The 56,356-nt window shown below is 56.7% G+C and carries 56 protein-coding genes (1 of these 56 cut by a window edge); 27 read left to right on the top strand and 29 right to left on the bottom strand.

Annotated elements, in window-relative coordinates; all coding sequences use genetic code 11:
• Positions 1-542, top strand: the 3' portion of a protein-coding gene (locus ACSVHP_RS20420) for a serine/threonine protein kinase (protein WP_234672810.1). The gene continues 445 nt to the left of window position 1, outside the view; 542 of the gene's 987 nt are visible here — the last part of the coding sequence; the start codon falls outside the window, past its left edge; the stop codon is at positions 540-542.
• A 27-nt stretch (positions 543-569) separates the two neighbouring features.
• Positions 570-1,193, top strand: a complete 624-nt coding sequence (gene dsbA / locus ACSVHP_RS20415) for a thiol:disulfide interchange protein DsbA (RefSeq protein ID WP_234672812.1) — start codon at positions 570-572, stop codon at positions 1,191-1,193.
• A 15-nt stretch (positions 1,194-1,208) separates the two neighbouring features.
• Here dsbA and ACSVHP_RS20410 read toward each other — a convergent pair whose 3' ends face one another.
• Positions 1,209-2,117, bottom strand: a complete 909-nt coding sequence (locus tag ACSVHP_RS20410; RefSeq protein ID WP_447552859.1) for an acyltransferase — start codon at positions 2,115-2,117, stop codon at positions 1,209-1,211.
• Between the two features lie 439 nt (positions 2,118-2,556).
• Between ACSVHP_RS20410 and polA the strand changes: the two genes are divergently transcribed.
• The gene (polA, locus tag ACSVHP_RS20405; RefSeq protein WP_447552858.1) at positions 2,557-5,349 is read left to right on the top strand and encodes a DNA polymerase I; all 2,793 of its coding nucleotides are present in this window, start codon (positions 2,557-2,559) and stop codon (positions 5,347-5,349) included.
• A 166-nt stretch (positions 5,350-5,515) separates the two neighbouring features.
• Entirely contained in the window at positions 5,516-5,563 is a 48-nt protein-coding gene (locus tag ACSVHP_RS20400; RefSeq protein ID WP_071892919.1) for a spot 42 RNA, inhibition of DNA synthesis, read from the top strand.
• 98 nt (positions 5,564-5,661) lie between these two features.
• Here ACSVHP_RS20400 and yihA read toward each other — a convergent pair whose 3' ends face one another.
• Positions 5,662-6,291, bottom strand: coding sequence for a ribosome biogenesis GTP-binding protein YihA/YsxC (gene yihA, locus ACSVHP_RS20395; protein ID WP_234672817.1), 630 nt, complete (start codon positions 6,289-6,291; stop codon positions 5,662-5,664).
• 578 nt (positions 6,292-6,869) lie between these two features.
• On the opposite strand from yihA, the gene yihI reads away from it, so the two are divergent.
• Together yihI and hemN are read left to right on the top strand one after the other, a co-directional pair.
• Positions 6,870-7,385 (top strand): Der GTPase-activating protein YihI, encoded by a 516-nt coding sequence (yihI, locus tag ACSVHP_RS20390; protein ID WP_234672819.1) that lies wholly within the window; start codon positions 6,870-6,872, stop codon positions 7,383-7,385.
• Between the two features lie 188 nt (positions 7,386-7,573).
• Complete coding sequence (gene hemN, locus ACSVHP_RS20385; protein WP_447552857.1) at positions 7,574-8,947, top strand: oxygen-independent coproporphyrinogen III oxidase; 1,374 nt, start codon at positions 7,574-7,576, stop codon at positions 8,945-8,947.
• Positions 8,948-9,046: 99 nt separating this feature from the next.
• Here the strand turns inward: hemN and ACSVHP_RS20380 are convergent, their stop codons facing one another.
• From ACSVHP_RS20380 to glnA, 4 genes are all read right to left on the bottom strand, one after another.
• Complete coding sequence (locus tag ACSVHP_RS20380; RefSeq protein WP_234672823.1) at positions 9,047-9,157, bottom strand: YshB family small membrane protein; 111 nt, start codon at positions 9,155-9,157, stop codon at positions 9,047-9,049.
• A 109-nt stretch (positions 9,158-9,266) separates the two neighbouring features.
• On the bottom strand, positions 9,267-10,679 hold the full coding sequence (glnG, locus tag ACSVHP_RS20375; RefSeq protein WP_234672825.1) for a nitrogen regulation protein NR(I): 1,413 nt from the start codon (positions 10,677-10,679) through the stop codon (positions 9,267-9,269).
• A gap of 11 nt (positions 10,680-10,690) precedes the next feature.
• A complete protein-coding gene (gene glnL, locus ACSVHP_RS20370; protein WP_234672828.1) occupies positions 10,691-11,740 on the bottom strand; it encodes a nitrogen regulation protein NR(II) in 1,050 nt (349 codons plus the stop codon).
• Between the two features lie 169 nt (positions 11,741-11,909).
• Complete coding sequence (glnA, locus tag ACSVHP_RS20365; RefSeq protein WP_234672830.1) at positions 11,910-13,319, bottom strand: glutamate--ammonia ligase; 1,410 nt, start codon at positions 13,317-13,319, stop codon at positions 11,910-11,912.
• Between the two features lie 378 nt (positions 13,320-13,697).
• Between glnA and typA the strand changes: the two genes are divergently transcribed.
• The 5 genes from typA to fabY all read left to right on the top strand — a co-directional run bounded on the left by typA (position 13,698) and on the right by fabY (position 18,549).
• Positions 13,698-15,521, top strand: coding sequence for a ribosome-dependent GTPase TypA (gene typA, locus ACSVHP_RS20360; protein ID WP_234672832.1), 1,824 nt, complete (start codon positions 13,698-13,700; stop codon positions 15,519-15,521).
• A 133-nt stretch (positions 15,522-15,654) separates the two neighbouring features.
• Positions 15,655-16,254 carry a glucose-1-phosphatase gene (yihX, locus tag ACSVHP_RS20355; RefSeq protein WP_447552856.1) on the top strand — a complete coding sequence of 200 codons (600 nt, stop codon included), beginning with the start codon at positions 15,655-15,657 and terminating at the stop codon, positions 16,252-16,254.
• Positions 16,248-17,129 carry a virulence factor BrkB family protein gene (locus tag ACSVHP_RS20350; RefSeq protein WP_234672837.1) on the top strand — a complete coding sequence of 294 codons (882 nt, stop codon included), beginning with the start codon at positions 16,248-16,250 and terminating at the stop codon, positions 17,127-17,129. Before yihX ends, ACSVHP_RS20350 begins: the two co-directional genes overlap by 7 nt.
• Positions 17,126-17,563 (top strand): D-aminoacyl-tRNA deacylase, encoded by a 438-nt coding sequence (gene dtd / locus ACSVHP_RS20345; protein ID WP_447552855.1) that lies wholly within the window; start codon positions 17,126-17,128, stop codon positions 17,561-17,563. Before ACSVHP_RS20350 ends, dtd begins: the two co-directional genes overlap by 4 nt.
• 44 nt (positions 17,564-17,607) lie before the next feature.
• Positions 17,608-18,549: a fatty acid biosynthesis protein FabY gene (gene fabY / locus ACSVHP_RS20340; RefSeq protein ID WP_234672841.1), complete on the top strand. Its 942-nt coding sequence runs from the start codon at positions 17,608-17,610 to the stop codon at positions 18,547-18,549.
• 11 nt (positions 18,550-18,560) lie between these two features.
• Here the strand turns inward: fabY and ACSVHP_RS20335 are convergent, their stop codons facing one another.
• Positions 18,561-19,478 carry an alpha/beta hydrolase gene (locus ACSVHP_RS20335; RefSeq protein ID WP_447552854.1) on the bottom strand — a complete coding sequence of 306 codons (918 nt, stop codon included), beginning with the start codon at positions 19,476-19,478 and terminating at the stop codon, positions 18,561-18,563.
• 198 nt (positions 19,479-19,676) lie between these two features.
• On the opposite strand from ACSVHP_RS20335, the gene ACSVHP_RS20330 reads away from it, so the two are divergent.
• Both ACSVHP_RS20330 and ACSVHP_RS20325 read left to right on the top strand, forming a co-directional pair.
• Complete coding sequence (locus ACSVHP_RS20330) at positions 19,677-19,919, top strand: ribbon-helix-helix protein, CopG family (RefSeq protein ID WP_234672846.1); 243 nt, start codon at positions 19,677-19,679, stop codon at positions 19,917-19,919.
• A gap of 2 nt (positions 19,920-19,921) precedes the next feature.
• On the top strand, positions 19,922-20,293 hold the full coding sequence (locus tag ACSVHP_RS20325) for a type II toxin-antitoxin system VapC family toxin (protein ID WP_234672848.1): 372 nt from the start codon (positions 19,922-19,924) through the stop codon (positions 20,291-20,293).
• Positions 20,294-20,332: 39 nt separating this feature from the next.
• On the opposite strand, the gene fdhE is transcribed toward ACSVHP_RS20325, so the two are convergent.
• Genes fdhE through fdnG form a run of 4 tightly spaced genes read right to left on the bottom strand, consistent with a single transcriptional unit; the run spans position 20,333 to position 25,856 of the window.
• Positions 20,333-21,262 (bottom strand): formate dehydrogenase accessory protein FdhE, encoded by a 930-nt coding sequence (gene fdhE, locus ACSVHP_RS20320; RefSeq protein ID WP_447552853.1) that lies wholly within the window; start codon positions 21,260-21,262, stop codon positions 20,333-20,335.
• Positions 21,259-21,894 (bottom strand): formate dehydrogenase cytochrome b556 subunit, encoded by a 636-nt coding sequence (fdoI, locus tag ACSVHP_RS20315; RefSeq protein ID WP_234672852.1) that lies wholly within the window; start codon positions 21,892-21,894, stop codon positions 21,259-21,261. The genes fdhE and fdoI overlap by 4 nt, the downstream gene beginning before the upstream one ends.
• On the bottom strand, positions 21,891-22,793 hold the full coding sequence (gene fdxH, locus ACSVHP_RS20310; RefSeq protein WP_234672854.1) for a formate dehydrogenase subunit beta: 903 nt from the start codon (positions 22,791-22,793) through the stop codon (positions 21,891-21,893). The genes fdoI and fdxH overlap by 4 nt, the downstream gene beginning before the upstream one ends.
• 12 nt (positions 22,794-22,805) lie before the next feature.
• A complete protein-coding gene (fdnG, locus tag ACSVHP_RS20305) occupies positions 22,806-25,856 on the bottom strand; it encodes a formate dehydrogenase-N subunit alpha (protein ID WP_447552852.1) in 3,051 nt (1,016 codons plus the stop codon).
• Between the two features lie 424 nt (positions 25,857-26,280).
• Between fdnG and fdhD the strand changes: the two genes are divergently transcribed.
• Positions 26,281-27,117: a formate dehydrogenase accessory sulfurtransferase FdhD gene (gene fdhD, locus ACSVHP_RS20300; RefSeq protein WP_234672859.1), complete on the top strand. Its 837-nt coding sequence runs from the start codon at positions 26,281-26,283 to the stop codon at positions 27,115-27,117.
• Positions 27,118-27,231: 114 nt separating this feature from the next.
• Positions 27,232-27,444: a DUF1471 domain-containing protein gene (locus tag ACSVHP_RS20295; RefSeq protein WP_447552851.1), complete on the top strand. Its 213-nt coding sequence runs from the start codon at positions 27,232-27,234 to the stop codon at positions 27,442-27,444.
• Between the two features lie 41 nt (positions 27,445-27,485).
• On the opposite strand, the gene ACSVHP_RS20290 is transcribed toward ACSVHP_RS20295, so the two are convergent.
• Together ACSVHP_RS20290 and ACSVHP_RS20285 are read right to left on the bottom strand one after the other, a co-directional pair.
• Complete coding sequence (locus ACSVHP_RS20290; RefSeq protein ID WP_234672863.1) at positions 27,486-27,809, bottom strand: AzlD domain-containing protein; 324 nt, start codon at positions 27,807-27,809, stop codon at positions 27,486-27,488.
• A complete protein-coding gene (locus tag ACSVHP_RS20285) occupies positions 27,809-28,468 on the bottom strand; it encodes an AzlC family ABC transporter permease (protein WP_234672865.1) in 660 nt (219 codons plus the stop codon). Before ACSVHP_RS20285 ends, ACSVHP_RS20290 begins: the two co-directional genes overlap by 1 nt.
• Before the next feature lie 103 nt (positions 28,469-28,571).
• Here ACSVHP_RS20285 and ACSVHP_RS20280 point away from each other — a divergent pair, with 103 nt between their 5' ends.
• Positions 28,572-29,120 carry a helix-turn-helix domain-containing protein gene (locus tag ACSVHP_RS20280; protein WP_417315544.1) on the top strand — a complete coding sequence of 183 codons (549 nt, stop codon included), beginning with the start codon at positions 28,572-28,574 and terminating at the stop codon, positions 29,118-29,120.
• A gap of 34 nt (positions 29,121-29,154) precedes the next feature.
• Here the strand turns inward: ACSVHP_RS20280 and rhaM are convergent, their stop codons facing one another.
• The 9 genes from rhaM to rhaB all read right to left on the bottom strand — a co-directional run bounded on the left by rhaM (position 29,155) and on the right by rhaB (position 39,070).
• Complete coding sequence (gene rhaM / locus ACSVHP_RS20275) at positions 29,155-29,469, bottom strand: L-rhamnose mutarotase (RefSeq protein ID WP_447552850.1); 315 nt, start codon at positions 29,467-29,469, stop codon at positions 29,155-29,157.
• Positions 29,466-30,614, bottom strand: coding sequence for a lactaldehyde reductase (gene fucO / locus ACSVHP_RS20270; protein ID WP_447552849.1), 1,149 nt, complete (start codon positions 30,612-30,614; stop codon positions 29,466-29,468). Before fucO ends, rhaM begins: the two co-directional genes overlap by 4 nt.
• A 98-nt stretch (positions 30,615-30,712) precedes the next feature.
• Positions 30,713-31,717: an ABC transporter permease gene (locus tag ACSVHP_RS20265; RefSeq protein WP_447552848.1), complete on the bottom strand. Its 1,005-nt coding sequence runs from the start codon at positions 31,715-31,717 to the stop codon at positions 30,713-30,715.
• Positions 31,714-32,718, bottom strand: coding sequence for an ABC transporter permease (locus tag ACSVHP_RS20260; protein ID WP_447552847.1), 1,005 nt, complete (start codon positions 32,716-32,718; stop codon positions 31,714-31,716). Before ACSVHP_RS20260 ends, ACSVHP_RS20265 begins: the two co-directional genes overlap by 4 nt.
• Position 32,719: 1 nt before the next feature.
• A complete protein-coding gene (locus tag ACSVHP_RS20255; protein WP_447552846.1) occupies positions 32,720-34,222 on the bottom strand; it encodes a sugar ABC transporter ATP-binding protein in 1,503 nt (500 codons plus the stop codon).
• 108 nt (positions 34,223-34,330) lie between these two features.
• Positions 34,331-35,317, bottom strand: a complete 987-nt coding sequence (rhaS, locus tag ACSVHP_RS20250) for a rhamnose ABC transporter substrate-binding protein (protein ID WP_234672877.1) — start codon at positions 35,315-35,317, stop codon at positions 34,331-34,333.
• An 80-nt stretch (positions 35,318-35,397) separates the two neighbouring features.
• Positions 35,398-36,228, bottom strand: coding sequence for a rhamnulose-1-phosphate aldolase (rhaD, locus tag ACSVHP_RS20245; protein WP_447552862.1), 831 nt, complete (start codon positions 36,226-36,228; stop codon positions 35,398-35,400).
• A gap of 116 nt (positions 36,229-36,344) precedes the next feature.
• Positions 36,345-37,604 carry an L-rhamnose isomerase gene (rhaA, locus tag ACSVHP_RS20240; protein WP_234672879.1) on the bottom strand — a complete coding sequence of 420 codons (1,260 nt, stop codon included), beginning with the start codon at positions 37,602-37,604 and terminating at the stop codon, positions 36,345-36,347.
• A complete protein-coding gene (gene rhaB / locus ACSVHP_RS20235; protein WP_447552845.1) occupies positions 37,601-39,070 on the bottom strand; it encodes a rhamnulokinase in 1,470 nt (489 codons plus the stop codon). The genes rhaA and rhaB overlap by 4 nt, the downstream gene beginning before the upstream one ends.
• 301 nt (positions 39,071-39,371) lie before the next feature.
• Between rhaB and rhaS (ACSVHP_RS20230) the strand changes: the two genes are divergently transcribed.
• The gene (rhaS, locus tag ACSVHP_RS20230; protein WP_417315559.1) at positions 39,372-40,208 is read left to right on the top strand and encodes an HTH-type transcriptional activator RhaS; all 837 of its coding nucleotides are present in this window, start codon (positions 39,372-39,374) and stop codon (positions 40,206-40,208) included.
• Between the two features lie 73 nt (positions 40,209-40,281).
• On the top strand, positions 40,282-41,130 hold the full coding sequence (rhaR, locus tag ACSVHP_RS20225; protein ID WP_234672884.1) for an HTH-type transcriptional activator RhaR: 849 nt from the start codon (positions 40,282-40,284) through the stop codon (positions 41,128-41,130).
• Here the strand turns inward: rhaR and rhaT are convergent, their stop codons facing one another.
• Positions 41,131-42,165 carry an L-rhamnose/proton symporter RhaT gene (rhaT, locus tag ACSVHP_RS20220; protein ID WP_234672886.1) on the bottom strand — a complete coding sequence of 345 codons (1,035 nt, stop codon included), beginning with the start codon at positions 42,163-42,165 and terminating at the stop codon, positions 41,131-41,133. It abuts the gene before it with no gap.
• A 289-nt stretch (positions 42,166-42,454) separates the two neighbouring features.
• On the opposite strand from rhaT, the gene sodA reads away from it, so the two are divergent.
• Positions 42,455-43,075, top strand: a complete 621-nt coding sequence (gene sodA, locus ACSVHP_RS20215) for a superoxide dismutase [Mn] (RefSeq protein WP_126546055.1) — start codon at positions 42,455-42,457, stop codon at positions 43,073-43,075.
• Positions 43,076-43,146: 71 nt separating this feature from the next.
• The gene (gene yiiM / locus ACSVHP_RS20210) at positions 43,147-43,821 is read left to right on the top strand and encodes a 6-hydroxyaminopurine reductase (protein WP_447552843.1); all 675 of its coding nucleotides are present in this window, start codon (positions 43,147-43,149) and stop codon (positions 43,819-43,821) included.
• 117 nt (positions 43,822-43,938) lie between these two features.
• On the opposite strand, the gene cpxA is transcribed toward yiiM, so the two are convergent.
• Together cpxA and cpxR are read right to left on the bottom strand one after the other, a co-directional pair.
• Positions 43,939-45,312, bottom strand: a complete 1,374-nt coding sequence (gene cpxA, locus ACSVHP_RS20205) for an envelope stress sensor histidine kinase CpxA (protein WP_447552841.1) — start codon at positions 45,310-45,312, stop codon at positions 43,939-43,941.
• Positions 45,309-46,007, bottom strand: a complete 699-nt coding sequence (gene cpxR / locus ACSVHP_RS20200) for an envelope stress response regulator transcription factor CpxR (RefSeq protein ID WP_003862004.1) — start codon at positions 46,005-46,007, stop codon at positions 45,309-45,311. The genes cpxA and cpxR overlap by 4 nt, the downstream gene beginning before the upstream one ends.
• A 150-nt stretch (positions 46,008-46,157) precedes the next feature.
• On the opposite strand from cpxR, the gene cpxP reads away from it, so the two are divergent.
• The 6 genes from cpxP to ACSVHP_RS20170 all read left to right on the top strand — a co-directional run bounded on the left by cpxP (position 46,158) and on the right by ACSVHP_RS20170 (position 52,307).
• Positions 46,158-46,664, top strand: a complete 507-nt coding sequence (gene cpxP, locus ACSVHP_RS20195; RefSeq protein ID WP_234672890.1) for a cell-envelope stress modulator CpxP — start codon at positions 46,158-46,160, stop codon at positions 46,662-46,664.
• 153 nt (positions 46,665-46,817) lie between these two features.
• Positions 46,818-47,711, top strand: coding sequence for a CDF family cation-efflux transporter FieF (gene fieF, locus ACSVHP_RS20190; protein ID WP_234672892.1), 894 nt, complete (start codon positions 46,818-46,820; stop codon positions 47,709-47,711).
• A 174-nt stretch (positions 47,712-47,885) separates the two neighbouring features.
• Entirely contained in the window at positions 47,886-48,848 is a 963-nt protein-coding gene (pfkA, locus tag ACSVHP_RS20185; protein WP_234672894.1) for a 6-phosphofructokinase, read from the top strand.
• 238 nt (positions 48,849-49,086) lie between these two features.
• Complete coding sequence (locus ACSVHP_RS20180; RefSeq protein WP_417315569.1) at positions 49,087-50,076, top strand: sulfate ABC transporter substrate-binding protein; 990 nt, start codon at positions 49,087-49,089, stop codon at positions 50,074-50,076.
• A gap of 110 nt (positions 50,077-50,186) precedes the next feature.
• A complete protein-coding gene (locus tag ACSVHP_RS20175) occupies positions 50,187-50,930 on the top strand; it encodes a CDP-diacylglycerol diphosphatase (protein WP_447552840.1) in 744 nt (247 codons plus the stop codon).
• Positions 50,931-51,002: 72 nt separating this feature from the next.
• Entirely contained in the window at positions 51,003-52,307 is a 1,305-nt protein-coding gene (locus ACSVHP_RS20170) for an SLC13 family permease (protein WP_447552839.1), read from the top strand.
• 59 nt (positions 52,308-52,366) lie between these two features.
• On the opposite strand, the gene tpiA is transcribed toward ACSVHP_RS20170, so the two are convergent.
• Together tpiA and ACSVHP_RS20160 are read right to left on the bottom strand one after the other, a co-directional pair.
• Complete coding sequence (gene tpiA / locus ACSVHP_RS20165) at positions 52,367-53,134, bottom strand: triose-phosphate isomerase (protein WP_234672902.1); 768 nt, start codon at positions 53,132-53,134, stop codon at positions 52,367-52,369.
• Between the two features lie 111 nt (positions 53,135-53,245).
• Positions 53,246-53,842 carry a DUF1454 family protein gene (locus tag ACSVHP_RS20160; RefSeq protein WP_234672904.1) on the bottom strand — a complete coding sequence of 199 codons (597 nt, stop codon included), beginning with the start codon at positions 53,840-53,842 and terminating at the stop codon, positions 53,246-53,248.
• A gap of 113 nt (positions 53,843-53,955) precedes the next feature.
• Between ACSVHP_RS20160 and ACSVHP_RS20155 the strand changes: the two genes are divergently transcribed.
• Positions 53,956-54,375 (top strand): DUF805 domain-containing protein, encoded by a 420-nt coding sequence (locus ACSVHP_RS20155; RefSeq protein WP_234672906.1) that lies wholly within the window; start codon positions 53,956-53,958, stop codon positions 54,373-54,375.
• Here ACSVHP_RS20155 and fpr read toward each other — a convergent pair whose 3' ends face one another.
• Positions 54,376-55,122: a ferredoxin--NADP(+) reductase gene (fpr, locus tag ACSVHP_RS20150; protein ID WP_447552837.1), complete on the bottom strand. Its 747-nt coding sequence runs from the start codon at positions 55,120-55,122 to the stop codon at positions 54,376-54,378.
• A 96-nt stretch (positions 55,123-55,218) separates the two neighbouring features.
• The gene (glpX, locus tag ACSVHP_RS20145) at positions 55,219-56,229 is read right to left on the bottom strand and encodes a class II fructose-bisphosphatase (RefSeq protein ID WP_447552835.1); all 1,011 of its coding nucleotides are present in this window, start codon (positions 56,227-56,229) and stop codon (positions 55,219-55,221) included.
• Between the last annotated feature and the right edge of the window lie 127 nt (positions 56,230-56,356).

The raw sequence follows: 56,356 nt of genomic DNA, 5'->3' as shown, positions 1-56,356 counted from the left end.
TTCAGGAATACCTTCTTGAGCCACGTCAGGTCTTCGAAAACACGACGCTTATCCCCGGAAAGCTGAAGGATAATTTCCTCGATGCGACGGATAAGCTTATTTCTGCGGTGAAAACCTGCTGGCGCGATGATATTCCCGTGCTTCGTCTGCACGGCGATTGCCATGCCGGAAATATTCTCTGGCGCGATGGGCCGCTATTTGTCGATCTGGATGATGCCCGCATGGGACCCGCGATTCAGGACCTGTGGATGCTGCTTAACGGTGATAAAGCCGAGCAACGTATGCAGCTTGAAACCATCATTGAAGCATACGAAGAATTCACCGAGTTTAATTCAGATGAAATCGCCTTGATTGAGCCTTTACGTGCGATGCGTTTTGTTTATTATCTCGCATGGTTAATCAGGCGTTGGGACGATCCCGCGTTTCCCAAAAACTTCCCGTGGTTAACCGGAGAAGATTACTGGCGAAACCAAATATCCACTTTTACTGAGCAGGTTAAGGTTCTTCAGGAACCTCCACTGCAATTAACGCCAATGTATTAATCGAACACACCCAGGAGAAAGTTGATCATGAAAAAAGTATGGCTAGCGCTGGCAGGTATGATTCTGGCATTTAGCGCCTCTGCTGCACAGTTTACTGAAGGTAAGCAGTTCACCACGCTTGAGAAGCCGGTTGCTGGCGAGCCACAGGTGCTGGAGTTCTTCTCTTTTTACTGCCCTCACTGCTATCAGTTCGAGGAGGTTCTTCATGTTTCCGACAACGTGAAGAAAAAGCTGCCTGAAGGCACCAAAATGACCAAGTACCACGTTGAGTTCCTGGGCCCGTTGGGTAAAGACCTCACTCAGGCGTGGGCGGTGGCGATTGCGCTGGGCGTGGAAGATAAAATCACTGCTCCAATGTTTGAAGCCGTGCAGAAAACCCAGACCGTTCAGACCACAGCAGACATCCGTAAGGTGTTCGTGGATGCAGGCGTGAAGGCTGAAGATTACGATGCGGCCTGGAACAGCTTCGTGGTGAAATCCCTGGTGGCTCAGCAAGAGAAAGCCGCTGCTGACCTGCAATTGCAGGGCGTACCGGCAATGTATGTGAACGGCAAATACCAGCTGAACATGCAGGGTATGGACACCAGCAGCATGGATATCTTCGTACAGCAGTATGCAGATACCGTGAAATATCTGGTTGAGAAGAAGTAAAAAAGAAAACGCCGGTCACTGACCGGCGTTTTTGTATGAAGATTTGATGTTGTCTATCTGCTCGTCTTTCTCTTTCCAGAGCGTATTAAGCCAAACCTGGAAACGACGCTTAAAGTTCTTATCGTTAATGTAATCACCGTGCAGCTCGGTGTCGACAGGCATCAGGTCAACGCGCACAACAATACGCGTTAGTTTTCCGCTCAGCATATCGAAGAACGGCGTACGATCGTTTTGTGGATAACAGAGCGTGACGTTCAGTAATTTATCAAACTGCTCACCGAGCACATTGAGCGCCATCGCAATGCCCGCTGCCTTGGGCGGCAAAAGGTTCTTATAGGGCGAGCGCGTTTGCAGGCGTTTTTCTTGCGTAAAACGGGAGCCTTCAACAAAGTTAACTATCGTGGTGGGATGCGCACGAAACTTTTCGCACGAGCGGCGCGTGGTTTCTACATCTTTACCGCGACGCTCCGGATGGCGAATAAGATAGCTGCGCGAGTAGCGTTTCATAAACGGCATATCCAGCGCCCAGCATGCCAGGCCGATAAACGGCACCCAGGCCAGCTGCTGCTTGAGAAAGTACTTATTCATCGGAATATGTTTGCGGAACAATACGCAGAGAACGACAATATCTGCCCAGCTACGGTGGTTGCAGATCAGCAAATACCAGTTCTTTTTGTCCAGTCTTTCCAGGCCCTGAATATCCCATTTCAGATGTGGGTTAAGACGAAGTAATATCGCCAGACCTTCACACCAGCAAAACATCATGACGTTACAAAATGCAGAAACCGCTCGCCAGACGGCGGGAATAGGTATTAGCAGCTTAATGATTCCGGCGCCGATAATGGGCACAGAACAGGCGATAGTCACCAGAACAGTTAAAATGATGCTTAACAGGAGGGTTATCGCAGCGAGTAATCTCGACATTTTGAGTTTTTTCAGATGGTTAGAGTGTGTTGATGCCCGGTAAGCCGGCGCAGGGCGCTGATTTTACCAGAAATCGGGTAAAAGATTGGCGCTTTCATACGGTGACATTGATGCAACCCGTTTCTGGCAGACGATTTATCTATAATTTCGAAATGTGTGAGGCTTATATCCACATGGAGTAAATAGTCATCAGTTGTCAATAAAGCGGCTGGATCGTTATTTAATGCGTTGATATTAAATATAAAATTAACGATCGTGTAGTAGCGAAGATCGCTATTTCTCATCGTAAATAAAAATATGCACAAACTTATCCACAGATTGAGTTTTGCGAGCGATCTTCACGATCCCAAAATCTTTTCCTGCTTTTAGAGCTAAAAACTGATGTTTTCGTCCTTATGTGGCATCCTTTACGCATAAATTGATTAAAGGCACGGACATCATGGTTCAGATCCCAGAAAACCCTCTTATTCTCGTCGACGGCTCTTCTTACCTGTATCGGGCGTATCATGCGTTTCCTCCTCTGACCAACAGCGCGGGGGAGCCAACCGGCGCAATGTACGGCGTGTTGAACATGCTGCGCAGCCTTATCCTCCAGTATCAGCCAACCCATGCAGTGGTCGTCTTTGACGCGAAGGGTAAAACCTTCCGCGACGAGCTGTTTGAACACTATAAATCGCACCGTCCACCGATGCCTGACGATCTGCGCGCGCAGATCGAGCCGCTGCATACGATGGTTAAAGCGATGGGTCTGCCGCTGATGGCCGTATCCGGGGTAGAGGCTGATGACGTTATCGGTACGCTGGCGCGTGAGGCGGAGAAAATGGGCCGCCCGGTGCTGATCAGCACCGGTGATAAAGATATGGCGCAGCTGGTCAGCCCTGGGATCACCCTGATTAACACCATGACGAACACCATTCTTGGTCCTGATGAGGTGGTGGCGAAATATGGCGTGCCGCCGGAGCTGATTATCGATTTCCTCGCCCTGATGGGCGATTCGTCCGATAACATTCCGGGCGTTCCAGGCGTGGGTGAAAAGACCGCTCAGGCGCTGCTGCAAGGACTGGGCGGGCTGGATACGCTCTATGCAGAGTCCGACAAAATCGCCGGGCTCACCTTCCGCGGCGCGAAGACCATGGCCGGGAAGCTCGAAGAAAATAAAGAGGTGGCTTACCTCTCCTATCAGCTGGCGACGATCAAAACCGACGTTGAGCTGGAGCTGACCTGCGAACAGCTCGAAGTACAAGAGCCGGCAGCGGAAGAGCTGCTGGGCCTGTTTAAAAAATACGAATTCAAACGCTGGACGGCAGACGTCGAAGCCGGGAAATGGCTCCAGGCGAAAGGGGCAAAACCCGCTGCGAAGCCAAAAGAAACCCTCACCGTTGATGCAGAAGAGCAGGCAGAAGAAGAAGCCACGGCGCTCTCTTCCGATCGCTACGAAACCATCCTTGATGAGTCGCAGCTGGTTGCCTGGATCGAAAAACTCAAAAAGGCACCTGTTTTTGCTTTTGACACCGAAACCGACAGCCTCGATAACATCTCTGCGAACATGGTGGGGCTTTCATTTGCCACAGAGCCGGGCCTGGCGGCCTATGTCCCCGTTGCTCATGATTACCTCGATGCGCCGGATCAGATCCCACGCGAGCGCGTATTGGAGCTGCTAAAACCGCTTCTTGAAGATGACAAGCTGCTTAAGGTGGGGCAAAACCTCAAATACGATCGCGGGATCCTGCAAAATTACGGTATTGAACTGCGCGGTATCGCCTTTGATACGATGCTGGAATCTTACATTCTGGACAGCGTTGCCGGCCGTCACGATATGGACTCCCTCTCCGATCGCTGGCTGAAGCATAAAACCATCACCTTCGAAGAGATTGCCGGTAAGGGCAAAAATCAGCTCACCTTTAACCAGATTGCGCTGGAAGAGGCGGGTCGCTACGCGGCAGAAGACGCTGACGTCACGCTGCAACTGCATCTCAAGATGTGGCCAAAACTGCAAAAGCAGGAGGGGCCGCTGAACGTGTTCCAGCACGTCGAAATGCCGCTGGTGCCTGTGCTGTCTCGTATTGAGCGCAACGGCGTTAAAATCGATCCCACGGTGCTGCATAACCATTCCGGGGAGCTGGCGCAGCGTTTAACCGAGCTTGAGCAAAAGGCGCACGAGCTTGCAGGCGAGGCGTTTAACCTCTCCTCACCGAAGCAGCTGCAAACCATCCTGTTTGAAAAGCAGGGGATTAAGCCCTTGAAGAAAACCCCTGGCGGGGCGCCGTCAACGTCGGAAGAGGTGCTTGAAGAGCTGGCGCTGGATTACCCGCTGCCGAAGGTCATTCTGCAATATCGCGGGCTGGCGAAGCTGAAGTCGACCTATACCGATAAGCTGCCGTTGATGATTAATCCAAAAACGGGTCGCGTGCATACCTCGTATCATCAGGCGGTGGCGGCAACCGGGCGACTGTCATCCACCGATCCTAACCTGCAAAACATCCCGGTTCGTAACGAAGAGGGGCGTCGTATTCGTCAGGCGTTTATCGCACCGGATGATTACCTGATTGTCTCCGCTGACTACTCGCAAATCGAACTGCGCATTATGGCCCACCTGTCCCGCGACAAGGGGCTGCTGACCGCGTTCGCAGAGGGCAAAGACATCCACCGCGCGACCGCAGCGGAAGTCTTTGGTCTGCCGCTGGAAAGCGTGACCAACGAGCAGCGTCGTAGCGCGAAGGCGATCAACTTTGGTCTGATTTACGGCATGAGCGCGTTCGGTCTTTCACGCCAGCTCAACATTCCGCGTAAAGAGTCGCAAAAGTATATGGATCTCTACTTCGAGCGTTACCCTGGCGTGCTGGAGTATATGGAGCGTACTCGCGCCCAGGCGAAAGAGAAGGGATATGTTGAAACGCTGGACGGCCGTCGTCTGTATCTGCCGGACATCAAATCCAGTAACGCCGCGCGCCGCGCCGGCGCTGAGCGTGCGGCGATCAACGCCCCGATGCAGGGTACGGCGGCTGACATCATTAAACGGGCGATGATTGCGGTTGATGCATGGCTGGAAAAAGAGAAACCGCGCGTGCGTATGATCATGCAGGTTCACGATGAACTGGTGTTCGAAGTGCACAAAGACGACCTGACCGAGGTGTCGAAAAAGATCCACGAACTGATGGAAAGCAGCATGAAACTGGATGTGCCGTTGCTGGTGGAAGTCGGGAGTGGCGAAAACTGGGATCAGGCTCACTAAGCGTCCAATGAATAACGCGCCTTTTATGTAACTTTGCAACATAACAAGGTGCGTTTTGTGACGATCATTAGAATTCCCTATGTAAAGAATGAAAAAAAACTACAAAAAGTGCTTTTTCCTTCGAAAAAAAAAGAGTAGAGTTATCGACGTAGGGTACAGAGGTAAGATGTTCTATCTTTCAGACCTTTTACTTCACGTAATCGGATTTGGCTGAATATTTTAGCCGCCCCAGTCAGTAATGACTGGGGCGTTTTTTATTGCGGCAAAGAAAAATTGTGGCAATAAAAAAGCGCGGGCATTGCCGCGCTTTTTTTACTCTTCTTCCGCTTCTGTCGCGGGTTCCAGCTCGTTAAACCAGCTATCGAGCTTCTGACGCAGCTTATCTACGCCCTGCTTTTTCAGGGATGAGAAAGGCTCGACCTGAACATCACCGTTAAACGCCAGCACCGCTTCGCGAACCATGTTCACCTGCGCTTTACGCGCGCCGCTTGCGAGCTTATCGGCTTTGGTCAACAGCACGAGCACCGCGATGTCGCTTGCGACGGCCCAGTCGATCATCTGCTGATCGAGATCTTTCAGCGGATGGCGAATATCCATCAGCACCACAAGACCCTTCAGGCACAGGCGTTTTTCGAGGTATTCCCCCAGCGCGCGCTGCCATTTGATTTTCATCTCTTCCGGCACCTGCGCGTAGCCATAGCCCGGTAAGTCGACCAGGCGCTTACCCTCAGCGACTTCAAACAGGTTAATCAGCTGAGTACGGCCAGGCGTTTTTGAGGTACGCGCCAGGCTTTTCTGGTTGGTCAGCGTATTCAGGGCGCTGGATTTACCCGCATTGGAGCGGCCAGCGAATGCCACTTCAATACCTGTATCAGAAGGTAAGTGGCGAATATCAGGCGCACTGGTGACAAAATGCGTCTGTTGGTAGTTCCAGGTAGTCACGTGGTCGTCTCCAAAAATCGTAATCTGGTGGGGATTATACCTGAATGCGGGCAAAAGGCTTTTCCCATCGTGAATTGCCTGTAGGTTAAAACCACAGTAACTGTAGGATATTTGCCATTGTTGCTATGGGAGATCTAAGAGAAATCGCAGGGGTTAAAAAACGTAAATTCAATTATATCAAACGGTTATATTTGGGTATTAATCTGAAAATCTAAATTTGTACCTTTTAACGTATTGTCAGTTTTATGGAAAAAGGTAAAGTGTGCGTCAAGGCGAGGATGCCAACAGGATAATGACTTAGGGATAAGGGTCAGGAGCGCCAGGAGGCGAAGACACAGGATTGTCAGGATGACAACGCGCCAGGAGGCGTTTGAAAGGGAAAAGGAACCGTATCACGGACGGTATAAGCCAAAGGATAAACAGGGTTCGTTGTTGGCAAACAAGGAATGTCTGACCCGTTAAGGGTTGTGAGTCAGGAAAAAAGGCGACAGATTGCTCTGTCGCCTTTTTTCTTTGCTTGCTTTCTGCTAGATTTCGCCGCAATTCTATACTGATTAAAACACCTTAAGATAAACATCATGAAAAAACCGACATCCGCAGCGGGCGCTAAACGCCCGGCAAAAGCACGCCGCAAAACGCGCGAAGAACTGAACCAGGAAGCGCGCGATCGCAAACGCGATAAAAAGCATCGTGGCCATGCAGCGGGTAGCCGTGCCAGCGGCAGCGGTGCAGCGGGCACGTCTGCAAAAGGCAGCGCGCAGAAAGATCCCCGTATCGGCAGTAAAACTCCCATTCCACTGGGCGTGACAGACACCCCGGTCACTAAGCAGCACAAACCAAAGAGCGAGAAACCTATGCTTTCACCGCAGGCTGAGCTGGATTTGCTGGAGAACGATGAGCGCCTGGACGCGCTGCTGGAACGTCTTGAAGAGGGTGAATCCCTGACCGCTGAAGAGCAGTCCTGGGTGGATGCCAAACTGGATCGTATCGACGAGTTGATGCAGAAACTGGGTCTGTCGTATGACGACGAAGAAGATGAAGAAGAAGACGAGAAACAGGAAGATATGATGCGTCTTCTGAAGGGTGGAAACTAACATTTGCACCCGGCAGGTACAGCCGTCCTGCTTATAACCCTTCCGGTTATATGTTATCTGGTGTGGTTATTCGTTAAACTACGGCGGTTGTCGCGGCGACAGAAGTGGCTGCGCACCCGTATGATGGCCCGCAGTGGGGCCAGGGCGGGCCGCCGTGTACGAACGCGACACCAACGGAAGGAGTGAGCATGTCTGTACCATCTATCGACTGGGATTTGGCCCTAATCCAGAAATATAACTATTCCGGGCCGCGCTATACCTCATACCCCACCGCGCTGGAATTCTCCGATGCTTTCGGCGAGGCGGATTTTCAGCAGGCCGTCGCGCGCTATCCCGAGCGTCCGCTATCGCTTTACGTCCATATTCCGTTCTGCCATAAGCTCTGCTACTTCTGCGGCTGCAATAAAATCGTCACCCGCCAGCAGCACAAGGCCGATCGGTATCTGGATGCGCTTGAGCAGGAAATTTTGCATCGCGCACCGCTCTTTACTGGCCGTCACGTCAGCCAGCTTCACTGGGGCGGCGGTACGCCAACCTATCTGAACAAAGCGCAAATCAGCCGTCTGATGACGCTTTTGCGCGCGAACTTCCGTTTTAACGATGACGCTGAAATCTCGATCGAAGTGGATCCGCGTGAAATTGAGCTGGACGTGCTGGATCATTTACGCGCCGAAGGGTTTAACCGCCTGAGCATGGGCGTGCAGGACTTCAACAAAGAGGTGCAGCGCCTGGTAAACCGCGAGCAGGATGAAGAGTTTATCTTCGCCTTGCTGAACCATGCGCGTGATATCGGCTTTACCTCGACCAATATCGACCTGATATACGGCCTGCCAAAACAGACGCCGGAAAGCTTCGCCTTTACGCTAAAACGCGTAGCCGAGCTTAACCCTGACCGCCTCAGCGTCTTTAACTATGCCCACCTGCCGACCCTGTTCGCCGCGCAGCGCAAAATCAAAGATGCCGATCTCCCGTCTGCCCAGCAGAAGCTGGATATTTTGCAGGAAACCATTACTTCCCTGACCGAGACCGGCTATCAGTTTATCGGTATGGATCACTTCGCCCGCCCGGACGACGAGCTGGCCATTGCCCAGCGTGAAGGCGTTCTGCATCGTAACTTCCAGGGCTACACCACGCAGGGCGATACCGATTTGCTCGGCATGGGCGTTTCAGCCATCAGCATGATCGGGGACTGCTACGCGCAGAACCAGAAAGAGCTAAAGCTGTACTATCAGCAGGTCGATGAAACGGGTAACGCCCTGTGGCGCGGGATCGCGTTGACGCGCGATGACTGCATTCGCCGGGACGTGATTAAGGCGCTTATCTGCAACTTCCGCCTCGATTTCAGCGAGGTAGAAACACAGTGGGACCTGAACTTTGGTGATTACTTCGCGGAAGACCTGAAGCTGCTCGCGCCGCTGGCGAAAGACGGGCTGGTGGATGTGTCAGAAGGTGCAATTGAAGTGACGCCAAAAGGCCGTTTGTTGATTCGTAATATCTGCATGTGCTTCGACGCCTATCTGCGTCAGAAGGCGCGGATGCAGCAGTTTTCGCGGGTAATTTAACTGGGTTGCCGGGTGGCGCTTCGCTTACCCGGCCTACATTTCACGCTTTTGTAGGCCGGATAAGGCGTAGCCGCCACCCGGCTTTTATGTTCAAACCCGCTAGCTAAACAGCCCGACCAGCGCCGCACACAGCACGGCGGCAACCGCGGTTTGTGGCGTATGGCCTTCAACTGCTCCGCTAGAGAGCATATTCACTAATGATTCCAGCATGATGTTCCCCCCAATTTCCGGGCACGATCATACAAAACTTATTCGAACAGTAAAGCGCAAAATAACGCCAGTTTGCGCTCAATTCTTCATCTTTACACAGCGGTGAAAATCACTCCATTCCGAGCTCTTTCAGCTTGCGGGTCAGGGTGTTTCGCCCCCATCCCAGCAGGCGTGCCGCTTCCTGCTTATGGCCCTGCGTATGACGAAGCGCGGTGGTCAACAGCGTGCGTTCCATTTCGGGCTGAGCCTCTGAAAGCAGGTTTTGATGACCGGAACGCAGCGCGCGGTCGGCCCACTGTGCCAGCAGCGTTGCCCAGCTGTCCGGCAGCGCGTGTCCGGTGCTGCTTTCCGGCGCGGTGGCTTCAAACAGTTCGCCCGGTAAATCCTGGATCAGCACCTCTTGCCCGGCCGCCATTACCGTCAGCCAGCGGCAGGTGTTTTCCAGCTGACGCACGTTGCCCGGCCACGCCAGACGGGTGAGGGCGGCATCGGTTTCCGGGTGCAGCTGTTTGGCTTCGACGCCCAGCTCGCGCGCCGCAACCTGAAGGAAATGACGCGCCAGACGCGGGATATCCTCCCGACGCTCGCGCAGCGGCGGCAGATGAACGCGGATCACGTTCAGACGGTGGAACAGGTCTTCACGGAATTTGCCTTCCTGCACGCGCAGCTCAAGGTTCTGGTGGGTCGCGGCGATAATGCGCACGTCCACCTTCACGGGCGCATAGCCGCCGACGCGATAAAACTGGCCGTCGGCCAGCACGCGCAGCAGACGAGTCTGGACATCCAGCGGCATATCGCCGATTTCATCCAGGAACAGCGTCCCGCCATCGGCCTGCTCGAAGCGCCCCTGGCGAATGGTATTGGCGCCGGTGAAGGCCCCTTTTTCATGGCCGAAAAGCTCTGACTCAATCAGGTCTTTGGGAATGGCCGCCATATTTAGCGCGATAAACGGCGCTTTTGCCCGCGGGCTATGGCGATGCAGGGCGTGGGCGACCAGCTCTTTACCGGTTCCCGACTCGCCGTTAATCAGCACGCTGATGGAGGAGCGGGACAGGCGGCCAATAATGCGAAACACGTCCTGCATGGCAGGCGCTTCGCCGATGATGTCCGTGGTCGGGCCAAAATCCGGGGCGTTACGCGGCTGCTGCTGCTCCTGATAATGGCTGATGGCGCGTTCGACCAGCGCGACCGCTTCGTCGATATCAAAGGGTTTTGGCAGATAATCAAACGCCCCTTGCTGATAGGCGCTGACGGCGGCGTCCAGATCGGAGTGCGCCGTCATTATGATGACCGGAAGCATAGGGTGGCGTTGCTTGATCTGTTTTAACAGCGCCAGCCCGTCCATGCCCGGCATACGAATATCCGACAGCAGGACATCCGGGGTTTTAGTGGTGAGTGCATCCAGCACGTCGCTGCCGCTTTCAAACGTCGTGCAGCTTAATCCTGCCCCAGTGAGCGCGCGTTCAAGCACCCAACGGATGGAGCTATCGTCATCGACTACCCAGACTATCCCTCGTTGCATAAACGTCACCTTTATTTTTTAATCGGCAGGAACACCGAAAACTCGGTATGGCCCGGCCAACTGGTAAATTCAATTTTTCCGGAATGTTGGTCGATCAAACTGCGGGCAATGGATAACCCCAGCCCGGTACCGCCTTCGCGGCCGCTCACCATCGGATAGAACAGGGTGTCCTGAAGATGCGATGGAATGCCTGGCCCGTTGTCTTCAACGTCAATACGCGCCGCCAGACGGTAGCGCACGCCGTGCAGGGTCAGCTGGAACGCCGTGCGGGTGCGCAGGATAATTTCCCCGCCGTCCGGTCCCAGCGCCTGAAGCGCGTTACGTACGATATTCAGTAAAACCTGCTCAATCTGGTCGGGATCGTGCGCCAGTTCCGGCAGACTGGGATCGTAATCGCGCACCAGCGTGACGTTATCCGGCAGCTCCATCGATACCAGCTTCACCACGCGCTCGGCCACCTTATGAATGCTCTCGGAAATGTGCATTCCCGGCTGCTGCGGCCCGAGCAGTCTGTCGACCAGGTTGCGCAGGCGATCGGCCTGCTCAATGATGACGTTGGTGTATTCCGCCAGCGCCGGGTCGGGCAGGGCTTTGGTTAACAGCTGTGCCGCGCCGCGTAAGCCCCCTAGCGGGTTTTTAATCTCATGGGCCAGGCCGCGCACCAGATCCCGCGCTGCAATCTGCTGAGCGTGCTGGAGCTGCTCCTGGCTCAGTCGGCGCTGATTATCCATCGGCGCCATTTCCAGCAAGATCAGCCCTTCCGGCAGACGTTGCGCGGTAAGCGACAAAATGTGCGAGCGCCCGTCGATCACCAGCGTGACTTCGTTATCCGTAAACCCCTGTCCGGCCTGCAAACTTTCCTGCATCAGGCCAATATTCAGCGAAAAATAGCTCAGAAGTTCAGGGAGCGGGGTGCCAAACAGTTTTCGCGCGCTTTGGGCGAGCAGCTGCTGCGCCGCCGGGTTGGCGTAGTGAACGGCCAGTTCGTCGTCGACCAGCAAAATACTGTTAATAAGAGAATTGAGGATCTGCCCAGCATCGGGCAGCGTGCCGGTTGCCATTCAGCAGTCTCCTGGAGTTGGTTGCACTAATTTAGTGCAGTATAGCTTTTTCGTTGTGAAAAGCGCGTGAGATCAGGTTGTTGGTGGAGAAAAAAGCCCATCCGGAGATGGGCTAAAGTTTCCACGGCAACTACTCCCGGCGCTTGTCACGCCGGGTAAAACAACTTTATTAAACGCTGTAGTACAGCTCGAACTCAACCGGGTGCGGAGTCATACGAACGCGGTCGTTCTCTTCGGTACGCAGCGCGATGTAAGCGTCAATCGCTTCATCAGTGAACACGCCACCGGCGGTCAGGAACTCACGGTCTGCGTCCAGCGCCTGGAGGGCTTCTTCCAGAGAGCCAGCAACCTGTGGGATCTCTTTCGCTTCTTCTGGCGGCAGGTCGTACAGGTTTTTGTCCATTGCTTCGCCCGGGTGGATCTTGTTCTTGATACCGTCCAGACCCGCCATCAGCAGTGCTGCGAAGCACAGGTATGGGTTAGCCGCTGGATCCGGGAAGCGCACTTCGATACGACGCGCTTTTGGCGATGCAACCACTGGAATACGGATAGAAGCAGAACGGTTACGGGCAGAGTAGGCCAGCATTACTGGCGCTTCGTAGCCTGGGACCAGACGCTTGTAGGAGTTAGTGGTTGGGTTCGCCAGGGCGTTGATCGCTTTAGCGTGTTTGATAACACCACCGATGTAGTGCAGCGCCTGCTCGGACAGACCGGCATATTTGTCGCCAGAGAACAGGTTTGTGCCGTTCTTGGACAGGGACATGTGGCAGTGCATACCGGAACCGTTGTCGCCAAACATTGGTTTTGGCATGAAGGTCGCGGTTTTACCGAAGCGGTGCGCGACGTTGTGAACAACGTATTTGTAGATCTGAATCTCATCCGCTTTCTTGGTCATGGTGTTGAAGCGGGTTGCGATTTCGTTCTGACCAGCGGTTGCCACTTCGTGGTGATGCGCTTCAACGACCAGGCCCATCTCTTCCATGATCAGACACATGGTAGAACGGATGTCCTGTGAAGAATCGACCGGAGGAACCGGGAAGTAACCGCCTTTCACGCCAGGACGGTGACCTTTGTTACCGCCTTCGTATTTGGTAGAGGAGTTCCATGCGCCTTCGATGTCATCGATAGCCACGTGGGAACCAGAAATTGAAGCACCAAAACGGATGTCGTCGAACAGGAAGAACTCTGGCTCTGGCCCGAACAGAACGGTGTCTGCGATGCCGGTAGAGCGCAGGTACTCTTCAGCGCGTTTTGCGATAGAGCGTGGGTCGCGGTCGTAACCTTGCAGCGTGCCTGGCTCGAGGATGTCGCAACGGATGATAAGCGTAGACTCTTCGAAGAACGGGTCAATGAGCGCAGTGGTCGCGTCCGGCATCAGAACCATGTCGGATTCGTTAATGCCTTTCCAGCCACCAATGGAGGAGCCGTCAAACATTTTGCCTTCTTCAAAGAATTCGGCGTTCACCTGATGAGCAGGGATCGTGACGTGCTGTTCTTTACCTTTGGTATCGGTGAAGCGCAGATCAACAAACTTCACTTCATGTTCGTTCAGCATCGTCAAAACGTGTTCAGCGGACATACTTAACTCTCCAGATTGGTCATTGTCGTCGTGGTAACGAGGTCTTCAAATTCTGTGTTTTGCTGGCTGTGTTGCCATGTTTTTAATAAAGCGAAATCTGTGCCAACTTTTAAAACACCCCAAAAAGGCGTTATCATGCGCACCATAGTGCAAAACTGCTGCACCACGATGGTTATGTTGCACCAGTATAGTGCTTCAGTGTGAACACTGAGCACCATATTGGTGCAATTTTCGTTAAAGTGCCCTTTTTACGCTCCGTGAAAGCGATCACAAAGCATCTCTGCGATACTTGTTAGCGGAGGATGTTTGTGATCCTGTTTTGTAGTGCGATTAATCCGTGTACAATAACGCGCTATTTCTAATGCCTGAGGCAAAGTTGTGATCGAAAATCTGCGTAATATCGCCATCATCGCGCACGTTGACCATGGTAAAACTACCCTGGTTGATAAGCTGCTACAGCAATCTGGTACGTTTGACGCCCGTGCTGAAACTCAAGAACGCGTGATGGACTCCAACGATTTGGAGAAAGAGCGTGGGATTACCATCCTCGCTAAAAACACCGCTATCAAATGGAATGACTACCGTATCAACATCGTTGATACCCCAGGGCACGCCGACTTCGGTGGTGAAGTTGAGCGCGTAATGTCCATGGTAGACTCCGTTCTGCTGGTCGTTGATGCAATGGATGGCCCAATGCCGCAGACGCGCTTCGTAACCAAGAAAGCATTTGCTCATGGTTTGAAGCCAATTGTTGTTATTAACAAAGTTGACCGCCCTGGTGCGCGTCCTGACTGGGTTGTGGATCAGGTCTTCGACCTGTTCGTTAACCTCGACGCGACCGACGAGCAGCTGGACTTCCCTATCGTTTACGCTTCTGCGCTGAACGGTATCGCAGGTCTGGACCACGAAGACATGGCTGAAGACATGACCCCGCTGTACCAGGCGATTGTTGACCGTGTTCCTGCACCAAACGTTGATCTCGACGGCACCTTGCAGATGCAGATCTCTCAGCTCGACTACAACAACTATGTTGGTGTAATCGGCATTGGTCGTATCAAGCGCGGTAAAGTGAAGCCTAACCAGCAGGTCACTATCATCGATAGCGAAGGCAAAACCCGTAACGGTAAAGTCGGTAAAGTACTGACTCACCTGGGTCTTGAGCGTATCGAGAGCGACATCGCTGAAGCGGGTGATATCATCGCTATCACCGGTCTGGGCGAGCTGAACATCTCCGACACCATCTGCGATCCGCAGAACGTTGAAGCGCTGCCAGCCCTGTCCGTTGATGAACCAACCGTTTCCATGTTCTTCAACGTCAACACCTCTCCGTTCTGTGGTAAAGAAGGTAAGTTCGTTACCTCTCGTCAGATCCTTGACCGCCTGAACAAAGAGCTGGTGCACAACGTTGCGCTGCGCGTTGAAGAGACCCCAGACGCTGATGCATTCCGCGTGTCTGGTCGTGGTGAGCTGCACCTGTCTGTTCTGATCGAAAACATGCGTCGTGAAGGTTTCGAAATGGCGGTTTCCCGTCCGAAAGTCATCTTCCGCGAAATCGATGGCCGTAAACAAGAGCCATTCGAAAACGTAACGCTGGACGTTGAAGAGCAGCATCAGGGGTCTGTGATGCAGGCTCTGGGTGAGCGTAAAGGCGACCTGAAAAACATGAATCCAGATGGCAAAGGCCGCGTACGTCTTGACTACGTGATCCCAAGCCGTGGTCTGATCGGCTTCCGTTCAGAGTTCATGACCATGACCTCCGGTACGGGTCTGCTGTACTCCACCTTCAGCCACTACGACGACGTTCGTCCAGGTGATGTAGGTCAGCGTAACAACGGCGTACTGATCTCTAACGGTCAGGGTAAAGCGGTTGCGTTCGCACTGTTCAGCCTTCAGGACCGCGGTAAGCTGTTCCTGGGTCACGGTGCTGAAGTTTACGAAGGCCAGATCATCGGTATTCACAGTCGTTCTAACGACCTGACTGTAAACTGCCTGACCGGTAAGAAACTGACCAACATGCGTGCGTCCGGTACTGACGAAGCAACGGTTCTGGTTCCACCGATCAAGATGACTCTGGAGCAGGCTCTGGAATTCATCGATGACGACGAACTGGTAGAAGTGACTCCACAGTCAATTCGTATCCGTAAGCGTCACCTGACCGAGAACGATCGTAAACGTGCAATGCGCGGTGCGAAAGAAGAGTAATTCACTTTTCTTTAGGTCTCTAAAACCCCGTCCTTGTGGCGGGGTTTTTCTTTTTCGGCGTTATGTTTCTGTTCATAGCCAAAGCTTATCTTTCCCGCTACAGTTACTTTTCCACGGCGAAAAGGAGATAAACATGCTTTATATCTTTGACTTAGGAAATGTGATCGTCGATATCGATTTTAATCGCGTACTGGGCGCATGGAGCGATTTTAGCCGTGTTCCGCTGGCAACGTTAAAACAGAACTTCGCGATGGGCGAGACTTTCCATCAGCATGAACGCGGTGAAATCAGCGATGAAGAGTTCGCCGCGCGTTTTTGTCACGAGATGGATCTGCCGTTAAGTTACGAGCAGTTTGCCCACGGCTGGCAGGCGGTATTTGTGGCGATCCGCCCGGACGTTATCGACATCATGCAAAAGCTGCGTGCGCAGGGCCATCGCGTGGTGGTTCTCTCAAACACCAACCGACTGCATACCACCTTCTGGCCGGATGAATACCCGGAGATACAAGCCGCTGCCAACCATATTTATCTCTCTCAGGAGATGGGCATGCGCAAACCGGAAGCGCGAATTTACGAGGCGGTGTTAAAGCAGGAAGGATACTCCGCGGCCGATGCGGTCTTTTTCGACGATAACGCCGATAATATAGAGGGAGCTAACCAGTTAGGTATTACCTCAATTCTGGTGACCGGAAAAGAGACCATACCGAACTACTTTGCGAAGCAGTTATGTTAAAAACCGTTCATCAAAAAGCCACACACCATACGCGCCCGCTCAGGGCGTGGCTAAAGCTGCTCTGGCATCGCATCGATGAGGACAACATGACGACGCTGGCGGGTAACCTCGCCTACGTGTCGCTGCTCTCGCTGGTGCCGCTGGTGGCGGTGGTATTTGCCCTGTTCTCCGCCTTTCCGATGTTCGCGGACGTGAGCCTACAGCTTCGTCATTTCGTCTTTGCGAACTTCATTCCCGCGACGGGCGATGTGATACAGAACTACATCGAGCAGTTTGTCGCTAACTCCAGCAAAATGACGGCGGTGGGGGCGTGCGGCCTTATCGTCACCGCGCTGCTGCTGATGTACGCCATCGACAGCGCGCTCAACACCATCTGGCGCAGTAAAAAAGCGCGGCCCAAGGTTTACTCCTTTGCCGTGTACTGGATGATTTTAACGCTCGGCCCGCTGCTGGCCGGGGCGAGTCTGGCGATCAGCTCTTATCTGCTCTCGCTGCGCTGGGCGAGCGACTTAAACGGCGCGATCGACAACGTGCTGCGCCTGTTCCCGCTAATCCTCTCCTGGCTCTCTTTCTGGCTGCTCTACAGCGTGGTGCCGACTACGCGGGTGCCTAACCGTGATGCGGTAGTGGGCGCGCTGGTGGCGGCGGTGCTCTTCGAACTGGGAAAAAAAGGCTTTGCGCTTTACATCACCATGTTCCCGTCGTATCAGCTGATTTATGGCGTGCTGGCGGTGATCCCCATCCTGTTTGTCTGGGTCTACTGGACCTGGTGTATCGTCTTGCTTGGTGCTGAAATAACTGTCACTCTCGGGGTATACCGCGAACTCAAAAAAGCCGCACAGGCTGAAAAAGAAGAAGAAGCAGACCAACCATGATTGCATTAATACAGCGCGTTACCCGTGCCAGCGTTACCGTGGAGGGCGAGGTGACGGGTGAAATTGACCAGGGACTTTTGGTGTTATTGGGTGTCGAAAAGGAAGATGACGAGCAGAAAGCCAACCGCTTGTGCGAGCGCGTGCTGGGCTATCGCATCTTTAGCGATGCGGAAGGGAAGATGAACCTGAACGTTCAGCAGGCGGGCGGCAGCGTGCTGGTGGTGTCGCAGTTTACGCTGGCGGCGGACACCGGGCGGGGAATGCGACCGAGCTTTTCCAAAGGCGCCGCGCCGGACCGTGCTGAAGCGTTATACGAATACTTTGTTGAGCGTTGTCGCCAGCAGGATATCAACACGCAAACCGGACGATTCGCTGCGGATATGCAGGTTTCGCTGGTGAATGATGGCCCCGTCACGTTCTGGCTCCAGGTATGAGCCAGCTGGCGGTCAGGCCGCGGGTCACAAGAGAGAGTACAGCTATGTATCACCTTCGAGTACCGCAAACGGAAGAAGAGTTAGACGTTTACTACCAGTTCCGCTGGGAGATGTTGCGTAAGCCATTACATCAGCCGAAAGGCTCCGAGCGCGACGCCTGGGACGCGATGGCGCATCACCAGATGGTGGTGGACGAAGAGGGCAACCTGGTCGCCGTCGGGCGTTTGTATATCAACGCCGATAACGAAGCCTCAATCCGCTTTATGGCGGTTCATCCGTCCGTTCAGGACAAAGGCCTGGGTACGCTGATGGCGATGACGCTGGAATCCGTCGCCCGTCAGGAAGGGGTCAAACGCGTCACCTGTAGCGCCCGCGAAGACGCCGTCGAGTTCTTTGCCAAGCTCGGTTTTGTGAATCAGGGGGAGATTACCGCCCCGCAGACCACGCCAATTCGTCACTTTTTGATGATCAAACCTATCGCCACGCTGGATGATATTTTGCACCGCGCCGACTGGTGCGGGCAGCTCCAGCAGGCCTGGTATCAGCACATCCCGTTAAGTGAAAAGATGGGCGTGCGCATTCAGCAGTACACCGGGCAGAAATTCATTACCACTATGCCCGAGACCGGCAATCAAAATCCGCACCACACCCTGTTTGCGGGTAGCCTCTTCTCGCTGGCGACGCTGACCGGCTGGGGCCTGATCTGGCTGATGCTGCGCGAGCGCCACCTCGGCGGCACCATCATTCTGGCCGATGCCCACATTCGCTACAGCGCGCCGATCAGCGGTAAGCCAAGCGCCGTCGCCGACCTGGGCGCGCTCGGGGGGGATCTCGACCGTCTGGCGCGAGGCCGCAAAGCCCGCGTGCAGATGCAGGTTGAGCTGTTTGGCGATGACACCTCAGGCGCCGTGTTTGAAGGCACCTACATCGTGCTCCCCGCGAAGCCCTACGGCGCGTTTGAAGAGGGTGGGAACGAGGAGGAGTAACTGCTCGAGCATTATCGCCGGGCGGAGCTTATCCGCCAGGCGATGTCCCGCATAACGTCTCGCGCTGACTGGCTAATGCCGCCAAGCTGAAAGAAGCCATGAATGACCCCCTGCCACCGCTGAGCGGTACACCTCACCTCCTGCTCTGCCAGATGCTGGTACAACATTTCTCCCTCATCGCATAGGGGATCGTACTCGGCGGTAATAATGTGCACCGGCGGAAGACCGTTAAGATCATTCCGCCACAGCGGGCTGGCTTCAGGATGCTGACGGTCGGTATCTGCGAGATACATTTCATATCCGCTGAGCAGGGTATCGCGGGTAATAACGTAATCCTGGCCATTAAGGATATAGCTATCAAAACTGGCCGTAGCGTCGAGCATGGGATAGATGAGAATGAGCTGAGCCGGGTTCCAGAGACCGTTGGCCTTGATCCTCAGAGCCGTCACCAGCGCCAGATGCCCCCCTGCGCTGTCACCGCAAAGGGTGATGCGGTTTTTGTTTACGCCAAATATTTCTGCATTTTGCCAGACAAGCGTTGCAGCTCGCTCTGCGTCGTCATGCGCAGCAGGGAACCTATGCTCGGGTGCCAGTCTGTACTGGACCGCAACGATCCGACAGTTACCGTAAAACGCCAGCTGGCGGAGCTGGTTATCGTGGGTTTCAAAACCTCCGCTGACAAAGCATCCGCCGTGATAATAGAGGGCACCGGGTAACGTTTCGGTGGCATTGAGAGGCGAATAAATCTGAAAGGTGAGGTCATCAATGACGCGCGTTTCAATCTGGACGCGAGCTTCTTTTTTCCCGGCGAGTACCGTACTGGCAATATATCCTTTTCTTCGGTCATCAATATTCTGGTCACGCGAAGAAGGCCTTCCTGCATCAATAAAGTCCTTAACTAACTGCGCAATCCCGTTTTCCAGAGCCATAGTAACGTTCTTTTAAGCTGTATGAATATACAGTTATAGCCTGGTTTTTTGCGGAAGAAAACAACAAATTTTGGGAGCAGAGCGATCTGGAAAGCGGCTCGCAAATACCGGATAAACGCCTGTCGGCTGCTTTAACCCTAATTAAAAAAAGCGTATGTTGCCTTAAAAATGGACAATTATGATATACTGAGGTGATATATGAGTTTGCTGGCGGAGCTTAACATGGGCAGGATCCTGATCGATTTGTCGGATGATGTAATCCAACGGCTGGATAATCTGAAACAGCTACGCAACCAGCCGCGTGCCGAGTTGCTGCGAGAAGCCATCGAGTTGTATCTCGATCAGCAAAGCACGTCGGTTATTCGCGATGCGCTTGGCCTTTGGGGAAACCAGCAGGAAGATGGGCTTGAGTACGAACGTAAGCTGCGTGAGGAGTGGTAATCATGGAACACATGGCGGTGTTTGATACCAATATTCTTATCGATCTTTTCAATAATCGCGTTGAAGCTGCGGACACAATCGATCGTACCGCGTCGCGTCGGGCTATTAGCCTGATCACCTGGATGGAAGTCATGGTCGGCGCTCGCAAACATGGTCAGGAAGTAAAAACAGCGGCGGTGATGGGCGCGTTTGAGATTATTGATGTGTCGCGTGAAATTGCTGAACGAAGCGTTCTTCTTCGTGAGAAGCACGGCATGAAGCTGCCGGATGCCATTATTTTAGCGACGGCACAGAGCAGGAATTGCCCGTTAGTTTCAAGGAATACAAAAGACTTTTCGGGGATCGCCGGGGTGGTGACGCCTTATCAACTGTAGGCCGGGCAAGCTTGCGCCGCCCGGCACTATTACAGGAGACTACTCCCCTTCACCCGGGAACAGGAACGGGTTAATAGAGCTACGGGCAAAGCCCTCCTGCTCCATTTTGGCGTCCAGAATCAGCGAGGCGAGATCGTCAGCGACCGCTTCAACTTTAGGGTCTTTTTCCTGATAAAGAATTTTCAGGTAAGTGCCGCAGTCGCCACAGCTCTCGGCTTTCACCGCTGCTTCTTCGTTTTCCAGCGACCAGTAGTTCAGATCGCGGGTCTGCTCGCAGTTGCTGCACTTGATGCGCACCACGTGCCACTCGGTTTCGCACAGGTTGCAGTGCAGGTAGCGCAGCCCCTGCGTGGTACCAATTTGCACCATGCTGGAGACCGGCATTGAGCCGCACACCGGGCAGAACTGGCGTGCTTCGCCGTATTCAGCGCGGGCTTTGCCTGGGATCAGGCTCGCCATTTGCGCCCAGTAGAGCGACAGGGCAGCCCAGATAAACGGGGCTTTATCGCTGCTGACCAGCGAGAAGTCGGACGCGAACAGCGCGCTCGCCATCTCTTCCAGCTCCTGATCGGAGGCCTTTTCCAGATTCTCGATCACCGCCAGCGCGGTACCGCTCATCTCGGGCTTCAGCTCGGCAATCAGGGAGTGGAGCAGCTTATGCCAGTGCTTGTCGCGCGGCAGGACGTGAATATCCAGCGGCGGCTTGCCCTGCTCGCTGGCTTCTTTAATGCGCGCGGTGAGATCCAGTTGCAGCGGGTGGTCGTACAGCACCACCTCCTGCGCGTGGGCGACAAGCGCGGCAAAGCGCAGGAAATCGCCCAGCGGATTGCTCTCTGCCAGCTCGCGCAGGCGTTCTGCGCGGCGGTTGTAGAGGTTCTTGAGTCTGGGGAATAACAACGGCGGAATGTAATCCGCCGTGCGTTTCTCGCTCGAACCCAGCTCATCTTGCGGGATTATGCGAATACTCATTCAGATGACTTTTCCTGTTTCTGGCGGACTTCACGGTACCAGCGCGGGTGATGTTTCTTCGCCCACGTTTTGGTTACCCATCCTTCCACCATCGCGGTAATGGTGCCTTTCACCCAAAGGGCGGCGTAAATATGCACCATGATAACCACAATTAACGCCACTGCGGCAAATGAATGCAGCATCAGCGCGAATCGGATCACCGGGATTGAGAAAGCAGGCGCAAAGTACGGACGCCAGATGATCACACCGCTGACCAGCAACAGGACCAGGAAGATAATCGCCGCCCAGAATACGCATTTCTGGCCGAAGTTATAACGCCCGGTATCACCTACTTCCTCGTTGACGACGATCTTACGAATATTCTTCGCCCAAAAGATATCATCCCGATTGATTAGGTTGTGATGCCAGTAACGGAAAAACATGATGATAAACGACGCAAACATGATGACGCCGACAAACGGGTGCAGAATACGCGCCAGCTGTGGTGTCCCCATAATTTGCATCAACCAGTTGAAGGACGGGAAGAAGAATCCCAGCCCGCTTATCGCCGCCAGCATGAAGCAGAAGGCGGTGACCCAGTGGTTGATACGTTCCGGCGCGGTATAGCGCACGATGGTGTCACGTCTTCTCATTTGCGCACCTCGTCTTTCTCTTCATGCAGGTTGTCTTCTTCCTCTTCCGCACGGTTCGGGCCGACACCGACGTAGTGGAAGATACTGGCTGCGAAGGTAGCCGCAAAGCCGACCGCTGCCAGCGGTTTCCAGATGCCTTTCCAGAACTTCACGGTGGCGCTGATTTCCGGGTTCTCCGGCAGGCCGTGATACAGATTCGGCTTGTCGGCGTGGTGCAGCACGTACATGACGTGCGTACCGCCAACACCGGCCGGATCGTACAGGCCCGCGTTGTCGTAACCACGGGTTTTCAGCTCGCCCACGCGCTCTGCCGCCAGCGTTTTCATATCCTCTTTAGAACCAAAGTGGATAGCGCCGGTCGGGCAGGTCTTCACGCACGCTGGCTCCTGGCCGACGGTTACGCGGTCGACGCACAGCGTGCATTTGTAGACGCGGTTGTCTTCCGGGTTCAGGCGCGGCACGTCGAACGGGCAGCCCGCAATGCAGTAGCCGCAGCCGATGCACTGTTCAGACTGGAAGTCGACGATACCGTTGGCATACTGAATGATAGCCCCTTCTGACGGACACGCCTTCAGGCAGCCCGGATCCGCGCAGTGCATACAGCCGTCTTTGCGGATAAGCCATTCCAGCTTGTCGTTCTGCTCTACTTCCGAGAAACGCATCACCGTCCAGGACTTGGCGGTCAGGTCGGCCGGGTTGTCGTACACCCCGACGTTGTGACCCACTTCGTCACGGAGGTCGTTCCACTCAGAACAGGCCACCTGACAGGCTTTACAGCCGATACAGGTGGTCACGTCGATAAGCTTCGCCACTTCCTGCTGGTGGTCCCGCGCCTGTGGCGCGGGAGTGAAACCGTTAGTCGCGGAACGACGAATGATGTCTTGCGATTGATAAGCCATAAGTCGTCTCCGTTACACCTTTTCCACGTTCACGAGGAAGGCCTTAAACTCCGGCGTCTGCGTGTTCGCATCGCCGACGAACGGCGTCAGGGTGTTTGCAATAAACCCTTTCTTCGTCACGCCTTCATAACCCCAGTGAATCGGAATACCGATAGTATCCACCTGCTGACCGTGAACGTTCAGCGTGCGAATGCGCTTGGTCACCACCGCTTTGGCCTTGATATAGCCACGGTTAGAGGAGACCTTCACGGTATCGCCGTGGGCAATGCCGAGCTTGTTCGCCAGCTTCTCGCCGATCTCCACAAACTGTTCCGGCTGCGCGATAGCGTTAAGCAGCGCGTGCTTGGTCCAGTAGTGGAAGTGCTCGGTCAGACGGTAAGTGGTGCCGACATACGGGAACTTGTCCTTTTTACCCAGCGCTTCGAAATCGCCCTTAAAGATACGGGCTGCCGGGTTAGAGACCACGTTCGGGTGCAGCGGGTTGGTGCCCAGCGGCGTTTCAAACGGCTCGTAGTGTTCCGGGAACGGTCCTTCGGCCATCTTATCGATAGCAAACAGGCGACCCATCCCTTCTGGCTGCATGATAAACGGCCCAACGTCGCTGCCAGGTGCGGCAGTGCTGTAGTCCGGAATATCCACGCCGCCCCATTTCGCGCCGTCCCACTTCAGCAGCTGACGCTTCGGATCCCACGGGTTGCCCTGCGGGTCAGCGGAGGCACGGTTATAGAGGATGCGGCGGTTAAGCGGCCACGCCCATGCCCAGCCCAGCGTATTACCCAGACCTGACGGGTCGGCGTTATCGCGGTTGGCCATCTGGTTGCCTTTCGGCGTCCAGCTACCGGCAAAGATCCAGCAGCCGCTCGACGTTGTACCGTCATCGCGCAGGTGCGCGAAGGTGCTGAGCTGATCGCCTTTCTTCGCCAGTACCGTACCGGTGGCCGGGTCGATAACGTCTGCCAGCGCCTTACCGTTGCTCTCCATCGCCACTTCTTCTGGCTGCGGATTTTCCGGCGTCGCGTAGTTCCAGGTCATGTTCAGAACCGGTTCCGGGGTCGCGCCGCCTTCTGCCGCATACATCTTACGCAGGCGTAAGAAAATACCGGCCAGGATCTCGCCGTCGTTCATGGCGATACCCGGGGCGTCCGCACCTTTCCAGTGCCACTGCAACCAGCGGCCGGAGTTAACGATAGAACCGTTCTCTTCCGCGAAGCAGGTGGACGGCAGACGGAACACCTCGGTCTGAATCTTCGACGGATCAACGTCGTTCGATTCACCGTGGTTCTGCCAGAAGGTCGAGGTTTCGGTGTTGAGCGGGTCAATCGTCACCAGGAACTTCAGCTTCGACAGGGACGCGACAACCTTGTTCTTGTTCGGGAACGAGGCCACCGGGTTAAAGCCCTGGCAGATATAGCCGTTGACCTTGCCCTGGTTCATCATTTCGAAGTACTGGAGAACGTCGTAACCCTTGTCCCACTTCGGCAGCCAGTCAAAGCCCCAGCTGTTTTCCGCCGTTGCTTTATCGCCGAAGAAGGCCTTCATCATGGAAACGAAGAACTTCGGATAGTTGCCCCAGTAGTTCACCTGGCCTTCGAGCAGCGGTTTTGGCGTGCTGGCCGTCAGGTAGGTTTGCAGATCGGTCTGTTTCTCGCTTGGCAGGTTCATATAGCCCGGCAGGCTTTGAGACAGCAGGCCGAGGTCGGTCAGACCCTGAATGTTGGAGTGACCGCGCAGGGCGTTAACGCCGCCGCCTGCCATCCCCATGTTGCCAAGCAGCAGCTGAACCATTGCCATCGTACGGATGTTCTGCGCGCCGATGGAGTGTTGCGTCCAGCCGAGCGCATACAGGAACGACGCGGTTTTATCTTTCGCGCTGGTTTCTGCAATCATCTCGCACACTTTCAGGAAGTCGGCCTTCGGCGTGCCGCAGATGTTCTCAACCACGTCTGGCGTGTAGCGGGAAACGTGCTCTTTCAGCAGATTCCACACGCAGCGCGGGTGTTGCAGGGTGGTGTCGCGCTTCGCAAAGCCCTTCTCATCCAGCTCGTAGTTCCAGCTGGTTTTGTCGTACCTGCGTTTTTCGGCGTCATAACCGCTGAACAGACCATCGTCGAAGCTGTAGTCCTCACGCACAATCAGGCTGGCGTTGGTGTAGGCCTCGGTGTATTCGCGGTTATATTTTTCGTTGTTCATCAGGTACAGCAAGACACCTGACAGGAAAGTAATGTCAGTACCTGAACGAATAGGGGTGTAGAAATCCGCCACTGACGCAGTACGCGTAAAGCGGGGATCGATCACAATCAGTTTCGCACCGTTGTGGATTTTGGCTTCCATCGCCCAGCGGAACCCGACAGGGTGCGCTTCAGCGGCGTTACCGCCCATCACCACAATGAGGTTGGCGTTCTTGATGTCGACCCAGTGGTTGGTCATCGCACCGCGACCAAATGTTGGAGCAAGACTTGCTACCGTTGGTCCGTGTCAGACACGCGCCTGGTTGTCGACCGCGAGCATACCGAGCGCACGCGTGAATTTCTGGGTTAAATAGCCGGTTTCGTTACTGGATGCGGACGCACACAACATCCCGGTAGAGAGCCAGCGGTTGACCGTTACGCCATCGGCATTTTTATCGATGAAGTTAGCATCGCGGTCTTCTTTCATCAGTTTGGAAATGCGGTCAAATGCCTCTTCCCAGCTGATTTGCTGCCATTTGTCAGAGCCTGGGGCGCGGTATTCCGGGTATTTGAGGCGGCTTTCAGAGTGGATAAAGTCCACCAGACCGGCCCCTTTCGGACATAACGCACCGCGGTTGACCGGGTGATCCGGGTCGCCTTCGATGTGGAAGATTGACGCTTTGGCATTTTTTGCACCGTCGCCGAGGCTATACATCAACAGCCCGCAACCGACAGAGCAGTACGTACAGGTATTACGGGTTTCACGGGTGCGCAGCAGCTTGTACTGCCGCGTTTCCGCCAGCGCTACGCCGGGTGCAAAGCCCAGTGCCGCTGCCGTGGTGCCTGCCATACCGCCAGCGCAGATCTTAAAGAACTGCCTTCTGCTGACCTGCATGGGTCACTCCTTGTTTCGACATTGCTACCCTCAATACGCCGCGCCGCAGGCTCGTTGGCTGCGGTGCGTCATCTTTTGGGTAATTATTGTTTTACTTTACGGTTGAGAATGAACCGCAAAGGAGAAAAATTTGCGTTAAACCCTCATTCCCACGAGGGATATCAACAGAATACCACAATGTCGGTATGCCTGTTCCAACCGCGTTAAAACAAAGTGAACGTATTATCACGGCATTGATTATAAAATGTGATATCAATCACATTAATAACCCTGCATGTTAAAGGGGTGTATCAGGACGCCGGTTGCACCCCTCCCAATGGAGTAGGTAAACTCGATGCTGAAAAATTGATCCATACTATGCGTAAGCCCTGCACTTTGTGATGCAATAGCAGGCTCACCTCCGTGGTTGTTCAGGAATACCGTCGTGTCTAAACAAAACCGTGCTATCGACTCGCTGCCACTGCCCGCGGGCATTGTGGAAATGTCGGTACGCAGACCACCCCAACTCTCCCGCGCTACGCCCGATTTTCTGGCGGAAGAAGTGCCCGTTGCCCTGGTGTACAACGGCATTTCGCACGTGGTGATGATGGCCTCGCCCAAAGACCTTGAGCTGTTCGCGATGGGTTTTTCGCTGTCGGAAGGCATTATCGAGCATCCGCAGGAGATCTACGGCATGGACGTGGTGCAGGCCTGCAACGGCCTCGAAGTGCAGATTGAGCTTTCCAGCCGCCGCTTTATGGGGTTGAAAGAGCGCCGTCGGGCGCTGGCCGGACGCACGGGCTGCGGCGTGTGCGGGGTTGAGCAGCTCAATGATATCGGCAAGCCCATTACGCCGCTGCCGTTTACCCAGACCTTTAACCTCGCCCATCTCGACAAGGCGCTGGAGCATCTCAACGACGTCCAGCCAATAGGTCAGCTGAGCGGCTGTACGCACGCGGCGGCGTGGGTGCTGCCGTCGGGTGAGATTGCCGGCGGGCACGAGGATGTCGGGCGTCACGTGGCGCTGGATAAGCTGCTCGGGCGTCGGGCGCGTGAAAACGCGCTCTGGCAGCAGGGTGCGGCGCTGGTCTCCAGCCGGGCGAGCTATGAGATGGTGCAGAAGTCCGCCATGTGCGGTATCGAAATTCTGTTCGCGGTATCGGCGGCGACCACGCTGGCGGTCGACGTGGCCGAGCGCTGCAACCTGACGCTGGTGGGATTCTGTAAGCCGGGACGCGCGACAATTTATACCCATCCGCAGCGCTTAATAGTTGATCAGTAATTTTGAAAAAGATTAGCAAATCCTTCCGCTTTTAGTTGTTCATGATGAGGTCTAATATTTATCTCATCAAGGCACGGCGCCTTAAACAAACAACTTAACGAAAGGGTTTATATCATGAAAAGCATCAAAAATTTTGTCGCAGTAATCGCTCTGGCTACGTCTTTCGGTTCTTTCGCTGCACAGACCGTGACCGCAACCGCCTCTACCATTGATAGCGCAGAAGCAAAAATCGCGGCACAGGCTCAGGAAGCGGGCGCGTCATCTTACAAAATTACCCAGGCTTTCGCCGGTAACCGCGTACACATGACCGCTGAACTGAACAAATAAGCAGGCAACATCGTCGAAAGAGCGCCCCCGGGGCGCTTTTTTTATTGGATCCCCGCCAGACGCAGCAGGGCAGTCACCACCGCTGCCGCAACGATCACCACAATTAACGGCATCTTGCGCCAGGCGAGAAACACGGCGAACGCCACGCCCAGCACCCGCGCCATGCCCGCGAAATGTTCCCCCTCATAAAAGGTGGTCGCCAGCGCCACGGAAAAAAGCAGCACCGTTGCCGCATCGGACAGCAGCGCCTGAGAACGCTCGGATAACGCCAGTCGGCTGCCGAGTTTTGCCCCGCCAAGACGCATTAAATAGGTGCCCGCCGATAAAATGGCGATGCCCAGAATAAAGACCGTCATGTTTTCCATTATTTTTTCCTCGCGGCAAGGCCGAGTAAAGAGAGCAGAACCGGCAAACCCACCGGTGCAAACGGCACGGCGGCGAGTGAGAGAACTGCGCCGCTACAGGCGCGGATAAGCGTGGTGCGGTTTTTAAAGGCAGGGACCACCAACGCCAGCAGGATAGCCGGGAACACGGCGTCCAGCCCGATGGTTTCCGGGTCGGGCAGCAGCTTGCCGACCATCGCCCCCAGCAGCGCGCCGAGCGGCCAGACAATCGCCACCCCCAGCCCGCAGAGCCAGTAGGCCGCCTTACGCTGCTCGGGCGTTTTTTGCGACAGGCCAAACACCACGCTTTCATCGTTCATAATGTGGCAGCCCAAAAAGCTCAGGCCGCGCTTGCCCACCAGCTCCCGCACCGTCACGCCGAAGGGCACATGACGCGCGTTGACCAGCAACCCGGCGGCGGCGGCGGCCAGCGGATTACCGCCGCTTGCCACAATCCCGATAAACATAAACTCAGACGCCCCCGCCAGCACGGTGATGGAGAGCAAAAACGGCACCCAGAGCGGAAAGCCGTAGGCCATCGCCAGCGAGCCGTAGGACATGCCGACAACGCCCACCGCGAGGCAGACCAGGATGATTGCTTTGATGGTGTCGCCTTTCAGGCAGGAGAGGTGATGCTTCATGCAATTTTAGCCATATCGAACGAATTTCCATTATAATGAACGCATCCATATCGTTTTTCAAGATGAACGATTCGTTCGATTTATAGAACAAAAAGGTCGTTTTATGACGCAGCCAATCAGCGTAATCGCCAAAAGTCTGGTGCGAGAGCGCCTGCGAACCGGGCTTTCACTGGCGGAAATTGCCCGCCGTGCCGGGATCGCCAAATCCACCCTGTCGCAGCTGGAATCCGGCAACGGCAACCCGAGTCTGGAAACCCTGTGGTCGCTCTGCGTGGCGCTGGATATTCCGTTTGCGCGCCTGCTGGAGCCGCAGCTCCCGACAACGCAGGTGATCCGCCGGGGAGAAGGCACGAAGGTGGTGGCCGGGCAGGCTAACTACGAGGCTATTTTGCTCGCCGCCTGTCCGCCGGGCGCGCGCCGGGATGTGTACCTGCTGCTGACCCAGCCGGGCGCCGACCGTATCTCAGAGCCGCATCCGCCGGGTTCGGTGGAACACATTATCGTGACGCAGGGCAGAGCGCTGGTGGGGCTGACGGACGCGCCCGAAGAGTTAGGGCCGGGGGATTACATCTGCTATCCCGCCGACCAGCAGCACATTTTCAAAGCCCTGGAGCCGGACACCCACGCGCTGCTGGTGGCGGAGCAGAATTAACGCACGCTGTCGCGGGGCGACAGCGTGCTCAGGCTCAGTCTAAATAAAACACCTCTTTCAGCTCGGCGCTCACCGGGCTGTTATCCGGGTTCGACGGCATCACGTCGCGCATGTGTTTCCACCAGCGCTGGCACACCTCGGTGGCCGCCACCGCGTTCCAGCGCTCCTCCGATTCAATCTCCACGGTCGCAAACAGCAGGTTGCGCGCCTTATCGAGATAAATGGCGTAACGGTGCGCGCCGTGGGCTTTCAGCACCGCTTCCAGTTCCGGCCAGATTGGGCTGTGGCGGCGCGCATACTCTTCGTGGGCGTCCGGGTTTACCTGCATCACAAACGCTTTACGGATCATAACGCCTCCAGATACAGCTCGCGCACCTCGTCGCGGCTGGCGGTGCGTGGGTTGCACGGCGCACACGGATCGGCGAGGGCTTTATCCAGCCAGCCTTCGATATCGGCTTTAGTCACGCCAAGCTGGCTGAAGCCGGACGGGATCCCCACGCGGGCGCTCAGGTCGCGGATGGCCTGAATCGCCGCCATGCTGGCGGCTTCGTCGCTCATGCCGCGCGTATCGACGCCCATCGCCTGCGCCACGCGGGCAAAGCGCGCCACCGCGTTCGGGCGGTTAAAGTTTTCGATGATCGGCAGCAGGATGGCGTTGCACACGCCGTGCGGCAGGTTGTGGGTCGCCCCCGGCTGATGCGCCAGCGCGTGAACCAGCCCCAGCCCGGCGCTGTTGAACGCCATGCCCGCCAGATACTGCCCGAAGGCCATCTGTTCGCGCGCGTTGAGATCGTTGCCGTTATCCACCGCCGCAGGCAGCCAGAGGGCAATCAGGCGAATCGCCTCCAGCGCGTTGGCGTCGGTCAGCGGGTGGGCGCCAATGGATACGTAAGCTTCGATGGCGTGGGTCAGCGCGTCCATGCCGGTTGCGGCGGTCACGGAAGCCGGGATATCGAGCATCACGCTCGCGTCGTCCACGGCGATATCCGGGATAATATTTGGATCGATAATCACCTCTTTCACCTGCCGCGCGGAGTCGATAATCACCGCGTTGCTGGTCATCTCCGCCGCCGTGCCCGCGGTGGTATTAATCGCCACCAGCGGCACGCCCGCATTTTTCACCTTGCCCACGCCGGAATAGGCGGTCGACGGGCCGGGGTTGGCGGTGAGGATTTTAATCGCTTTCGCGGTATCAATCGGGCTGCCGCCGCCGAAGGCAATAAGGTAGTCGCACTCCGCCTCCTGCCAGGCGGTAAATCCCTTCTGCACCAGCGCTTCCGTCGGGTTCGGGAAGACCTCGTCAAACAGGTGATACGACATCTGATGCGCATCCAGCGCGGCAAACAGGCTGTCGAGCAGCCCCAGCTTTACCAGCTGACCGTCGGTGACAATGAGCGCCTTGCCCCACTGTTTGTTTGCCACCAGATTGACCATATCGCCGATTGCACCCGCGCCGTGCAGGCTGATTTTTGGCAGCGCCAACATAAAGCTCATGATAATTCTCCTTAATTACGGTGATTTTTATGCCCGGCGGCGCTGCGCTTGCACGGGCCTACAATCGTAGGCCGGGTAAACGCAGTGCCACCCGGCAGTTAGATCCGTCTTCGCTGCATCACCCGGCGGGTAATAATCGGCAGCGAGATCACCACGATCAGCATCGCGCCGATAATCACCGACATTACAATGCCGGGCACGTTAAGCAGGCTCAGGCCAAAGGTCACCAGCCCCATCAGGAAGGCGGCGATAATCACGCCCACCATGCTGCCGGACCCGCCCAGAATATTGACCCCGCCGAGCACCGCCATCGTCACCACCGCCAGCTCCCAGCCCATCGCAATCGTCGGGCGGGTGCTGCCCAGACGCGAGGTCAACAGCACCGACGCCAGGCCGGACATCAGCCCCACCAGCGCAAACAGGATCAGGTTGTGGCGTTTAACGTTAATGCCGGAATACCACGCCCCGGTCGGGTTATTGCCGATGGCGTAGGTGCGGCGGCCAAAGTTGGTGCGGTGCAGCAAAAAGGCAAACAGCGCGGCGAGGACGATAAACAGCGTGAACTCAAACGACAGCGCCCCCCAGACGTAGCCCTGCCCGAACCAGGCAAAGCTCTCCGGGTAGCTGTTCAGCGCCTGGTCGCCGAGCAGGATGTAGGTAATGCCGCGATACAGGCTCATGGTGCCGATGGTGATCACGATGGACGACAGGTTAAAGCGCGTCACCAGAATGCCGTTGAACAGCCCGCACAGCAGCCCGACGCCGAGGCCCGCGCACACCAGCAGCGGCGTATCTATTCCCGCCGCCGCGCAAAAGCCCATCACCGTGGAGCTCAGCGCAATGGTCGAGGCCACCGATAGGTCAATTTCACGCGCGACGATCAGCATCGCCATCGGCAGCACGACGATCGCCTTTTCGGTGAAGTTGAAGGTCGCGTCGGACAGGTTCCAGACGTTCAGGAAGTAGGGCGAGGCCAGCGCGTTCACCACGAACACCGCCAGCGTCACCGCCAGCAGAAAGCCTTCCCAGCACAGCAGGCGGCGGAAAATCCCCGCAGGCGCAGGGGCCGGTTTCATCTCTTCAGAAGTCATCATCTTGCTCATGATTTCACCGCCAGTTTCTGACGCGCCAGCGCCGCATCGCGCAGGATCAGCCGCCCTTTACGCTTGTTGCCGCGCTCGTTCAGCAGCACCGCAATCACAATCACCGTGCCGGAGATCGCCATCTGCCAGAACGGCGACACGCCAATCACCGGCAGGGCGTTGTTGATTACGCCGAGGAACAGCGCGCCGAACAGGCAGCCGAGCACGCGCCCGGTGCCGCCCATGGTGCCGATCCCGCCTATCACGCACGCAGCCACCACCTGCAATTCAAAGCCGTTGGCGACATCCACGTAGGCCACCGCAAAGCGCGAGATCCACAGATAGCCGCAGAACCCGGCGAGCAGACCGGAGAGGCAGAAGCTGACGAACTGCATCTTGCCCGCGTTGATCCCGGTGTAGTACGCCGCCGTGGCGTTACCGCCCGCGGTGTACAGCGCCCGCCCGGTACGGCTGTAGCGCAGGAAATAGCCTACCAGCAGCAGCGCGGCGATGGCGCACCAGCTTAAGACAGGCAAGCCCAGCACCGACGCGCGCGGCAGGCCGAGGAAATCGGCCCCCATCTGGTTGGAGTTCACCCAGCCGCCGCCGGAGAGCAGAAAGATAATCCCCCGGTAGATGCTCATGGTGCCGAGCGTCACCACAATCGCCGGAATGCCGAGCTTCCACACCAGCAGGCCGTTGATGACGCCCATCAGCAGCCCCAGCCCGGTAGCGAGGATTAGCAGCGCCCAGACCGGAACGGCCGGGTAGTGGAAGTTAATCAGCGCGACGATCATCCCGGTCAGCGCCAGGTTCGCCGCCATCGACAGGTCGATGCCTTTGGTGAGCAGCACCATCATCTGCCCGAGCGCCAGGATGATAAGAATGGAGGTGTCGTTAAACATCTCCACCAGATTGACCGGTGCGATAAACGACGGCACGCGGCTGCCGATGGCGACGACCATCAGCACAATCACCGCGCCGAGCAGGGCTTCCCGGTGTTTTAACAGTGAATTGAGCATGTTACGCCGCCTCCTGTTTTGCACCGCTGGCGGCGCTGACGATGGTTTCCGCCGTCGCGTCGCCCGCCCGGTATTCCGCCACCATCAGCCCTTCGTGCATCACGATGATGCGGTCCGCCATGCCCATTACTTCCGGCAGCTCGGACGACACCATGATCACCGCCAGACCCTGGCCGACCAGCTCGGACATAAATTGATGAACGGCCGCCTTTGAGCCGATATCGATGCCTTTTGTCGGCTCATCGAGGATGATCACCTCAGGATGCGTCGCCAGCCATTTGCCGATCACCACTTTCTGCTGGTTGCCGCCGGAGAGGGTTTCCACCGCCTGCTTCCAGCTAAAGGCTTTGACCTGGAGGCGTCTGGCGTACTCGTCGGCCAGCCGCCATTCGCGATCGTCGTGGAGCACGCCGTTCGGATTGAGTTTTCCAAGCTGGGGCAGGCTGATGTTCTGGGCAATCGACAGTTCGATAATCGCCCCCTGCTTTTGCCGCTCCTCCGGCACGCAGACGATACCCGCGCTGATGGCATCCGCCGGCTGGCGGAAGCGCTGCGCCTTACCGTTGAGGATAATTTCCCCGAACGACGGGCGCGTCACGCCGGAGAGCGCCTGCATCAGCTCGGTACGTCCAGCCCCGACCAGACCGTAAAAGCCGAGGATCTCGCCCTTGCGCAGGCTGAACGAAATATGGGCGAACTCGGTCGGGTGGCACAGATCCTTCACCTCCAGCACCGTGTTGCCTTTCTCGCACGCCACTTTCGGGAAGGTCTGGGTAATGGCGCGACCGACCATCATCGACACCATGCGCTCTTCGGTGATCTCATTTATCGCGCCCGCCCCGACGAACGCGCCGTCGCGCAGAACGGTGTAATGGTCCGCCAGCTCAAAAATCTCGTCGAACTTGTGCGAGATAAACAGGATGGCTTTGCCCTCCTGCTTGAGGCGCTCGACGATCTGGTAAAACTCCAGGATTTCGTGCTGCGACAGCGCCGCCGTGGGTTCGTCAAGAATCACCACCTGCGCCTCAAACGACAGGGCTCGGGCAATGGCAACCATGTGGCGCTGGGCGATGCTCAGGGTTTTGAGCGTGGCGCGCGGGTCGATTTGCACCTCCAGACGGGTAAGGATCGCCTGCGCCCGGCGGTGCATCTCCGGCCAGTCGAGCTTTCTGAACGGGCCCTTACAGAGATACTGACCGACGAAAATATTTTCGGTGACCGAGAGCTCGTCAAAGAGCACGGTTTCCTGATGAATGGCGGTAATGCCGATTTTGTGTGCCGATTCCGGCGTCGAAAGCTGAACGGGGATGGCCTTGTAGAGGATCTCGCCCTCGTCAGGCTGATAGATGCCGGTCATCACTTTGACCAGCGTCGATTTGCCCGCGCCGTTTTCGCCGATCAGCGCCGTTACCTTGCCGGGCCAGAGCGCGAGCTGCACATTCTCAAGCGCGCGCACGCCGGGGAAGACTTTGGTGATGCCCGAAAGCTGTAGCAATGGGGTCATGATAGTTCTCCGTAGTATCCCCTCTCCCCTCGGGAGAGGGTGAGGGTGAGGGAAATGCGGCCTGATGCCCTCACCCCGGCCCTCTCCCACAGGGAGAGGGGGAAAGGATTAGAAAATCTTCGAGAACTTATCAATATTGCTGGCATCGTAGACGAACGGCTCCGCCATCGCGCCGTTGCCGTCGGCATCCAGCTTCACCTTGCCGAGCCTGCCCATGCTGGCTTCGTCTTTGGTCGCCGTGCCTTTCACCAGGTCGTCCGCCAGATAGGTAGCAGCATAGCCCAGATCAATCGGGTTCCAGATGGCAAAGCTCTTGCTGGCACCGGACTTCACCGCGCCCGCCATTTCGGACGGCAGCCCTAAGCCCGTCACGTACACTTTGCCAATCTTGCCCTGGTCTTTGACCGCCTGCGCGGCGGCGACAATGCCGACGGACGACGGGGAGACGATCACCTTCAGGTCCGGGTAGGTTTTCAGCAGGCCAACCGCTTCGCGGTAGCTTTTGTCAGAGAGATCGTCGCCGTAGGCCACGGTCACCAGATTGACGGACGGGTACTGCGGCAGCACCTTTTTCATCTCCGCAATCCAGGTGTTCTGGTTGGTGGAGGTTGGCGTGGCGCTTAGCACCGCGACGTCACCTTTCTCCACGTTCAGGGATTTCAGCGCGTCGGCGGCGAGCTTCACGTTGGTTTCGCCGATCAGGGCGTTATTGGACGGGTTCAGGTGGATCTGCCGCCCGGCCTTCGCCACGCCGGAATCCCAGGAGACCACCTTAATGCCGCGCTGCATCGCCTTTTTCAGCACCGGGACTAAAGCATCCGGATCGTTTGCCGAGATGGCGATCGCGTCCACCCCTTGGGCGATCAGCCCGTTCAGCACCTCGATCTGCGCTTCCGCCGTGGTAGTGGTCGGGCCGGTATAAATCACTTTTACATCGCCTAACTCTTTGGCCGCCTCCTGCGCGCCGACGTTCGCCGCTTCGAAGAAGCCATTTCCGAGGGATTTCGCCACGAGAGCGATTTTCACTTCCGCTAAAGCGGAACCGGACAACGCCAGAGCGGCGACGGTGAGGATCAAGCTTGTCTTTATTTTCATTGCTTTTACTCCACTGACTTGAGTTAGGTGTAGGGATTGCAGGTGGTTTTCGCCCCGTCGCTGTGCGGGGCGCGATGTTTTTATTTGTACAGATCTAACGCCGACTGCATCGGGGTAACGCCAAAGCGTTTGCCCAGCGCAATCAGTTCTTCACGGGTGATGGTCTGCTTCATGCCGCCCATCGAGTAGACCTTCACCAGCACCTCTGCCGATTTCTCGGCGGTGTCGATCAGGCCAAAGGCTTCATCCAGCGTCGGGCCGCTGCCGAAGACGCCGTGGAACGGCCACAGCACCAGCGAATGTTTTTGCATATCGGTGGCGGTCGCCTGGCCGATCTCGTCGGTGCCCGGCACCATCCACGGCAGAATGCCCACGCCGTCCGGGAAGACCACCAGACATTCGGTGCTTCCTTCCCACAGCTTGCGGGTAATGAAGTCGGTGCTGTTTTCCAGCACGTAGGTCAGGGCGATGAGGTTGGTGGCGTGGCAGTGCATGATCACGCGGTCTTTACCGTTGGTCGCCTTGATGCGCTCGCAGTGGGAGAGGAAGTGCGCGGGCAGCTCAGAGGTCGGCACCGCCTCGTCGGTCAGCCCCCACAGAATGTGGTAGCCCGCGCCGTCGCTGTCCACCTTCACCACGCCGAGGTTGGCCTGGGGATCGAGCTGCACGTTGCGGAAGAACTTGCCGGAGCCGGTGACGATAAAGGGCGTGTTGGCGAGCAGCGGCATCGGCTGGCTCAGGGGGATATAGCGCGGCTTCTGATGGAAGTCGGCGGCGTACGGCTCGATATCCGCGTCGTCCAGGCGCAGCGTCAGGTTGCCGCCGTTGCGCTCGTCCCAGCCTTTCAGCCAGGCGTCGGTGGTGGCTTTGATCATGCCCTGGACGAACCAGGAGTGGGTGATGGTCTGCATAGTTTTCATTTCCAGTTATCGCGGTGAGGTTGAACCCCTCACCCCAGCCCTCTCCCACAGGGAGAGGGGGTAAAAGTTCCCTCTCCCTGTGGGAGAGGGTTAGGGTGAGGGCAAAATTACCCGCGCTGACTCAACACGTCTTTCTCATAAGCCCGCACGTTATCCAGCCACTGGCTGCCTGCCGGGGCATCGTGGCGCTGGCAATACATCTCCCATACCGCCTGCCACGGCAGGGATTTCTGCTCTTCCAGCAGGGCCAGACGCGCGGTGTAGTCGCCGTCCTGCTCCAGCTGCATCAGCGCGGCGGTCGGCTCCAGCAGGGCGCGCAGCAGGGCTTTCTTCATGTTGCGGGTGCCAATCACCCACGCCGCGATGCGGTTGATGGAGGCGTCGAAGAAGTCGAGGCCAATGTGGACGCGGTCAAACAGGTCATGGCGGATGATTTCGCTGGCGATGGCCTGGGTTTCGTCATCCAGCAGCACCACGTGGTCGCTGTCCCAGCGCACCGGGCGGCTGACGTGCAGCAGCAGGCGCGGCACGTAGAGCATGGCGGCGGAGATTTTGTCGGAGATCACCTCGGTCGGGTGGAAGTGGCCGGCATCCAGGCACAGCGCGGTCTGGCGGCTGGTGGCGTAACCCATATAGAACTCGTTCGAGCCGACGGTATAGCTCTCGGCGCCAATGCCGAACAGCTTGCTCTCCACGGCGTCGATGTGGTGCGCCGGGTTAAGCTTCTCGCTAATCACCTCATCCAGCGCGGCCAGCAGGCGCTGGCGCGGGGCGAGGCGGTCAACGGTGATATCTTTCATGCCGTCCGGGATCCAGATGTTCATCACCGACGGGGTGCCGAGCTGCTCGCCAAAGTACGCGGACACGCGGCGGCTGGCTTTGACGTGGTCGATCCAGAACTGGCGGATCTCGTCGTCGGCGTGGGAGAGGGTAAAACCGTCCGCGCTCAGCGGGTGCGAGAAGCAGGACGGGTTAAAGTCCAGCCCGAGCCTGTTGGCTTTTGCCCACTCCACCCAGTTCTTAAAGTGTTCCGGCTTGATCTCGTTACGCGCCACCGGCTCGTCGGATTCAAGATAAATCGCGTGCAGGTTCAGGCGTTTTGGCCCCGGGATCAGGCTCAGCGCCATCTCCAGATCCGCGCGCAGCTCGGTCGCGTTTCGCGCCTTGCCCGGATAGTTCCCGGTCGCCTGAATGCCCCCCGTCAGCGAACCGCCCGGGTTCTCGAAACCGGCGACGTCATCCCCCTGCCAGCAGTGCATCGACACCGGCAGGCGGTCGAGCTGGCGCAGGGCCTCGTCGACATCCACGCCGACGGCGGCGAAACGCTGTTTAGCCAGTTCCCAGGCTTGTTCAAGTTGAGTGGTCATGCGCAAAGCTCCTTTGTCAGTCGTTTTTGCTGAAACTGCCTCCGGTAGCGGGCAATTTCATGGCAGGGATTGGGTGTGAAGGTGGTCAGGCGATGGTTCGCGGCGACCACCGAGCGGAATTCGTCGACGTTCGACAGCTCGTCCAGGGTCATCAGCTGAATGCCGATATTGCCCAGCGTCGAGGCCTCTACGGGGCCGGCCACCACGGTGATGCCGCAGGCGTCGGCGCAAAGCTGGTTCAGTAGCCGGTTTTGGCAGCCGCCGCCCACGATATGCAGCTGGCTGAACGGCCTCCCGCGCAGCGCGGCAAGCTCGCCCAGCACGTCGGCGTACAGCAGGGCGAGGCTGTCGAAAATGCAGCGCGCCAGCTCGGCGGCGCTGGACGGCACCGCGTGCCCGGCTTCGAAGCAGGCGGTCTGGATCTCGGCGCTCATGTGGGCCGGGTTGATAAAGCGGTCGTCGTTCGGGTTGATCAGGAAGGTGCAGGCCTTCAGCTTTTCGGTGTCGGCGATAAGCGCGGGCAGGTCGGTGATGTTCTGCTCTTTCAGCACCCGCTGAAGCAGCCACAGCCCCATGATATTTTTCAGCACCCGGTAGCGGCCTTCCGCGCCGCCCTCGTTGGTGATATTCGCCGCCAGCGCCGCGTCGCTGGTGTAGGGGGTTTTGCTCTCAAAGCCCATCAGCGACCAGGTGCCGGAAGAGAGATAGGCCGCGTTTTTATCGGCAAGCGGGGAGGCAATCACCGCGCTGGCGGTATCGTGACTCGCCACCGCGACAACAGGGATGGCGTTCCCCTGCGGGCAAGTCCACTGACCGATCACGTTACCGGGATGGGTTGGCGTGCCGAACCACTCGGGCGATGCGCCGGTCCAGCTCAGCAGGTGCTGATCCCAGTTGTCGGTGTTGATATTCACCAGCTGGGTGGTAGTGGCGTTGGTGTATTCCCAGTTCATGTTGCCGGTCAGGCGATAGCTGAAGTAGTCGGGGATCAGCAGGGCGTGCGCCACATTCGACACCAGCTCCGGCTGCTGCTCAACCAGCGCCCGCAGCTGATAAAGGGTGTTAAACGGCAGGAACTGAATGCCGCTGCGGCCGTAAATCGTGGCCGTGCCGAGCTGCTCAATGGCGCGCATCATCAACCCGTCGGTACGGCTGTCGCGATACGATACCGGCAGGCCGATGCGCTCGCCGTTGCGCCCGAGCAGCACGAAATCCACGCCCCAGGTATCAATCCCGATGCTGTCGATCAGAATGCCCGCGTCGCAGACGTTGTTCAGCCCGGTGCGGATCTCCGCTTCCAGCGCGTCGATATCCCAGACGTCAAACCCGTCCTGCTTTTGCAGGGCGTTAACAAAGCGATGCATTTCCCGAAGCGAAAGCGTGCGCTGGTTACAGTCCCAGGTAGCCAGCATCACGCGGCCGCTGGATGCGCCTAAATCGACAGCCACACAATGGCGAAAAGTCATGGTCACGTCCTTTCTTAAGTCATTGGCGACGAGTGTAAGAAAGGGAAGAAAAAGCCACCTTCTCGCCACTGACAGGCGAAAACCGGGGCTGGCAAGAAAGCAAAGGTGAACGTGAGGCAGTTCACAGTTTCCAGTAATGGCGGGCTTTTCAGCCAGTGTGACGCTTACCTCATTTCCGGATCTTTCCATCTGTTTCTTGAAAAACGGACCGTTTTTGCGAGGTTTGCTGTCGAAAATTTAAGGTGAGCCCGCGGAGCCTTAATTACTATTTTGAGAACATTTCTCATTGGTGGGGGCCGTTATGACCGTACTACACAGCGTGGATTTTTTTCCTTCGGGAGCGTCGCCCGTCGCGATTGAGCCACGGCTCCCTCAGGCCGCGTTTCCGGAACATCATCATGATTTTCATGAGATTGTGATTGTGGAACACGGGACGGGCATTCACGTTTTCAACGGCCAGCCCTACACCATCAGCGGCGGGACGGTGTGCTTCGTGCGCGATCACGACAGGCACCTGTATGAACATACCGACAACCTGTGTCTGACCAACGTCCTCTACCGCTCGCCGGACGCGTTCCAGTTTCTCTCCGGGCTGAACCAGCTTCTGCCGCAGGAGAAGGACGGGCACTATCCGTCCCACTGGCGGGTGAACCAGTCCACGCTCCAGCAGGTGCGCGGTCTGGTGAGCCAGATGGAGCAGAGCGAAGACGGACAAGAAACGCACAACATTGCGACCCGCGAGCTGCTGTTTATGCAGCTGCTGGTGCTGCTGCGCCGCAGTAGCCTGGTGGAAGGGCTGGAGAATAACGATGCCCGGCTCAACCAGCTGATGGCCTGGCTGGAAGACCATTTCGCCGAAGACGTCTGCTGGGAAACGCTGGCGGATGACTTTTCCCTCTCGCTGCGCACCCTGCATCGCCAGCTTAAGCAGCATACCGGGCTGACGCCCCAGCGCTATCTCAATCGCCTGCGGCTGATCAAAGCGCGTCATCTGCTGCGCCATACGGACGATAGCGTGACCGATATCGCCTATCGCTGCGGTTTCGGCGACAGTAACCACTTTTCGACGCTGTTTCGCCGCGAATTTAGCTGGTCGCCGCGCGATATCCGCCAGGGGAAAGATGCCTCCCTTCAGTAACGCGAGGGCAGTCACCGTTTTTTTGCCGCAAACAGGCTAATAATGTTCGGTTATTTGCCGTTGAGGTCGTGGTGTGGCTGCTCAGTTGATTCTTCGCAAAGATGATTTTTTTGCCTCCGCCGGGCAGGCCGTCGCGGTGGCGGATCGCTATCCGCAAAACGTCTTTGCCGAACACACCCATGAATTTTGCGAGCTGGTGCTGGTGTGGCGCGGCAACGGCCTGCACGTTCTCAACGATCGCCCCTACCGCATCACGCGCGGCGACCTGTTTTACATCCGCGCTGAAGATAAACACTCCTATGCCTCGGTGAACGATCTGGTGTTGCAGAACGTCATCTACTGCCCCGACAGGCTGAAGCTTAACGTCGACTGGGCGGCGAACATCCCCGGTTTTAACGTTGATAAAAGCGCGCCGCACTGGCGGTTAAGCAGCAACGGCATGAACGCGGTGCGCCAGGTCATTACGCAGCTGGAGCAGGAGAGCCAGAAGAGCGATGCCCTGGCAAATCAGATGGCAGAGCTGCTGTTCGCCCAGCTGGTGATGACCCTCAAACGCTACCGTTACGCCACCGATAACCCTTCCGCCACGGAACAGGAGGCGCTGCTCGACAAGCTGATCACCACCCTTGCGGGAAGCCTGAACAGAAGCTTTGTGCTGGAGAAGTTTTGCGAGCAGGAGCAGTGCAGCGAGCGCGCCCTGCGCCAGCAGTTCCGCACCCAGACGGGCATGACGGTGAACCACTATCTGCGCCAGCTGCGCATCTGCCACGCGCAGTATCTGCTGCAACATACGGAGCTAATGGTGAGCGAAGTGGCGATGCGCTGCGGCTTTGAGGACAGCAACTACTTTTCGGTGGTGTTTAACCGCGAGGTGGGGATGACGCCGGTACAGTGGCGTCATCGCAGTCGGAAAGCGGCGTAATCAGTTTGCCATGCCGAGGCCAACGATATTGGCCGCGATAATAATCACCACGCAGCCCAGGCTCAGCACGCCCACCGGACGACGCCCGGCGTTGTTCCACTCTTTCAGCACCAGACCAACCAGCCCACCGCACAGCACGTAGAAGCTCATGTGCAGCATCCAGCTCATGTAGTCATACTGCGCCGGAATGCTGGCGTGGCCCCAGGCGTAGAAGAAGAACTGCAAATACCACATCAGGCCGCCGAGCGCGGAGAGCAGCACGTTGGTGATAATCAGCGGTTTTGCGATAGAGAAGTCGGCTTTTACCGACAGGTTCTTCACTTTTGCCAGACGAATGATGCAGTAGCCCAGGTTAACCAGCGCGCCGCCGCCCATGATCACCACGTAGCTTGGCAGCGCCACGTACAGCGGGTCGACGCCCAGCGCGGCGGCGGCCTCATGCATCGGTTTGGCGGCGTTCATCGCGAACGACATCCCGGCGGAGAAAATCCCGCACATCACCGCCAGCATCAGCCCTTTCTTCAGGTTGAAGTCTTCGGCCTTGATGCCCATTTTGCGCTCTTTCAGCTGGCCCGCGCGGGTCACAATGCCGACGCCGATCACCGCCACCAGCACGCCCAGCAGCGTCATGCGCCCGCCTTCGGTGTGGATCAGCACGTCGAAGTTGCCGTTGAGGATCGGCGTCATCAGGGTGCCGACAATCAGCGTAATGCCAATCGCGATGCCGATCCCCATCGACATGCCGAGATAGCGCATGGTCAGACCGTAGTTGATGTTACCGATGCCCCACATCGCGCCAAACAGAAAGACCGGCAGCAGGGTGGAGGCGCTAAAGGAGGAGAAATAGCCCCAGAAATCGGGGAGCAGCATGGCGCTGATGGTCCAGGGCAAAATCAGCCACGACACCGTACCGCCCACGGACCACATGGTTTCCCATGACCAATGTTTCACCTTTTTAAACGGGGCATAGAAACAGGCTGCACTGGCTGCGCCTATCAAATGCCAGAAAATACCCATCGTAATCGCATGATTCATTTTTACGTCCTCATCGTTTTTATATGTCGGTGGCTTCCCGCCGACTTGATGAGTGTAAAAATTAGGCGGATTGGGAACCTTCAGAAGGTTGCCGCACTTTCGTTTGGGATGGCAATCAACGCGTTAACCGCGTGAGCAGACTCACATATTCGGGAATGTGAGCAAATTGTATAACCTTATAAAAACTACGGCATTGATAATCATTTTCAATATCATTTAATTAACTATAATGAACCAACTGCTTACGCGGCATTAACAGCTGTGCCGCCCGACACTAATGGAGAGGATTATGAGTTATACACTGCCATCCCTGCCGTATGCCTATGACGCACTGGAACCGCATTTCGACAAGCAGACGATGGAAATCCATCACACTAAACACCACCAGACCTATGTGAACAACGCGAACGCCGCGCTGGAAAGCCTGCCAGAGTTCGCTAACCTGTCTGCTGAAGAGCTGATCGCTAAACTGGACCAGCTGCCAGCGGACAAGAAAACCGTTCTGCGCAACAACGCGGGCGGTCACGCTAACCACAGCCTGTTCTGGAAAGGCCTGAAAACCGGTACCACCCTGCAAGGTGACCTGAAAGCCGCTATCGAGCGCGACTTCGGCTCCGTTGACAACTTCAAAGCAGAGTTCGAGAAAGCGGCTGCAACCCGTTTCGGCTCTGGCTGGGCGTGGCTGGTACTGAAAGGTGACAAACTGGCGGTTGTTTCAACTGCAAACCAGGACTCCCCGCTGATGGGTGAAGCTATCTCTGGCGCATCCGGTTTCCCAATCCTGGGTCTGGACGTGTGGGAACACGCTTACTACCTGAAATTCCAGAACCGTCGCCCGGACTACATTAAAGCCTTCTGGGACGTGGTGAACTGGGACGAAGCCGCAGCGCGTTTCGCCGCTAAAAAATAAGGTTGCATTGACGCCTGTGAGAAGCGAGTCTGATGGCTCGCTTTTTTTGTATCTGCGTAATGGAGGCAGCAATGCATTACCCGGTAAACGTGTTCACAGGAAAGGTCAGGGACTACGACGGCAGCCGCCCGAGCGCTATCGCCAAAATCCAGGTCGACGGTGAGCTGACCTTAACCGACCTCGGACTGGCGGGCGATGAGCAGGCCGAAAAGAAGATCCACGGCGGGCCAGATCGCGCGCTGTGCCACTATCCACGCGAACATTATCAGCACTGGAAAACCGAATTCCCCGAACAGGCGGATCTGTTCGTGGCCCCCGCCTTTGGCGAGAATCTCTCCACCGACGGGCTGACCGAAAAGAACGTCTTCATCGGCGATATCTTCCGCTGGGGCGATGCCCTGATCCAGGTGACGCAGCCGCGCTCGCCGTGCTTCAAGCTCAACTATCATTTTGACATCAGCGATATGTCCGCACGGCTGCAAAGCGCGGGCAAAACCGGCTGGCTGTACCGGGTGGTGCTGGCGGGGCAAGTATTTGCCGACGCGCCGCTGGAGCTGGCCTCGCGCCTGAGCGATGTGTCGGTGTACGACGCCTGCGCAATCGCCTGGCATATGCCGTTTGACGACGAGCAGTATCACCGCCTGCTGTCGGCGGCGGGGTTATCGACAAGCTGGACAAGAACGATGCAGAAGCGGCGTTTAAGCGGCAAGATCGAGGATAATTCGCGGAGATTGTGGGGAAAGTAAACCACGGAAGAGAGTAGGCCGGGTAAGGCGAAGCCGCCACCCGGCATGTTTGCCTCTGCGCTGTAATTGCCCGGTGGCGCTGCGCTTACCGGGCCTACAGTTCAGTGCCAGAGAAAACTACAAACGCTTATACAGCGGCAGCCACAGCGTTAACCGTAATCCGCCCAGCGGGCTGTCGTCGGCCTTCACCCAGCCACGGTGCTGCTGCATCGCGGTTTCAACAATCGCCAGCCCCAGCCCCGTCCCGCCCGACTCGCGGTCGCGCGCTTCGTCGGTGCGGTAGAACGGACGGAAAATCTGCTCCCTGTCTTCCGGACTCACGCCTGGACCGTCGTCATCCACGATGATGGTGATGCCGTCTTTATCCACCGAGAACGCCACCTCAATCTTCGTGTGCGAGTAGCGCAGGGCGTTACGCACGATATTCTCCAGCGCGCTTTCCAGCGTGTTGGGGTTGCCGTACAGCGGCCAAGGCCCCGGCGGGAAGTTAACGGTGAACGACTTGCCCATCTGCTCGGCTTCGAACGCGGCGTTATCCAGCACCTCATGCCACAGGTGGTTGGCCTTCACCGTTTCGCTCACCAGCGCGTTTTTCTGCTGATTGCGCGACATGACCAGCAGGTCGTTGATCATGCTGTCCAGACGGTGCGCTTCGGTTTCAATACGCTCCAGCTCTTTGCTCTCACCGCTGCGACGACGCAGCAGCGCGGTGCCAAGCTGTAGGCGCGTGAGCGGAGTGCGCAACTCGTGCGATATATCCGACAGCAGACGCTGCTGCGCCGTCATCATGCGGTCAAGCGCGCTGACCATCTGGTTAAAGCTGGTCCCGGCGGCGAGGAACTCCTGCGGCCCGGCCTCCAGTTCCGGATGCTGTCTCAGGTTGCCCTGCGCCACCTCGTCGGCGGCGTTTTTCAGCTTACGCGCCGGTTTCGCCAGGCTCCACGCCAGCCAGAGTAGCAGCGGCGAGCTGACCAGCATCGTGACGATCAGCAGCAGCAGCGGACGGTCAAACAGCAGGTTGATAAAGTCGGACTGGGAATTGCTCGCAGGGCGGATCAGATACAGCTGGTAGTTATCTTCCCCATCTCTCACCGAGAAAGGGCCCACCATTTCTACCCGACCGTATTTTTTCTTCTGAGGATGATCGGCGTTATCCGCCTGGCCAATGAAGTTACGGATAATCTGCATTTCATTGCGATCGGCCCCAATTACGCGGCCTTCGCTGGTCACCAGCAGCAGGCGTTGCCCGGGCGGTGCCCACTTGTCGATAGCGCGAAACAGCCTGCGCCACCACATTAAATCGTTCGGCGGATCGTTTGCCAGCTCGGCCTCTACGTGCTGCTCGATCATCACGCCCTGGCGCTGCTCGCTGTCGAGAAGCTCCGTCATCTGGCGTGAGTCGAGTTTTGGCAACATCAAAACGAGCATCAAAACCAGTGCCAGCGTCAGCCAGAAAATGGCGAAGATGCGGGCGGTTAAGCTGCCTATCATGAAGCGGAAACCATCAGATAACCGCGTCCACGCAGGGTTTTAAACCACGGGTGACCGTCTTTGCGTTCCGGCAGTTTACGGCGCAGGTTAGAGATATGCATGTCGATAGCGCGGTCAAACGGCGTGAGGCGTTTACCCAGCACTTCCTGACTCAAATGTTCACGCGATACCACCTGGCCCAAATGCTGCGCCAGCAGATAAAGCAGGGTGAACTCGGTGCCGGTTAATTCCAGCGTTTCGCCGTCGAAGCTCGCTTCCTGGCGGCCCGGATTCAGGCTCAGGGAGTCCACTTCCAGCGTTGGTGAGCTGTTGTCGGTATTCTGCTGCTGTTCGCTCCAGTGGGAACGACGCAGGATAGCGCGAATACGGGCGACCAGTTCACGGTCGTTGAACGGTTTCGGGAGATAGTCATCCGCGCCCAGCTCAAGGCCGAGAACACGGTCAAGTTCGCTGCCGCGTGCGGTCAGCATGATAACGGGGGTCTGGTGTGTCTGGCGAAGCTCTTTCAACGTATCGATACCGTTCTTCTTTGGCATCATCACGTCGAGCAAAAGTAAATCGATGCTGTCGTCAAGGAGACTCAGCGCCTGCTCGCCATCGTGGGCGACCAGAACGTTGAAACCTTCCATGTCGAGCAACTCTTTTAAAAGAGATGTGAGCTCTCGGTCATCATCAACTAACAGGATCTTATTCATTGTTTAAATACCTCCGAGGCAGAAATTACGACATCAAGGCTATCTAATCCATGACTTTACGTTGTTTTACACCCCCTGACGCATGTTTGCAGCCTGAATCGTAGACTGTCTCTCGTTGAATCGCGACACGAAAGATTTTGGGAGCAAGTGATGCGCAAAGTTACCGCTGCCGTCATGGCCTCAACGCTGGCCTTCAGTGCGTTTAGCCAGGCTGCTGTAACCACTACCGGCGACAACATGTTCTCCGGCGAGAACGCAGCGCAGAACAGCAGCCAAAGCCATATGTTCGACGGCATAAGTTTAACCGAACATCAGCGTCAACAGATGCGAGATCTGATGCAGAGGGCAAGACACGACCAGCCCCCTGTTAATGTTAGCGAAATGGAGACAATGCATCGCCTTGTCACCGCAGAAAATTTTGACGAAAGCGCTGTACGCGCTCAGGCAGAAAAAATGGCGCAGGTACTGGTTGCCCGTCAGGTCGAAATGGCCAAAGTCCGCAACCAAATGTTCCATCTGCTATCGCCCGAGCAGCAAGCGGTTTTGAACGAGAAACATCAGCAACGAATGGACCAGTTGCGTGAGGTTGCACGGATGCAGCGAAGCTCAGAAACAACGTTTTTCAGTAGCAATAGCAACACCCGTAGTAACCAGTAAACCCTGTTTTCCTTGCCATAGACACCATCCCTGTCTTCCCCCACATGATGTGGGGGTTTTTTTTGCCCTTCGTTCAGCTTTGTTAACCGTTTATTCATCCTTAGACTCTCCACCCATCCGTTATACTAGCGGCATGGCATGACAGGAGCGTTTATGAATCAAACCTATGGACGGCTGGTAAGCCGGGCAGCAATTGCCGCGACGGTTATGGCGTCGTGCTTGCTGATAATTAAAATCTTCGCGTGGTGGTATACCGGCTCGGTCAGTATTCTGGCGGCGCTGGTGGATTCGCTCGTGGATATTGCGGCTTCGCTGACCAATCTTCTGGTGGTGCGCTATTCGCTGCAACCGGCGGATGAAGAGCACACCTTTGGCCACGGCAAGGCGGAATCGCTGGCGGCGCTGGCGCAAAGCATGTTTATCTCCGGCTCCGCGCTGTTCCTGTTTTTGACCGGCATTCAGCATCTGGTGACGCCAACGCCGATGAAAGATCCCGGCGTCGGCGTGGTGGTCACGATAGTTGCACTTATAAGCACTTTAGTTCTTGTAACCTTCCAGCGTTGGGTGGTTCGCAAAACGCAAAGTCAGGCTGTACGGGCAGATATGCTTCATTATCAGTCTGATGTTATGATGAATGGCGCGATTCTTATTGCGCTCGGACTTGCCTGGTATGGCTGGCATCGCGCCGATGCATTATTCGCGTTAGGGATTGGCATCTATATTCTTTATAGCGCCTTGCGGATGGGTTACGAAGCGGTGCAATCGCTGCTCGATCGCGCGCTTCCCGATGCAGAACGTGATGAAATTTATACCATTGTGACATCCTGGCCTGGGGTCAGCGGTGCTCACGATCTTCGTACGCGGCAGTCAGGGCCGACCCGCTTTATTCAGATTCATTTAGAAATGGAAGACAACCTGCCGCTGGTTCAGGCGCATTTAGTGGCTGAACAGGTTGAGCAGGCGATTTTGCAGCGCTTTCCTGGATCGGATGTCATCATTCACCAGGATCCCTGTTCAGTCGTACCCGGACATTTTGAGCTTTCGTAATTCGTTGTAAAAAAGTGAGCCAGGCCAGCATTTTGTGTATAAATTACCGCCATTTGGTCTGACCTGAATCAATTCAGCTGGAAGTGATTGATATACTATTTGCAGTATTCGTTGGTCGAACAATTTCTTCCGGCAACAGATTTCAATTTTGCATTCCTAAGTTCAGAGGTAGTCATGATTAAGAAAATCGGTGTGTTGACAAGCGGCGGTGATGCGCCCGGCATGAACGCGGCAATTCGTGGGGTTGTCCGTGCAGCGCTGACGGAAGGCCTGGAAGTTTTTGGTGTTTATGACGGTTACCTGGGTCTGTATGAAGACCGTATGGTTCAGCTCGACCGCTATAGCGTGTCAGACATGATTAACCGTGGCGGTACCTTCCTCGGTTCCGCGCGCTTCCCGGAATTCCGTGACGAACACATCCGTGAAGTGGCTATCGAAAATATGAAGAAACGTGGCCTGGACGCGCTGGTCGTTATCGGCGGCGACGGTTCTTATATGGGTGCAAAACGTCTGACTGAAATGGGCTTCCCGTGCATCGGTCTGCCGGGCACCATCGACAACGACATCAAAGGTACTGACTACACCATCGGTTTCTTCACCGCACTGGGTACCGTTGTTGAAGCGATTGACCGCCTGCGTGACACCTCTTCTTCACACCAGCGTATCTCCATCGTTGAAGTGATGGGCCGTTACTGTGGCGATCTGACCCTGGCAGCGGCTATTGCCGGTGGCTGTGAGTTCATCGTGGTGCCTGAAGTTGAATTCAGCCGCGAAGACCTGGTTAACGAAATCAAAGCGGGCATCGCGAAAGGTAAGAAACACGCGATCGTGGCCATCACCGAGCACATCTGTGACGTTGACGAGCTGGCGAAGTACATCGAAACCGAAACCAAACGTGAAACCCGTGCGACCGTTCTGGGTCACATCCAGCGTGGCGGTTCCCCGGGCCCATACGACCGTATCCTGGCCTCCCGCATGGGGGCATATGCGATCGATCTGCTGTTGCAGGGCCACGGCGGCCGCTGCGTCGGTATTCAGAACGAAAAACTGGTTCACCATGACATCATCGACGCGATTGAAAACATGAAGCGTCCGTTCAAAGGTGACTGGCTGGACTGCGCGAAAAAACTGTACTGATCGGCGTTTATATTGTGCCGGGTGGCGCAAGGTAAATGCAAAACGGTAACCTATGGGTTACCGTTTTTTTATGTTTGCGCCCTCTCCCGTGGGAGAGGGTTGGGGTGAGGGCATCAGGCCTCTCACACGGGTTTATATATTCCTCCTCGTTATAGCCAATCTTTTTTTATTCTTTAATCATTGGTTATCTTTCTGGCACGCTGCATTCATCAAAAACATCACACAAGAGAGCTGGGCGATGAATAAATGGGGCGTGGGGTTAACATTATTGCTGGCATCGACCAGCGTTCTGGCTAAGGACATCCAGTTACTGAACGTGTCGTACGACCCGACGCGTGAGCTGTACGATCAATACAACAAGGCCTTTGCGGCGCACTACAAACAGGAAACCGGCGATAACGTGGTGATCCGCCAGTCGCACGGCGGCTCCGGCAAACAGGCGACCTCAGTGATTAACGGTATTGAAGCCGATGTGGTGACCCTGGCGCTGGCCTACGACGTTGACGCGATTGCGGAACGTGGCCGTATTGATAAAAACTGGATCAAACGCCTGCCGGACAACTCCGCGCCGTACACCTCGACCATCGTTTTCCTTGTGCGCAAAGGCAACCCAAAACACATTAAAGACTGGAACGACCTGATCAAGCCGGGCGTATCGGTCATCACCCCGAACCCGAAAAGCTCCGGCGGCGCACGCTGGAACTATCTCGCAGCCTGGGGCTACGCGCTGCACCACAACAACGGCGATCAGGCAAAAGCGCAGGAGTTCGTGAAAGCGCTGTTTAAAAACGTTGAAGTGCTGGATTCCGGCGCGCGTGGCGCAACCAACACCTTCGTGGAACGCGGTATCGGCGACGTGCTGATTGCGTGGGAAAACGAAGCGCTGCTGGCGACTAACGAGCTGGGCAAAGACAAATTCGAGATCGTGACGCCAAGCGAGTCTATCCTCGCCGAACCGACCGTATCTATCGTAGATAAAGTGGTCGAGAAGAAAGACACCAAAGCGGTGGCGGAAGCTTACCTGAAGTATCTCTACTCGCCGGAAGGCCAGGAAATTGCGGCGAAGAACTTCTACCGTCCGCGCGACCCGGCGGTGGCGAAGAAATACGAAGGCGAGTTCCCGAAACTGAAACTCTTCACCATTGATGACGAGTTTGGCGGCTGGACCAAAGCGCAGAAAGAGCACTTCTCCAACGGCGGCACTTTCGACCAGATCAGTAAGCGCTAAGCGCTGACAGCGAACGACACGGTGACCCGGTGTGAGAAATCCACCGGGTTTTTTATTTGGTCATCTTTTTGCGTTACTCTTTCACGTCAAATGGATACGGGGAACGCGCTGTGAAAAAGATTATTCTGTTGATTCTGGTTGTCGTCGTGCTTGCCGCCGGCGGCTGGTTCTGGATGAAGTCCGGCAACCCAAACGCCTTACGCCATATCGTTCTTGACCAGTGCGTGCCGAATCAGCAGCAACATCGTAACCCGGCGCCGTGCGCGCAGGTGAAGACGGATGCGGGCTACGTGGTGTTTAAAGACCGCAACGGGCCGCTGCAATATCTGCTGATGCCCACCTACCGCATCAACGGCACCGAAAGCCCGCTGCTGACCGAATCCCACACGCCCAATTTCTTCTGGCTGGCGTGGCAGTCGCGCAACTTTATGAGCATGAAAAGAGGCTCAGACGTCCCGGACAGCGCCGTTTCGCTGACCATCAACTCCCCGACCGGCCGCACGCAAAACCATTTCCACATTCACATCTCCTGCCTGCGCCCGGACGTGCGTGAAAAGCTCGACGCCAGCCAGGGGCAAATCAGTACCCAGTGGCTGCCTTTCCCCGGCGGGCTGGAGGGACACGAATATCTCGCCCGCCGCGTGACGGAAAACGAGCTGGTTCAGCGCAGCCCTTTTATGATGCTCGCGGAAGAACTGCCGGAAGCGCGTGACCACATGGGGCGCTTTGCGCTGGCGATGGCGCAGCAGTCGGACGGCTCCTTCGTGCTGCTGGCAACCGAGCGTAATTTGCTGGCCCTTAACCGCGCATCTGCTGAGGAATTGCAGGATCATCAATGCGATATCCTGAATTGACCCCACCATAAATAGCGTTTACTCGCGCTGCCTGTCGCCGTAGACTGCTGAAAAAATCTACAGGAGACAGGTATGTCGCTCTGGTTTACTCACCCTCTGTTCCTGCCCTCGCTGATTGTTGGCGTCACCATCGTGCTGTGGGCGACGTCGCTGCTGCCGGAGTTTCTGACCGCGCTGCTGTTTTTCACCGTGGCGATGGCCGCCAGAATCGCGCCGCCGGAGGTCATCTTCGGTGGCTTTGCCTCGTCGGCGTTCTGGCTGGTGTTCAGCGGATTTGTGCTGGGCGTGGCGATCCGCAAAACCGGCCTCGCGGACCGGGCGGCGCGGGCGTTGTCCGCCAGGCTCACCGATTCGTGGCCGCTGATGGTGGCAAGCGTCGTGCTGCTGAGCTACGCGCTGGCGTTTGTGATGCCGTCGAACATGGGGCGTATCGCGCTGCTGATGCCCATCGTGGCGGCGATGGCGAAACGCGCCGGTATTCCTGACGGCTCCCGCGCCTGGTTTGGCCTGGCGCTGGCGGTGGGTTTCGGGACCTTCCAGCTTTCGGCAACCATTCTTCCGGCTAACGTGCCGAATCTGGTCATGAGCGGCGCGGCGGAAGGCTCGTACGGGATCCATCTGAACTACGTGCCGTATCTGCTCCTGCACACGCCGGTGCTGGGCATTCTCAAAGGACTGATTCTGATTGGGCTGATCTGCTGGCTCTTTCCCGGTAGCCCGAAACCCGCGCGGGATCTGACCCCGCCGGAACCGATGGGGCGCGACGAAAAGCGCCTCGCCTGGCTGCTGGCGGTGGTGCTGGTGATGTGGGTTACCGAGAGCTTGCACGGTATCGGCCCGGCGTGGACGGGGCTTGCAGCCTCGGTCATCGTGCTGCTGCCGCGCGTCGGGTTTATCACCGGCGAAGAGTTTTCAACGGGCGTAAATATGCGCACCTGTATTTACGTGGCGGGGATCCTCGGGCTGGCCATCACCGTGACGCAGACCGGGATCGGCGCCGCCGTGGGTGACGCGCTGCTGCACGTAATGCCGCTGGACGCCGATAAGCCGTTCACCAGCTTCCTCGCGCTGACCGGGATCACCACGGCGCTCAACTTCATTATGACCGCCAACGGCGTGCCGGCGCTGTACACTACGCTTGCGCAGAGCTTTTCGGACGCAACCGGCTTTCCGCTGCTGTCGGTGATTATGATTCAGGTGCTGGGCTACTCCACGCCGCTGCTGCCGTATCAGGCATCGCCGATTGTGGTCGCAATGGGATTAGGGAAGGTGCCTGCGAAGGCGGGGATGCTGCTTTGTCTGGCGCTGGCCGTTGCAACCTATCTGGTGCTGCTGCCGCTGGATTATCTGTGGTTTAGCGTGCTGGGACGCTTATAAAAAAAGCCCGGTGGCGCTAACGCTTACCGGGCCTACGATCCTGTCGTGCGGACGGGCGATTACGCCTGTTTAGCCGCTTCTGCTGCTTTAACGATGACCGCGAAAGCGTCAGCTTTCAGGGATGCACCGCCAACCAGCGCGCCGTCGATGTCTGGCTGGGTGAACAGCTCAGCCGCGTTGGCTGCGTTTACGGAACCGCCGTACTGGATGATCACTTGCTCAGCCACTTTCGCGTCTGCTTTAGCAATGTGGTCACGGATGAATTTGTGAACGGCCTGTGCCTGCGCTGGGGTTGCAGATTTGCCAGTACCGATTGCCCATACTGGTTCGTAAGCGATGACTGCGCCTTCGAATGCCGCTGCGCCCTGCGTTTTCAGAACCGCGTCGATCTGACGTGCGCAGACTTCTTCGGTTTTGCCCGCTTCGTTTTCAGCTTCGGTTTCACCGATGCACAGAACCGGGATCAGACCCTGCTCTTTCAGCACAGCGAATTTCTTCGCGATGAACTCGTCGGATTCTTTGTGGTAGGTACGACGCTCAGAGTGGCCGATGATGATGTATTTCGCGCCGATATCTTTCAGCATTTCAGCGGAGGTTTCACCGGTGAATGCGCCAGACAGGTTAACGTCAACGTTCTGCGCGCCCAGCACGATGTGGCTGCCGTCTGCGGCACGTTTAGCCAGGTCCAGGTACATATCAGGTGGAGCGATAGCTACCGCGCAACCCGTTACGCCAGCCAGCTCTTTGCGCAGGTTAGCAACCAGTTCGTTTACCATGTGGCGGCTGCCGTTCAGTTTCCAGTTACCCATCACTAAAGGATGTCGCATTTTAATTCTCCACGCTAAATAAGCGAATTAAGGAATATGGCCACCCTGACGGGCAGCATGGTCTGTGAATCAGTATAGAGATTTTCCCCTGAAAGGCTTTGCTTTTTGTCATTAATTCGCCCCTCCGAGAGTGTCAGATAGTGCCAGCTTAATCGGTTCAACAGCGAAGGTCAGTCCCTTTTCGCCGTTATCTGCGACAACATAGCGGATCGCGCCTTCGGTTTCGGCGTGGTAGTGCTTGTTTTTCCCCGCCGCCAGCAGCTTTTGCAGCTTTTGCTGGCTTTGCGCTTTGGTCAGGGGCGGAGTAAAGGCGCGTAAAATGGCGCTCATGTACTCCAGCGCTTTTGCCTTCGCGGCTTTCTGCTCTGGCCCCTGAATCGGCAGCCAGGTTATCTGCATACTTTTGATTTTTAACGTGCCGCGCTCTAATGCCGTCGACGCGTATAAATTCTCGTTAATTTTGCTGGCGGCGCGGGTCAGCGTCGGGGTATCGCGCGCGCTATCAATGGCGCGAAACTCCTCCAGCGGCAGCGTGGGGTTGTCCCGGTTAAAGGCTTCACGAAACTGGCTGATGGATTGATCGAACGAGGGGGCGCCTGCCAGCAGATAAGGTGCGGTGGCGGGGGCGGGCGTGTCGGCGGCGCGCAGAGAAAAACTGGCACCCAGCAGGGTTAAACACAGTAAAAAGGCATGTGCTGAACTTTTCATCAATCGTACCCCTGGCCGTTAGTGCCCATGATTAAAACGATATCTGGTCGGCTTGTCAAAAGGTCACAACTCCAGGGTAAAATGGCGGCAATATAATAATGAAGGAACCTTACATGACCATACAGCAGTGGCTGTTTTCATTCAAAGGGCGTATCGGGCGCCGTGATTTCTGGATCTGGATAGTGACGTGGGTCGTCGCCATGCTGATCCTGTTTTTTGTCGCTAACCGCGCCTGGTTGAGCACCCAAACTGCCGCGTTTGCGCTGGTCTGTTTACTCTGGCCGACGGCCGCCGTGGTGGTGAAACGTCTGCACGATCGCGGGCGCTCCGGCGCGTGGGCGTTTCTGATTATTGTGGCGTGGATGTTGATAGGCGGGAACTGGTCAATGCTGCCGTCCATCCTGCCGTGGGTCGTGGGCCTGCTGCTGCCAACGATTATTTTCGTGATGATGCTTGTCGATCTGGGCGCGTTTATCGGCACCCAGAACGAAAACAAGTATGGAAAAGATACGCTCGACGTGAAGTTCCGCTGATCACCAGTAGTGTTCAGCCGTCATATGGCCCGGTCGACGACGAAGATGTTTTGTCATCTGCCGGGAATCTTTCAGAAGCTGCTGCGTATCCCGAACCATCTGCGGGTTACCGCACAGCATCACATGGCTGGTGTCGGCCGTCATCGGCAGGCCAACCGCCTCTTCCAGCGCACCGCTTTCAATTAACGCCGGGACGCGCCCCGTCAGCGAGCCTGCCGTCGTTTCGCGACTGACCACGGTCTGGATTTTCAGCTTCCCGCCGTACTGCTGTTCAAGCTTCTGCATTTGCGGAAGATAGCTTAAGTCGGCGGCGTAGCGCGCGGCGTGAACCAGCACGATGTTTTTGAATCGCTCCAGATCCTTGCCGTACTCCAGGATAGACAGGTAAGGGCCGATAGCCGTACCGGTTGCCAGCATCCACAGGGTATCGCAGTCCGGAACTTCCTCCAGCACGAAGAAACCCGCCGCTTCGCTCACGATCTGCACATCATCCCCTGGCTTCAGCGCGGCAAGGCGCGGGCTGAGTTTGCCGTCCGGGACGGTGACAAGATAAAACTCAAGATCGGGGTTATCTGGCGCATTCACGTAGGAGTAGGCGCGCTGCACGCGCTCGCCGTCGACATCCAGCCCCAGCTTGGCAAATTGCCCGGCCGTAAACGGTTTGATGGGCGCGTGGACGGTGAGACTAAATAGCGCATCGGTCCAGAATTGTATCTTTGTGACTTTACCTGTTACCCAGTCCGCCATGATCTTCTCCTGTGCTGTTTCTCTGTTCTATCTTCCGTACTTGTGATGACAATTTCCAGCCCGTTCGGGCCGGAAAGCTCTATCGATCAAACGGTTTTACAGAATGTGCGTCTGTACGTCCGGGTCTTTACGGTCGAGATAGTGAATCGACTGGATGCGGCGAATGGTACGCGATTTACCCCGGATCAGCAGCGTTTCGGTGGTCGCCATGTTGCCCTTGCGGGTGATGCCGTCCAGCAGATCGCCTTTGGTAATGCCGGTGGCGGAGAAGACCACGTTGTCGCTGCGCGCCATGTCGTTCAGCGCGAGCACTTTGTTGGCTTCAATGCCCATCGCGGCGCAGCGTGCCAGTTCGTCTTCACCGATACGACGGTTCTCCGGCGTGTCGCCTTTGACGTCATGACGTGCCAGCAGGCGTGCCTGCATGTCGCCGTCCAGCGCGCGGATCACCGCCGCCGACACTACGCCTTCCGGCGCACCGCCAATCCCGTACAGCACGTCCACTTCGCTGTCCGGCATACAGGTCAGAATCGAGGCCGCCACGTCGCCATCGGGAATGGCAAACACGCGCACGCCAAGCTTTTGCATCTGGGCAATGGTGGCGTCGTGGCGCGGTTTCGCCAGAATGGTGACGGTGAGTTCGCTAAGGGGTTTGTCCAGCGCGTGGGCAACGTTGCGCAGGTTCTCTTCCAGCGGCAGGCTGAGGTCGATAGCACCTTTCGCGCCGGGGCCGACAATCAGCTTTTCCATGTACATGTCCGGCGCGTTAAGGAAACAGCCTTTGTCGCCGACGGCCAGCACGGCCAGCGCGTTGGCCTGGCCCATCGCCGTCATGCGGGTGCCTTCAATCGGGTCGACCGCGATATCCACGGCATCGCCTTTGCCCGTCCCGACTTTTTCGCCGATGTAGAGCATCGGGGCTTCGTCGATCTCGCCTTCACCAATCACGATGGTGCCGTCGATGTTGACCTGGTTGAGCACAATGCGCATGGCATGAACGGCAGCGCCGTCAGCGGTATTTTTGTCGCCACGACCCAGCCATTTATAGCCTGCCAGCGCGGCGGCTTCGGTGACGCGGGAAAACTCGATAGCTAATTCACGTTTCATGAGGTACTCGTGCAATTAAAAGGAATTGCACGAAGTTTATCACAGAGTGGGGAGGGGGGCGGGGGCCGGTGCGGTCGGAGCCCCCCCCCCCCCAACCCCCCCCCCCCCCCCCCCCCCCCCCCCCCCC

The organism is Enterobacter sp. 186315 (genome assembly GCF_053290175.1).
Note: the sequence above shows the minus strand (reverse complement) of the source record. Positions and strands in the feature narration are given on the sequence as shown.

Excerpts from the sequence above, each read along its gene's own strand:
- cpxR (WP_003862004.1), bottom strand. The coding sequence starts at position 46,007 with ATGAATAAGATCCTGTTAGTTGATGATGACCGAGAGCTCACATCTCTT.
- rhaM (WP_447552850.1), bottom strand. The coding sequence starts at position 29,469 with ATGATCCGTAAAGCGTTTGTGATGCAGGTAAACCCGGACGCCCACGAA.
- ACSVHP_RS20170 (WP_447552839.1), top strand. The coding sequence starts at position 51,003 with ATGTCGCTCTGGTTTACTCACCCTCTGTTCCTGCCCTCGCTGATTGTT.
- ACSVHP_RS20285 (WP_234672865.1), bottom strand. The coding sequence starts at position 28,468 with ATGAAGCATCACCTCTCCTGCCTGAAAGGCGACACCATCAAAGCAATC.
- tpiA (WP_234672902.1), bottom strand. The coding sequence starts at position 53,134 with ATGCGACATCCTTTAGTGATGGGTAACTGGAAACTGAACGGCAGCCGC.
- rhaD (WP_447552862.1), bottom strand. The coding sequence starts at position 36,228 with ATGCAGACCATCACCCACTCCTGGTTCGTCCAGGGCATGATCAAAGCC.
- glnA (WP_234672830.1), bottom strand. The coding sequence starts at position 13,319 with ATGTCCGCTGAACACGTTTTGACGATGCTGAACGAACATGAAGTGAAG.
- fucO (WP_447552849.1), bottom strand. The coding sequence starts at position 30,614 with ATGAGCTTTATGTTGGCGCTGCCAAAAATCAGCCTGCACGGCGCGGGT.
- ACSVHP_RS20180 (WP_417315569.1), top strand. The coding sequence starts at position 49,087 with ATGAATAAATGGGGCGTGGGGTTAACATTATTGCTGGCATCGACCAGC.
- yihI (WP_234672819.1), top strand. The coding sequence starts at position 6,870 with ATGAAAAAACCGACATCCGCAGCGGGCGCTAAACGCCCGGCAAAAGCA.
- ACSVHP_RS20350 (WP_234672837.1), top strand. The coding sequence starts at position 16,248 with ATGTTAAAAACCGTTCATCAAAAAGCCACACACCATACGCGCCCGCTC.
- glnL (WP_234672828.1), bottom strand. The coding sequence starts at position 11,740 with ATGGCAACCGGCACGCTGCCCGATGCTGGGCAGATCCTCAATTCTCTT.
- ACSVHP_RS20255 (WP_447552846.1), bottom strand. The coding sequence starts at position 34,222 with ATGACCCCATTGCTACAGCTTTCGGGCATCACCAAAGTCTTCCCCGGC.
- fpr (WP_447552837.1), bottom strand. The coding sequence starts at position 55,122 with ATGGCGGACTGGGTAACAGGTAAAGTCACAAAGATACAATTCTGGACC.
- yiiM (WP_447552843.1), top strand. The coding sequence starts at position 43,147 with ATGCATTACCCGGTAAACGTGTTCACAGGAAAGGTCAGGGACTACGAC.
- hemN (WP_447552857.1), top strand. The coding sequence starts at position 7,574 with ATGTCTGTACCATCTATCGACTGGGATTTGGCCCTAATCCAGAAATAT.
- ACSVHP_RS20380 (WP_234672823.1), bottom strand. The coding sequence starts at position 9,157 with ATGCTGGAATCATTAGTGAATATGCTCTCTAGCGGAGCAGTTGAAGGC.
- fieF (WP_234672892.1), top strand. The coding sequence starts at position 46,818 with ATGAATCAAACCTATGGACGGCTGGTAAGCCGGGCAGCAATTGCCGCG.
- ACSVHP_RS20295 (WP_447552851.1), top strand. The coding sequence starts at position 27,232 with ATGAAAAGCATCAAAAATTTTGTCGCAGTAATCGCTCTGGCTACGTCT.
- fabY (WP_234672841.1), top strand. The coding sequence starts at position 17,608 with ATGTATCACCTTCGAGTACCGCAAACGGAAGAAGAGTTAGACGTTTAC.
- ACSVHP_RS20325 (WP_234672848.1), top strand. The coding sequence starts at position 19,922 with ATGGAACACATGGCGGTGTTTGATACCAATATTCTTATCGATCTTTTC.
- fdoI (WP_234672852.1), bottom strand. The coding sequence starts at position 21,894 with ATGAGAAGACGTGACACCATCGTGCGCTATACCGCGCCGGAACGTATC.
- ACSVHP_RS20260 (WP_447552847.1), bottom strand. The coding sequence starts at position 32,718 with ATGCTCAATTCACTGTTAAAACACCGGGAAGCCCTGCTCGGCGCGGTG.
- dtd (WP_447552855.1), top strand. The coding sequence starts at position 17,126 with ATGATTGCATTAATACAGCGCGTTACCCGTGCCAGCGTTACCGTGGAG.
- ACSVHP_RS20160 (WP_234672904.1), bottom strand. The coding sequence starts at position 53,842 with ATGAAAAGTTCAGCACATGCCTTTTTACTGTGTTTAACCCTGCTGGGT.
- ACSVHP_RS20330 (WP_234672846.1), top strand. The coding sequence starts at position 19,677 with ATGAGTTTGCTGGCGGAGCTTAACATGGGCAGGATCCTGATCGATTTG.
- rhaB (WP_447552845.1), bottom strand. The coding sequence starts at position 39,070 with ATGACTTTTCGCCATTGTGTGGCTGTCGATTTAGGCGCATCCAGCGGC.
- cpxP (WP_234672890.1), top strand. The coding sequence starts at position 46,158 with ATGCGCAAAGTTACCGCTGCCGTCATGGCCTCAACGCTGGCCTTCAGT.
- pfkA (WP_234672894.1), top strand. The coding sequence starts at position 47,886 with ATGATTAAGAAAATCGGTGTGTTGACAAGCGGCGGTGATGCGCCCGGC.
- ACSVHP_RS20155 (WP_234672906.1), top strand. The coding sequence starts at position 53,956 with ATGACCATACAGCAGTGGCTGTTTTCATTCAAAGGGCGTATCGGGCGC.
- rhaT (WP_234672886.1), bottom strand. The coding sequence starts at position 42,165 with ATGAATCATGCGATTACGATGGGTATTTTCTGGCATTTGATAGGCGCA.
- ACSVHP_RS20410 (WP_447552859.1), bottom strand. The coding sequence starts at position 2,117 with ATGTCGAGATTACTCGCTGCGATAACCCTCCTGTTAAGCATCATTTTA.
- yihX (WP_447552856.1), top strand. The coding sequence starts at position 15,655 with ATGCTTTATATCTTTGACTTAGGAAATGTGATCGTCGATATCGATTTT.
- ACSVHP_RS20265 (WP_447552848.1), bottom strand. The coding sequence starts at position 31,717 with ATGAGCAAGATGATGACTTCTGAAGAGATGAAACCGGCCCCTGCGCCT.
- ACSVHP_RS20290 (WP_234672863.1), bottom strand. The coding sequence starts at position 27,809 with ATGGAAAACATGACGGTCTTTATTCTGGGCATCGCCATTTTATCGGCG.
- fdxH (WP_234672854.1), bottom strand. The coding sequence starts at position 22,793 with ATGGCTTATCAATCGCAAGACATCATTCGTCGTTCCGCGACTAACGGT.
- cpxA (WP_447552841.1), bottom strand. The coding sequence starts at position 45,312 with ATGATAGGCAGCTTAACCGCCCGCATCTTCGCCATTTTCTGGCTGACG.
- dsbA (WP_234672812.1), top strand. The coding sequence starts at position 570 with ATGAAAAAAGTATGGCTAGCGCTGGCAGGTATGATTCTGGCATTTAGC.
- rhaS (WP_234672877.1), bottom strand. The coding sequence starts at position 35,317 with ATGAAAATAAAGACAAGCTTGATCCTCACCGTCGCCGCTCTGGCGTTG.
- glpX (WP_447552835.1), bottom strand. The coding sequence starts at position 56,229 with ATGAAACGTGAATTAGCTATCGAGTTTTCCCGCGTCACCGAAGCCGCC.
- ACSVHP_RS20335 (WP_447552854.1), bottom strand. The coding sequence starts at position 19,478 with ATGGCTCTGGAAAACGGGATTGCGCAGTTAGTTAAGGACTTTATTGAT.
- rhaA (WP_234672879.1), bottom strand. The coding sequence starts at position 37,604 with ATGACCACTCAACTTGAACAAGCCTGGGAACTGGCTAAACAGCGTTTC.
- glnG (WP_234672825.1), bottom strand. The coding sequence starts at position 10,679 with ATGCAACGAGGGATAGTCTGGGTAGTCGATGACGATAGCTCCATCCGT.
- rhaS (WP_417315559.1), top strand. The coding sequence starts at position 39,372 with ATGACCGTACTACACAGCGTGGATTTTTTTCCTTCGGGAGCGTCGCCC.
- sodA (WP_126546055.1), top strand. The coding sequence starts at position 42,455 with ATGAGTTATACACTGCCATCCCTGCCGTATGCCTATGACGCACTGGAA.
- polA (WP_447552858.1), top strand. The coding sequence starts at position 2,557 with ATGGTTCAGATCCCAGAAAACCCTCTTATTCTCGTCGACGGCTCTTCT.
- ACSVHP_RS20280 (WP_417315544.1), top strand. The coding sequence starts at position 28,572 with ATGACGCAGCCAATCAGCGTAATCGCCAAAAGTCTGGTGCGAGAGCGC.
- fdhE (WP_447552853.1), bottom strand. The coding sequence starts at position 21,262 with ATGAGTATTCGCATAATCCCGCAAGATGAGCTGGGTTCGAGCGAGAAA.